We start from the raw sequence: 57,671 nt of genomic DNA on the forward strand, positions 1-57,671 counted from the left end.
CACCTTCAAGCGTGTAAATCGAAAAAGCGAACCGATTCCATTTATCATCCAAACGAGACGTCTTTACGCTTTCCTCATACAAAGCCCGCAGCGTATCAAGCGAGACATTGCTGTACACCGCCATAGACGTTCCGGCGGCCAATGTTGCTGCCTCTTCGTCATTGCGCCACAGATACATTCTCTCCATATCCTCCGCCGCTACCGGGCGCAGTTCCACTACATTTCCTTTGATCAAATCGTTCCCTGCCTTTCAATCGGTGATTGTTTTCGTTACCAAGTCGTTCATGCTTGACGCTTATTGTCTTCATAAGACATCACACCTTTCGAAAGTCAGATATTGGAATCATAACAAAAAACCACCCTACCGTACAAACTCAGGTGAGCGCCTGGAACGCTTAACGCCTGCCCCGCAACTCAGCAAGCACATCATCCAAAGGCAGCTTCTGTTCCCGCAACAAGACAAGCAAGTGAAAAAGCAGGTCGGAAGCTTCGTAGCGCAATTCCTCGTGGCTGCGATTTTTGGCCGCAATAATGACCTCCGCTGCCTCTTCCCCTACCTTTTTCAAGATTTTGTCGACGCCTTTTTCAAACAAGTAAGTCGTATACGAACCTTCCGGCCGCTCCGCTTCACGCTTCGCGATCAATTCCTCCAATTCGCCCAGAATCGCAAACCGCTCGCCTGCTTCTCCCTTTTCAAGCTCCTTTTCCCCTGCCAAAAGCTCTCCGGAAAAACAGCTGTAGGCCCCGGTATGACAAGCCGGACCATTCGGCACTACTTGCACGACGAGCGCGTCGCTGTCGCAATCCACCTGCATGGAAACAATCCGCTGGGTATTTCCCGACGTCGCTCCCTTATGCCACAGCTCTTGCCTGGATCGGCTCCAAAACCACGTTTCTTTCGTCTCCACCGACCGCAAAAACGACTCCTCATTCATATAGGCAAGCGTCAAAACAGCCTTGCTCTGTGCATCTTGAACAATGACAGGAATCAATCCGTTTTCGTCAAACCGCAACTTCTGCGCTGCAAGTGCAAGTTCTACTGTCATGGCCGCACGACAACTCCTTTTGTCTGGAGATACTCTTTCACCGATTGAATCGATGTCTCATCATAGTGGAAAATCGAAGCTGCCAAAGCAGCATCGGCCTTCCCCGCTGTCAGCACATCGTAAAAATGTTCCTTCGACCCCGCTCCCCCAGAGGCAATCACCGGAATGTTTACCGCTTCCGAGACTTGCTTGGTCAATTCAATTCCAAAGCCTTTCTTCTCGCCATCATCATCCATACTGGTCAAAAGAATTTCGCCAGCTCCCAACGCTTCTGCTTCCTGCGCCCAGCTGATGACATCTTTTCCCGCAGAATTGCGCCCGCCGTGCGTATACACGTCCCAACGCCCTTCTCCCACCGCTCTGGCGTCGATCGCAACCACGATGCACTGGGAGCCGAACACACTCGCCCCTTCGCGAACCAGCTCCGGTCGAAGCACCGCAGCCGTATTCAACGAGATTTTATCCGCACCCGCCCGCAAAATCCGCTTCATGTCCTCCACGCTGTTGATCCCGCCGCCAACGGTAAAAGGAATCGTAATATTCGCTGCCGTCCGCTCGATGACGTCCACCATTGTCTTGCGCCCTTCGTGGGAAGCGGAAATATCGAGAAAAACAAGCTCGTCCGCCCGCTCCCCGCTGTATTTTTTTGCCAGTTCGACCGGATCTCCGGCGTCGCGCAGCCCTACAAACTGAACCCCTTTTACGACACGACCGTCTTTTACGTCGAGACAAGGGATGATTCGTTTAGCCAACATTGCTTTCACGTCCCTCCATCCGACCAAGCGCTTCTTCCAATGTAAAAGCGTCCGTGTAGAGCGCTTTTCCGACAATCGCCCCGGAAACACCGTCGGCTGCGTGCTGGGCCAACACCAGAAGATCGTCAAGCTGGCTTACTCCTCCCGATGCGATCACCGACTTGCCTGTCGCTTGCGCAAGTGCAGCAATTTCCGCGACATTCGGCCCTGTCATCGTACCGTCACGGGCGATATCTGTATAAATGAACGTTTCCGCGCCATACGTGACGAGCCGCTTGGCCAGCTCAGTCGCTGACACGTCAGTCGTCTCCAGCCACCCCCGCGTCGCCACCATGCCGTTGCGGCAGTCCAGCCCGATGGCGATTTGGTCGCCATAAACTTGCAAAATCCGCTTGGTAAAAGGCTCGTCTTCAATCGCCGCCGTACCGACGATCACCCTCGCCACACCTGCTTCAAGGTAGTCCTTGATCTGCTCTTCCGTGCGGATGCCGCCGCCGACTTGCACAGGTACGGAAATCGTACGGGCAATTTCCTTGATGATCGCAGCGTTGACCGGCTTCCCTTCCTTGGCGCCGTCCAGATCAACGAGATGTACCCAGGATGCTCCCTGATCCACCCAACGCTTTGCCATGGCAAGCGGAGAATCGGCGTACACCGTTTCCTTTGCATAATCTCCTTGAAACAACCGCACGCATTTTCCACCGCGAATATCAATAGCTGGATAAATGATAAAACTCACGCCAAAACCCCCTCGCATTGAACGGCAAAATTGCGCAGCAGCCGCATTCCGGTCTCGCCGCTTTTTTCCGGGTGGAACTGCATCCCGTACACTTCGCCCTGCGCCACAATCGCTGTCACATCCTGATAGTAGTCGCTCGTCGAAAGCAGCGCCTCTGGTTTGCACTTCACATGATAAGAGTGGACAAAGTAGACATAATCGCCTTCTGCAACTCCCGCCAAAAGCGGATGCTCGCGGTGCAGACGCAACTGATTCCAGCCCATGTGCGGCACCTTGTAATCCCCTTGGAAGCGGACTGCTTCTCCGCCAATCAAGCCAAGCCCGGTATTTTCCCCATGCTCCTCGCTTTTGTCGAACAAGAGCTGCATCCCCAGACAGATGCCCAAAATCGGCCTGTTTGTAGCCGCGTACGAACGGATGGCTTGATCCAGCCCCAGCTCTCTGATGTTCGCAATAGCGTCGCCAAAAGCCCCTACTCCGGGCAAAATCAACCCGCTATACTCCTGCAAACGCTCAGGGGCGGACACAAATTCGTACGAATAACCGAGCCGCTCCAGAGCCTTGCTCAAGCTGTACAAGTTGCCCATGCCATAGTCGATGATGCCAATCATGCTACAAAACCCCTTTGGTAGACGGGACCCCTTTGACACGCGGATCGATCGTCGTCGCTTCGTCCAGAGCGCGGCCGAGCGCTTTGAAAATGGCTTCGATCATATGGTGCGTATTGTGGCCGTAATGCAAAATCACGTGCAAGTTGATCCGCGCTTCAAGCGCCAGCTTCCATAAAAACTCGTGCACAAGCTCAGTCGGAAACTGCCCAACCATGTTCGTCGGATAGGCAGCCCGATACTCCAGATGCGGCCGATTGCTAATGTCGATCACCACTTGGGCCAGCGCGTCATCCATCGGAACAAAAGCGTTGCCGTACCGTTTGATTCCTTTTTTGTCCCCCAACGCCTCGCGGATGCAATGTCCGAGACAAATGCCGATATCCTCCACCGTGTGGTGATAGTCGATCTCGATATCCCCTTTTGCTTTTACCGCCAGATCGAAATGCCCGTGACGCGTGAACAAGTCAAGCATGTGATCCAAAAAGGGTACGCCTGAAGCCTGACTGCTTTCCCCGGAACCATCCACCCCAAAGGAAAGGGCGATTTGCGTCTCATTTGTGTTGCGCTCTATTTCTGCTGTACGCAGCGTACGTTCACTCATCATTTGTCACACTCCTGCTCTTCGCGTTCAAAGTCGCGCAGCCTTTCCGCTATGGCGCGCCCATGTCCTGCCAACCCTTCCTGTTCAGCCAGGGTAACGATCTTTTGTCCGTTTTTTCGCAAATCATGCTTGCTGTAGGAAATGACACTGGACTTTTTAATAAAGTCATCCACTGACAGAGGAGAGGAAAAACGCGCAGTGCCATTGGTCGGAATGACGTGATTCGTTCCGGCAAAATAATCCCCGACAGGCTCCGAGCTGTACGGGCCGAGAAAAATAGCCCCGGCATTTTGTACCTTCCCAAGCTGTGCGAATGGCTCGGCAATCATGATCTCCAAATGTTCGGGAGCGATCTGGTTGATGACCGCAAACCCTTCGTCCAAATCCTTGACAAGCAAAATGGCTCCGTAGTCGCGAATGGCTGCCGCGGCGATCGCATGGCGGGGCAAATCCGCCAACTGCCGTTCTACCTCAACAGCTACCTGCTCGGCCAACTCCTGCGACGCAGTGACCAGGATGGCAGCAGACATCGGATCGTGCTCAGCCTGCGACAGCAAATCCGCAGCTACATAACGCGGATTGGCCGTTTCGTCAGCCAATACGGCAATCTCGCTCGGTCCTGCCACCATGTCGATACTGACCAGACCAAACACTTCCCGCTTTGCCAGAGCGACAAAAATATTTCCCGGTCCGACGATCTTGTCTACCGCCCTGATTTGCTCCGTTCCATAGGTGAGTGCCGCAATGGCTTGCGCTCCGCCCACTTTGTATATCTCCGTTACCCCCGCAATTTGCGCTGCGACGAGAATCGCCGGGTTTACTTTGCCGTCCGCTCCGGGAGGCGTTGTAATCACTACTTCCGGAACGCCCGCAATTTTTGCCGGAATCGCATTCATCAGCACACTGGAAGGATAGGCTGCCGTGCCCCCTGGCACATACAGTCCCGCCCGCTGCAATGGACGAACCAGCTGCCCCAGCATCGTGCCGCTTTCTTTTGTCACAAACCACGACTGGCGCACCTGACGACTATGATAATCGCGGATGTTCTCTGCCGCTTCCTCCAGTGCAGCTTTGACCTGTGCAGATACTTGCCCGCTCGCCTCGGCAAATTCCGCCTCCGTCACCCGAAACTGCTCCAGTCGCACGCGGTCAAACCTCTCTGTATACTCCCGCAATGCTTCATCTTTGCGCTCCCGAACATCCGTCAAAATGGCCCTGACAGCTTCTTGCTGTTCTCTCGTACCCGACTCCACTGACCGCTTCCCGTCAAACTCGCTGGCTGCCATAATTCGCATGGTCGCTCTCCTCTCCTCGTCTCTATTTTCTGCCTGGAATGACCTCCAGAAATTTTCCGGCGATGTCATCGACCGCTTCGCTTTTCATCCGATAGCTCGCTCGATTGGCAATCAGCCGAGTCGTAATCTCGCAAATATGCTCCAGCTCCACCAAGCCATTTTCCTTGAGCGTCCGCCCCGTAGAGACAATATCCACGATGCGGTCAGCCAGTCCGATCATCGGAGCCAGCTCAACCGAGCCATTCAGCTTGATAACTTCGACCTGCTGCCCTTGCTCGCGAAAATAACGGGAAGCAATCTTCGGGTATTTCGTCGCTACTCGCGGCGAGTCGGTCGGCTTCCAATCGGGCAATCCTGCCACCATCATGCGACAGTAGCCAATCTGCAAATCCAGCAGCTCGTACACATCCCGTTCTTCTTCGAGCAAAACATCCTTGCCGACTACACCCACATCAGCAACTCCGTACTCCACGTATGTCGGGACATCGGCAGGTTTTGCCAGAATGAACTCAAGACTGGCATTTTCCACCGGAATGACCAGCTTGCGCGAGTCCTGCAACTCAGCCGTTACTTCCAGGCCAGCTTGCTGCAAAAAGTGCACAGCCTCTTCAAAAATCCGCCCCTTGGGCATGGCAATCGTCAGCTTTTGCTCATTTGCGAAAAACGCCATCTGCTAATCCTCCTGTTCCGTCATGCAAATCACCCTGCTGTATCCTTGACCATTTTCTGCCGCGATCTCTGCCCTGCCGCCAACGAGTCTCGTGATAACCACGACTCCCTCCGCCCTCAGTTGCTGTGCATGTGCCAGCGCTTTCTGGCGCCGTTTTTCCGTATACAGCAGCAAAATTCGTTCGGTAGTTTCCCCTTTTACAGAGGGAGTAACGGTCAAAAGCCGATCCATTTTAATCGCAAACCCGGTGGCAGGAGCGGAACGTCCGAATTGCGCCAAAAGCTGATCATAACGGCCGCCACCCAACAGCGGAGAGCCGAGATCGGCTGCGTATCCTTCAAACACGACACCCGTGTAGTAATTCAGATTGATAATCAAATTGAAGTCCAACAGCAAATCTTCGGTGACGCCGTAAGCTTCCAGTGAGTCCCACAGCGAAGCAATCGTTTCTACCGCCAGCCCCGCTTTTCCATCCCCTGCTAAGGCTCTCGCCTCGGCAATCTTGCCTTTTCCGCCGCGCAAACGAAGCAAGGCATCCAGCCGTTTCTTCGCTTCGAAATCGATCCCGATCGTCTCCAGCAATTGGCGAAAACCAACAAAATCGCGTTCGTACAAAAACTGGCGGAATTGCTGGCGCGTGTCCTCATCAGCAATCACATCCTCCAAAAGCCCGTCAACAAAATCAACGTGACCGATGGCAATGCGGAACGTCTCTACCCCTGCCGCACGCAGACAAAATACAGCAAGCGCGATAGCCTCGGCATCCGCATCAACTGAGCCATCCCCGATCAGCTCAATTCCCGTTTGAAAAAACTCCGCATTCCGGCCAGCTTCCTTTTCCTGCGCCCGAAATACATTGGCCTGGTAAAACAGCCGGATCGGCAGCGGCACATCCTTATATAAAGAAGAAACAACGCGAGCGATTGGCGTAGTCATATCCGGCCGAAGCACAACGGTATGCCCCTGTTTATCCAAAAGCCGGAACATTCGGTCCGTCAATGTTGCGCTCGCCGTTCCGACCGTATCGTAATACTCCAGAGAAGGCGTGGAGATTTCCTCATATCCCCAACGCTCGATACAATGTCGCAACGACCGCTCCAAATGCCGTTGTTTCGCCAGTGATTCCGGTAATATGTCCCGCATCCCCAGCGGTTTTTCAAATCCCAACGGCTTCGCCATCGTCATTCCCTCCACTCATTCGCTTTACTCTGCTAATATGGTAACAAACTAAAGTGTTATGAAGAAGATTACCACGAAGCTCCGTTTAAGGTCAACAGAGATAAGAATAGTCGAAAAATTCTTTACTATGATCTTGCGCTACATAAAAATAGAAAGGAAGCCCGCCAATCAACGGACTCCCTTTTCTACCTAATTCTTCTACTCGCTGACGAACAGCCCTACTCCCTAATGGTCCGCAAGCCCTCCGGCGCGGATCACTTGCATCGGATTGCCGCCGACAAAAGCCCCCGGCGCTACGTCTTTATGTACCACGGTTCCTGCTGCTACGATCGCTCCGTCCCCAATCGTCACTCCTGGCAAGATAGTCGTATTGGCTCCAATCAACACTCTGTCGCCGATGATTACTTCGCCCAAGCGGTATTCCTCGACCAGATACTCATGAGCGAGGATGGTCGTATTGTAGCCAATCACACTGTTCTTTCCAATTTTGATCAACTCCGGAAACATCGTATCCATCATGACCATCAACGCCACGGCAGTCTCATGCCCGACCTCCATGCGCAAAAAAGTACGGTACATCCAGTTTTTCCAGGCCGGAAAAGGCGTATAGCGGGCAAGCTGGATTACAATGAAGTTTTTCATGACTTTCCAAAAGCTGACCGTGCGATACATTTGCCAGAGAGGGTTGGCTCCCTGGACTGGATAACGTGTTGTCTTTCTCATGCGCTGCTCCTCGTCCTACAAGTCCGAATCGGCATCTTCCAAAATCGCGTTGGACTGCTTGCGCGAGAAGTGCATCGCCGCATTGTAGCCCATCCGCTTCAAGCGGAAGTTCATCGCCGCCACTTCGATAATGACAGCCAGATTTCGTCCTGGGCGCACTGGAACGGTAATGATCGGAATTTCCGTGTCCATGATCTTCAACGTTTCTTCGTCCAGCCCCAGACGTTCGTACATTTTGTGTGGCTCCCACAGCTCCAGTTGAACCACCATTTCAATATTTTTCACATTGCGGACCGCACCTGCTCCGAACATGGTCATCACGTTGATGATCCCCACCCCGCGAATTTCAAGCAAATGCTGAATCAGTTCGGGGGCGCTGCCGCTAAGCTGACCACCTTGCGTCTGGCGAATCTCGACAGCGTCGTCTGCAACCAGGCGATGCCCGCGCTTGACCAGCTCCAGGGCCGCTTCGCTTTTCCCGATTCCGCTCGACCCCATAATCAGAACCCCGACGCCGTAAATGTCTGTGAGCACCCCGTGAATCGTGGTAGTAGGCGCGAGGCGATTCTCCAGAAAGTTGGTCATTTTGCCGACAAGCGTAGTCGTAGCCAGAGGGGATTGAAGTACAGGCACGCCCCAGTTGTTCGACGCCTCGATCATTTCCTCAGGTACAGGCTGGTTGCGGGTGACGCAAAAACATGGCGTCTGCCCTTGCATCAAAAAGTTCATCCGCTCCAGTCGTTCATCTCGGTTCAACGTTTGGAAAAAGTTGATTTCCGTCAAGCCAAACAGCTGAATCCGCTCTTCCGCGTAATAGGAGTAGTAGCCAGCCAACTGCAATCCGGGACGGCTCAAATCCGTCACTGTAATCTCGCGTCCCAGCCCTTCCTCGCCACTCAAAATCGTCATATTGAAATGATCCACAATGTGGCTTACATTTGTCCTTCGCATCAAAGCTTCCCCCTTGTCTGGGATAACCGTCCCCGGTAGTTCTTCTATTGTATCGAAACCGTCTTGCCTCCGACAACCTTTGCCAGGCAAGTCCTCGTGTCTATCGGATCAATTTGTCGTATCATTTACATTTTTCTTGTTATTTCATAAGATAGAAAATGAGGTTGATATCAGGCAAAATCCGAGTTACAGTTCATATATAGACTGTTTTTCCGAATGTCGGACAAAAAGAGGAGGCAACAACTTGGACTTTTTACTCCGTTTCTTACTCGTAGACCTACCCGAAGCCTTCTTGCTACTGACGATTAGTTTAGCTTTTTTCAACCTGTCGGTGTTTGAGAAGAAAAAACAAGCTATTCTCTTTAGCCTGTTGTTTGCCGTGACTGGTGAACTGCTCACTGTGTTGGAGGTATTGTATCAGCCGAAAGTGATGCTGATGTTTGTATGTACAGTTGTTCTCCTTGTTCTTTTCTACCACTTCAATCTTCTCAAAGCGGTTTTTATGGGAACAGTTGCAATCGGTATTATGCTTCTAACCGAGTCAATTATCATTGCCATTTTTAACAGTCAGCAATTATTTTTAGAGGAGATCATGTCCTCTACCACTCTGGCTGTCGTAGCACGTATTTTGTACCTCGGCGTCTTTCTGGCCGTTTGCATACTGTTACGAGCAAATAAGTTCGATATTCGCCAGATGTTCCAGTACAACAATTTGAATCGGTTAAATCGATATCTGTTCCTGCTGATCTTATTGGGCAGTATTGAATTTTTCCTTATCTTGTTCATGAACACATCGTTTTTTCTACGAGGAAACAATTCATCCATATTCGCTCTTTATACTCCACAGTTTCAATTGTTTTTTCAACTGGCCATTTTGGGGCTATTTATTGCCATTGTAATTTTGTTCCGTATTTATTTAAACCTGACTATCAATCGGGTAGAAGAAGAAACAGGCACACCTTATTTGAGCAGCATTCAAGATTTATATACGGCTGTTCGCTCTATCAAGCATGACTCCTTGAACCATTACACTGCCATCAACGGCCTTTTGAAAAAAGAATTGCATAGTCATGCGAAAGAATACGTGGAACAACTGCTGAAGGAAACCGTTTTGATCGAAAAATCTGCGGATTCAAGCTCGCAAATATTGGAGCAAATCAAAAATCCTGCAATCGCCTCTTTGTTGCAATCCAAAATGGTAGTCTGCCTGGCTGAGCGGATCTCGCTCACGATGGAAATAAAAGAAATCAGCCAGTTCTCACAATATAAGACATATGATCTGATCAAAATGTTAGGCAACTTACTCGACAACGCCATTCGCGCAACCTCCTTTGAACTGGAGGAAAATCGTTACATACGCTTGGAATGGGGCCAAACAGACAGCGAGCATTACCTCTATATCGAAAACAGTGGCCCAACAATTCCCGAGAACAAGCTGAATGGAATCTTCCAAATGGGCTATACCACCAAAAAGAATGGAGAAGGCGGACTTGGACTCGCGATTGTCAAAAACGTAATAGAACGACACAATGGCAAAATTCAGGTTAAATCTGCTGATGGCATCACCAGTTTTCGCATTTCGTTTGTAAATCGATAGCAGGGAGGCCCCCAATATGACCTGGACAGGGAAAATGTCAGGGAAAATTGCCCAACGCATCAAGACAGACGATACGCCGTATACTGTGGGACAACTCGCACACGGAATCGAACTTTTCTTGCTTAATGCTCTTAATCTTTTCATCATTCTGCTCGTATCTGCTGCATTAGGATTACTTGTGGAAGTTGTTCCTCTTCTATGCAGTCTCTTTATACTCCGAACGTTGACGGGCGGCGTTCATTTGAAAAACCCGTGGTCATGCCTGGGAGCAACACTCCTACTCCTGTTAGTCGGTGGCGCCATTATCAAATATGTTCCCATGCCTTCTCCCCCTGCCTTGTCACTCCTGACACTTATTACTGCAGGGGCAGGCGCTCTGATCAATTACTTATACGGTCCAGCAAAACATACGTACATGCCTGACAATCCTGCAATTCAAAAAAGACACCGGAAGATCGCAATATTACTAATCACAGTCGGTTGCATTCTTTCACTATTGTTGGTAGAATATTCCTATAAGCACTCTATGACTTACATCCTAGCAGTTTTCTATCAATCTTTATTTCTTACGCCTGCTTCGTTTCGGCTCGTATCTGTTCTGGAAAAAACTTTTTCGAGAGGATGATACTCATGAAGAAAGTGCTTTCGACTGTTTGCAAGTTCTTTGGCGGTCTGTCTAATTTGAATTCCTCAGGCGCTTTAAAAGCTGCCATATTCCATGAACCTCTTCCGCCGCACATGAGAGAAGAAGAAAAATCAAAAGTTCAAGCATGATCCCCTATCACTAACAAACCCGCGCACTCCTCAACGAGCACGCGGGTTTTTTGATGCTTGCTACCTTTTCTCTTTTTTCATGCCGACGACCATTTCAATCAGCCAGCCGAAAATACTCATCAGCGCAGCGGCTACCATCACGATGCCGATGTTGTCGGGCCACGGTCCTACCTCGAAACCGTCGATGAAGTAGGCTGTCAAAGCAAACGTCAGGGCGTTGATGACGAACCAGAACAGCCCCATCGTCAAGATCGTCAGCGGCAAGGTGAAAAACGTCAAAACGGGGCGGATCAACGTGTTCACGACACCCAAAATCAGAATGGCCCACAAGGCCACGGTGAAATTGGCAACATAGATAGACGTAAACCATTTGCTGATCAGAAGCAAGGCCGCGCCGTTCAGCAGCATTTTGATTATCCAACGGATCATTCTCATTCCTCCTTTGGCTGGCGTCACCAGTGTCTACAAGAGCCCTTTTCCTTCCAAGTCCCAGCGCTCAAAAAATCGAACCATGAACTCGTGACGCTCCTCGGCAATTTGCCGGGCTGTTTGCGTGTACAGCCTGTCTTTGATGCGTCTCAGCTTCCATTCGTATTCTTTTGCCGGAGTATGCTGCTCCTCGTCGTCAGATTGGATAGGACCTCCAATAACACCAGTATAAGCAAAAACTCTGGCGACTCCAATAGCGCCTATTGAATCGAGTTTATCTGCATCAAACAAAATTTTCTCCTCCAACGATGCTGGAGGACGGTCTTTGCGAAAGCGATGAGCCAATATAGCCGACTGCACCCTTTTGATCTCAGCTTGCTCCATTCCCCGCTCTTGCAGCCATGTTCCTGCTGCCCTCGCGCTGATCTCGGCATGGCATTCCCCGGTTGCGCGCTCTTGTGCCCTTCCGACATCGTGCAGCAACGCTGCCAGCCGCAATACCTGCATGTCCGCCCCTTCCTCGCAGCCAATCCGCTCGCACATCGCCATGACGCGCAGATTATGCTGCCAGTCATGAGCCGGGTCCTGCCCGTCAAAACAGCGCTCGGCCTCCTGAACCAAATCGGCCGGAAGCGCAGCTATCGCTTGCTTTGCGTAATCCATAGCTTCTCCTCCTCCGTCTCGCCCTTGCATCACCGCACGACCATGTGCCAGTTGCCAGTCACTCGTTTTCTTTTTTAAACAGCAAAAGACGCCCCCCTGAACAATCAGAGAGGCAGTCTTTGGTTTACTTCGACACCAGCTGTTCCAGCTTGGCAATCGTTCTCGCTTTGTCTCTTTCCAAAATCGGCTTGAGGTATGTTCCGGTATACGAGCCTTCCAGCTTCGCCACTTCTTCCGGAGTACCCGATCCGACGATCTGACCGCCGCGCGTACCGCCCTCTGGCCCCAGATCGACGATGTAGTCAACTGTCTTGATGACGTCCAGGTTGTGCTCGATGACCAGTACCGTATCGCCATTTTCCACCAGACGCTGCAACACCTTCAACAGACGATCAATATCGTCTGTGTGCAACCCTGTCGTCGGTTCGTCCAAGATGTACAACGTACGCCCTGTGCTGCGGCGATACAGCTCGGATGCGAGCTTGACACGCTGCGCTTCGCCACCGGAGAGAGTCGTCGCAGGCTGTCCAAGCTTCATGTAGCCAAGACCTACATCCACGATCGTTTGCAGCTTGCGCTCGATCTTCGGCAGGTTGCGGAAAAACTCAACCGCATCCTCAATCGTCATCTCCAAGACGTCTGCGATGCTCTTGCCTTTGTATTTCACATCGAGAGTCTCCCGATTGTAGCGCTTGCCGTGGCACACTTCGCAAGGCACGTACACGTCCGGCAAAAAGTGCATCTCGATTTTGATAATCCCGTCACCGCTGCACGCCTCGCAACGGCCGCCTTTGACGTTGAAGCTGAAACGGCCCTTTTTGTAACCGCGCACCTTGGCTTCGTTCGTCGAGGCAAACAAATCGCGAATGTCATCAAAAACACCCGTATACGTCGCCGGATTGGAGCGCGGCGTCCGGCCAATCGGCGATTGATCGATGTCGATCACTTTGTCCAAATGCTCCAGCCCGACGATTCGGCGGTGTTCGCCCGGTTTTACTTTGGCGCCGTTCAGATCGCGCGACAGCACCTTTTGCAAAATCTCATTGATGAGCGTACTTTTCCCGGAGCCTGATACCCCTGTCACAGCAACGAACAGCCCCAGCGGAAATTTGGCCGTAACGTTTTTCAGGTTGTTTTCCTTCGCGCCTTCGATCTTCACCCATTTGTCAGATGGCTTTCTGCGCTCCAGCGGAACAGGAATGAACTTTCTGCCGCTCAAATAAGCGCCTGTCAGCGAGTTCTCATCTTTCATCACTTCTTCCGGTGTGCCGGCAGACACTACTTGACCGCCGTGGATGCCTGCTCCCGGACCGATATCGATAATATAATCGCAAGCCATCATCGTATCTTCGTCGTGCTCGACGACGATCAGCGTGTTCCCCAGCTTGGTCATATGCTCCAACGTTTTGATCAGACGGGCGTTGTCCCGCTGATGCAGACCAATGCTCGGCTCATCGAGAATGTAGAGGACGCCCATCAAGCTGGAGCCGATCTGGGTAGCCAGCCTGATCCGCTGCGCCTCTCCCCCCGACAACGTCCCTGCCGCCCGGCTCAAGGTGAGATAATCCAGTCCGACATCAATCAAAAAGTTAAGCCGTGCCTTGATTTCTTTGACGATCAGATTGGCGATCTTCGCTTCCCGCTCCGTCAACTCCAGTCCGTCAACGAACTGATGGGCATCGAGAATAGACAAAGTCGTCAGCTCCGAAATGCTGCGCTCGCCGATCTTCACAGCGAGGCTCTCCTGGCGCAAGCGATGCCCTTTGCAGACAGGACAAGGCTTTTGGCTCATGAAGCCTTCGATTTGCTCGCGAATATAGTCGGAGCTGGTCTCCAGGTGACGTCTTTGCAGATTCGGCACGACGCCTTCGAATGGCACGACTGCTTCCCGCACTTGCCCGAACTCATTTTCATAGCGGAACTGGATTTTCTCCCCTTCGCTGCCGTACATCAAAATCTGCACCTGCTCAGGAGTCAGCTCCTCGTACGGGATATCCATGCGAATATGGAAGTGGCGGCAAGCCGATTCCAACAACTGCTGGTAATACGTCGACGACTTCGGCTCCCATGCGCCGATCGCCCCTTCGTGCAACGTCTTGGTGGCATCTGGAACAACCATATCCGGGTCTACTTCCAGCTTTACTCCCAACCCGTCGCACTCCGAGCACGCTCCGAACGGGCTGTTAAAGGAGAAAATCCGCGGCTCCAGCTCGCCAATGGAAAATCCGCAAATCGGGCAAGCGTGCTTCTCGCTGAACAACAGCTCCTCTTGTTCCATCACGTCGACGATGACCTTGCCATCTGCCAGACGCAAGGCCGTTTCCAGGGAGTCCGCCAGGCGGGACTGCACATCCGGCTTCACGACAACGCGGTCCACCACAACCTCAATGTTGTGCTTCTTGTTTTTCTCCAGCTTGATGTCCTCGGACAAATCGGTAATCTCGCCATTTACGCGCACGCGAACAAAGCCTTGCTTGCGGATATCTTCCAACAGCTTGACGTGCTCGCCTTTGCGCCCCTGAACCATCGGAGCGAGAATTTGCATTTTGGTGCGCTCCGGATACTCCATCAGGCGATCGACCATCTGTTCAATCGTCTGGGATTGAATCTCGATGCCGTGTTCGGGACAAATCGCCCGGCCGACACGCGCATACAACAGGCGCAAGTAGTCGTAAATCTCCGTGACCGTACCAACCGTAGAGCGCGGGTTGCGGCTCGTTGTCTTCTGATCGATGGAGATCGCAGGAGACAGCCCTTCGATCGAATCGACATCCGGCTTGTCCATCTGCCCGAGAAACTGGCGGGCATAAGCAGACAGGGACTCGACATAACGGCGTTGTCCCTCTGCATAAATCGTGTCAAAAGCAAGCGAGGACTTCCCCGAACCGGACAAACCCGTCAAAACGACGAATTTGTCCCGCGGGATCACTACATCAATATTTTTCAGATTGTGGGCACGAGCGCCCTTGACGACAATATGTTCCAATGGCATGAAAGTACCTCTCCTTAGAGTTCCGCCTTCAGTTCCAAAATCAAATCACGCAGTTCGGCCGCACGTTCGAACATCAAGTTGCGCGCTGCTTCCTTCATTTCTTCTTCCATACGCTCGATAACAGCCAGTCGATCCTTCTTCGGCATCTTCTTGAAGTCCGCATGTGGCAAATAGTCTGCTTTTTCCTCTGCCACCTTGGTCGCCTCGATCACTTCGCGCACGGCCTTTTTCACCGTTTGCGGCGTAATTCCGTGTTTCTCGTTGTAAGCAATCTGAATGGCGCGCCTGCGCTCTGTCTCGCGAATCGCGGAGTTCATCGAATCTGTCATTTTGTCGGCGTACATGATGACGCGCCCCTCAGCGTTACGGGCTGCCCGGCCGATCGTCTGAATCAGCGAACGCTCGTTGCGCAGGAAGCCTTCTTTATCGGCATCCAAAATCGCCACAAGCGATACTTCCGGCAAGTCCAAGCCTTCCCGCAGCAGGTTGATCCCGATCAGCACGTCAAATTCGCCCAAACGCAAGGAACGCAAAATTTGCATCCGTTCGATCGTCTTGATGTCGGAGTGCAGATAGCGTACCTTGATTCCGATTTCCTTGAGGTAGTCCGTCAAGTCCTCGGACATTTTTTTCGTCAGAGTCGTGACCAGTACGCGCTCGTTTTTGGCAATCGTCGCCTGGATTTCCCCGATGAGATCGTCAATCTGTCCTTTGATCGGGCGAACCGAGATCGTCGGATCGATCAGCCCTGTTGGACGGATGACTTGCTGCACCACTTCCGGGCAATGCTCCAGCTCGTACGGGCCGGGTGTTGCAGAAATGTAGATAGCCTGGTTGACCTTTTCCTCAAACTCCTGGAATTGCAGCGGCCGGTTGTCCTTCGCAGACGGCAGGCGGAATCCGTGCTCAACCAGGACGTTTTTGCGCGCCTGGTCGCCGTTGTACATCCCCCGCACTTGCGGCAAAGTCATGTGCGACTCGTCGATCAGCAAAAGGTAGTCCTCCGGAAAGTAGTCCATCAAAGTGTACGGAGCGTGCCCTGCTGGCAGCCCTGTCAAATGTCGCGAGTAGTTTTCAATCCCGGAGCAAAAGCCCATCTCCAGCATCATTTCGACATCGTAGCGCGTGCGCTGTTCCAATCGCTGCGCTTCCAGCAGCTTTCCCGCCGCTTTAAGCTCGGCCAATCGCTCTTCCAGCTCCACTTCGATGCTTTGAACGGCCAGCTTCATTTTTTCTTCGCGGGTGACATAGTGAGAAGCAGGGAAAATGGCTACGTGGTCGCGCTGTCCCAAAATCTCTCCGGTCAGCACATCGATAGAGGTAATCCGCTCAATTTCGTCCCCGAAAAACTCCACACGAATAGCCTGTTCGCTCTGCGACGCGGGAAAAATCTCCACGACGTCTCCACGAACCCGGAAGGTCCCGCGTGTGAAGTTGATATCATTGCGCGTGTACTGAATGTCGACCAGGCGATGCAAAATCTCGTCTCGGCCTTTTTCCATCCCCACTCGCAGCGACAGCAACAGTTCCTTGTACTCTTCAGGCGAACCCAAACCGTAAATACAAGAGACCGAAGCGACAATGATGACGTCCCTCCGCTCAAACAACGCACTGGTCGCCGAGTGACGCAGCTTGTCGATCTCGTCGTTGATGCTGGAGTCTTTTTCAATAAATGTATCCGATTGGGGAATGTATGCTTCTGGCTGATAGTAGTCGTAGTAGCTGACGAAGTATTCCACCGCGTTATTCGGGAAAAACTCCTTGAACTCTGCGCAAAGCTGGGCAGCCAGTGTCTTGTTGTGCGCCATCACCAGCGTCGGCTTGTTCACCTGGGCAATTACTTGGGCAGCCGTAAACGTCTTTCCCGTACCTGTTGCACCGAGCAGTGTCTGGTGCCGCTTGCCTGCCTGGATGCCTGCCACCAGTTCGGCGATAGCGGTCGGCTGGTCACCGGACGGTTGATACTCCGATACCAATTCAAAACGCTCCATTCCCTCGTTCATCTCCTCGTTGCAAGACTGTTCTATTTCCATTATAACACAATTTAAGCTCTGATAAGCCAGAAATTCGAACAAATGTTTGTCTTCATCCTTCGACAGATTATACCGATAATAAGTAGTAGTGTACAAGTATGTACGGTTAGACTCGCCACCTTCAGGGAGGATCGACATGTCAGATATCGGAACCACCGTTAAAAATAATCCTTATATACAGCCACACATGAGCTACCAGGGCAAAAAAGAGTTCTCGGCAGAGCTGGATAACAATGCGTTCATGAAGCTTTTGCTGGAACAGTTGAAGCATCAGGACCCTACATCCCCGATGGATAACTCGCAGTTCATTCAGCAAACGAGCATGATGACCATGGTGGAGCAAATGAAAAAGATGTCCACTTTGATGGAGCAATCCAACAACAGCATGCTGACGCTGGAAAAATACGAAGCGCTGACGGGTCGCACCGCAACCTACTCCCTCACGACCAAAGACGAAGTAACGGGAGAAACTGCGACTCAAACAAAAGAAGGCGTGCTGGAAGCCGTCTACATGGACAAAGGCAAAATATACTTCCGCATTACTGGAGAGACTAACCCGATTCCGCTTGCAGACATCAAAGGACTGGAGTCGCAAGGCATGACGGGGAATGCGCTGGACAGCAGTCTCAAGTTCATGAATATGATCGGCAAAGACGTTTCGTACAAAACGACCAAAGAAATAGACAAAGACGGAAACCCGGCTACTACGGACGACATCACAAAAGTCGACGAAATCGCCAACGCCGTCATCACCGGGTTCACAACAAAAGACGGAATCACTCAGTTCTCGCTGAACAACGGTCAGACGGTCAAGCTCGATCAGGTCGTCGGCATGAGCGTGAAGCCGGAAAACAATGCCATGAGCAACTCGTTGCAATATGCACAAATGATCGGTTTCAACGTCACTTACACAGAAAGCCAAACCAACACGGACGGTTCAAGCTCAAACAACAGCCTGAATGGCGTCATCAAGGCTGTCAGCATGAAAAACGGCATCGTAGAGTTCGTCTTGGCTGATGACAAAAAAATTGCGCTGAATCAAATCACCGGATTTGAAGCGAGCGCCTAGTCTAGTTACACACAAAAGCCGCCTCTTCTGTAACGCAGAAAGAAGGCGGCTTCTTATTTTTGCTTATTCTTTGATAATGGTCTGCCCCGTCAAAGCATCAACGTACACCGTCGTGTCAATCTTGGCATTTGCTCCGCAGAAGCAGTGCGCGCGAGTTTGCCGGAAAGACAGGTCGTAGCCCAGTTTAAAGGTAATCGCATTCGTCTGCGCATCCCGCTGGTGAATGTAGTTCAGTTCAAGCGGCAATACGCCGAGTAACCGATCCATGGCAGCCTGCTCCTTGATCGCCTTGGAGCTTGCAGGGTACACCACGTTTTCCGGACGGTTTATGCTGACTTCTTCGATTTTGCCCGTCCATGAATTTACTTTGACCGTATACATGCCAGCTTCTTCACTCTGTCCGATTCGGTAGACCGGGACATTTCCCAGCAGTGGATCAAGAGCCAGCGAGGTGTACTTCTCGTCGCCGATATCCGTCACTCGCAGCTGGTTGCTGCCGGAAAGAACAAGCCGCTTCAACAGCATTTCCACTGTTTTGCGATCGCGGTTTTTGTCGGTTTTGGCAGCAGCCCCTGGTTCATTCGCCTGTCTGTAAATAAACTGCTGCATCTGTCCCGTCTTGGCATCTGTTACGAGCATGATGTGCTGCCCCTCAGCCTTACTGACGCCCTCTGGGAACTGGCCGATTTGGTATTTCTTGTCCTGGTCAGTTGCGTCCTTTTGGAAGTGGCCCCAGATAAAATAGCGCACAGCCTCACCGTTGTCGTGTTTCTCCTCCAAAATGGTCATCGGCAATCTTGCCGTTTCCAGTTTGAACAGGATGCGCAGCAAGTTGCGTGCCTCTTTCTCCGTTTGGGCCGTCCATTTTTCTCCTGTACCGGTTACATTTAAAATTTGCGGCAATTTGTCAGGTGCGGCCAACTTTTTACCGCTCGCGGCATCCACTGCGCTTCCTGTATGTTCATTCGCAATGATGCCGCCTTTAACGATATAGGCAAGCTTCGCTTCCGTCCGGTTTGGCTGGTCCTGCTCCGGCAACAAATAGACCAGCTCCAGCGGTCGGCTCGCCTTCCATTGCGTCAGAGCTTGTGCAGGAGACAAGACGCGTTGCGCGGAAGGAAGCGTCGCAGGATTTATTTTTTCGTACAAGCGTCCGTCAAATGTTTCAAACGCGATGATCCGTCCCGCTGCGTCAAAGCTGACAAAGTTGTCGTAGGCGTCGTCCAACGCTACATTGTTTACTTTGCGGACGAGTCTGACCGTGAGTTTGCCGCCTGCTTTCGTCACTTCTCTGGCCTGATACGTGCTGCCTGATGCAGCCAAGCCCGCGACAAACGCCTGCGCCCGAGCCTTCGCCTGCTGCTCGGTAGGAAAAGCCGGCTTCGTAGCCGCTTTGGGAGCAAGTTCGAGTTTGAGCAAATTACCTGTGGCCGAATCAAAGATGGCTCCGTCTACTGCCTTGTTTGCCTCAGCAGCGGAAAGCGCAAAAGAAACCTTTGCTCCACTGACTCCGGGACCATCCACATCCCCAACGTACACAACGTGCCGTGCAGACAGTTCAGGCAAAAGGCGAACCAGTGTTTGAATCCCTTTTGTTACAGGAACAGGGACAGCAACAACTTCCTGGGCACGCGCTACTGCTCCTGACGCAGCCGCCTTGTCAGGGCTAGTGCTGGCTCCCGCAAGTGGCACCACGATCAGACTTGTCGCGGCTAATGCTCCAGTCAAGACACACAGGACCGTTTTTTTGATTTCGGACAAATGCCTCACTCCCCTTTTTTCCTCGTACATTAAGACGTTCCAGTTCCGCATAAGTTTCTGAATAGACAAACACATCAAGAAAAAATTTTTTATCGAATCCGTTCCTTTTATGAAAAAAAGGCGTGCAACATCTGTCGCACACCTTCTCTTCCCCTTTGCTCAAGCGCCTACATTCAGTTTTTCAAGCTTTTGCTTGATCAGCTCAACTACGCTGGAGCGTTTCAAATCGACAAATACGCGAGTGGTTGCATCCGGCACTACGATAATGCCCAACTGATGATGGTTGCCAGCGTAGACTGCACACTGCACGAACTTCAGCTCTCCATCGCGCGTGAGCACTTCCATTTTGCAAAAAGCCGAGTTGGCTTGCAAGGCCGGATACAAATCCGTCTTATCCCGCACTGGAATGCCGTTCACTTTGACGATGATCTCCCCTGGAGCAATCCCGATTTCTTCCGCCCGCGTGCCCGGAATGACTCCCATCACCTTGATGCCGCGCGAGGATTGGATGAAATACGGTGACCGCTGCCGCTCTTTTAGCTGACTCCAGAAAAATAACGCTTCGTGTCCGAATAACGCGAACAAAGCGGCGAGCAGAACAAGCGGCATAAACAACACCGACAAGGCGCAAAGCGCCAAAAGCCCGATAGCGTACCAGATAAGGCTTTTGGAAATTTGCTTTGCCTTGCTGCGTGGTGTCATCGTTTGGGTCATATCGGAAAAACCGGTGACCGTAGGCAACAGCAACAAGCCAAAGGAAGCAAGCTCACCCGAAAAAAACGGCCAGCCCGGATACAAAGTGCCGCTGATCGTTCCCGGCTCGACCTGAACAAACAGGGCAAGCGGAGTCAGCCAGAAAGAATGCAACAAATACGCACCGACAATGCGCCCGCGCTGCCCTTCGACAAACAGCGGCGAAGCATCTCTGCCTCCGTTCCAGCGGACGAGCATCGCTTCAATCAAATGCATGATCGCCACCAAGGCAAGCAGCGGCACTGGCTTGGCTTGCAGCAGCATTGTCCAGACAGGACCAATGACCTCGACGTCTTTCAGCCCCGGAGCTACTTGGGCAATTGTGTGCAAAATCGCGAGCAAGCCTGCGGCATACGCGAAGCAAAGAAAACGTAAACGAATCAGCGCCAACAGCAGAGCCAATCCCCATAAAATCCATAAATCTTGCGCCTGTACAACTACTCCCAGTCCTGCAGCGAGAAGAGAGATGCAAAGTCCCCCTACTACGCCCATGCCTGCCGCCCGGATTGTCGAAAGGAGCGGTGTTTGCATGCGTGCGGCAAACAGCTGCCTTTCCAGGTTCATTTGCCTGCGATAGTGCAAGTAAATGAAGCCGAGAAACAGGTAAAAGACGGGGTTGAGAAAAAACGCGGCAAAGCCATATGCAATGGAAAGCATATCTGCCTGAATCGCCAAATGCCTCACCTCAAATAGAAAAAAGAAAACCACGACATGTGATTTGCCGTGGTTATCATTTCTACGGAAACAAGGGGATTCCCTGCTTCCATATTCTTGTTATTTTCATTACTTGCCGCTGACAACGTCCAGAGCCTTCTGCAATTGCAGGTCATTCTCCGGTTTGCGCATGGTCTCGCGCAAGCTGTCTTCCAGTTGACTGCGCGTGGCAGCGTCCACTTTCCCGGTTACAGGAAGCTTCTTCGCGGTTTGGAACTGCTTGATTGCCTGCTCCGTCTTCTCATCGAAGTAGCCGTCATCACGACCTGGCGACAAATTCAGTCCGGTCAGGATCAGTTGCAGATTCTTCACGTCGTTGCCCGCCATGTCCTTGGCAAGCTCCTTGTCCGCTGGCAGTTGCGTCGCATTGAAATACTCAGGCTGCGCGACTTTGAAGTCCGGTTCGATCCCTTTTTTGTGAATCCATTCGCCGCTTGGCGTAACCCATTTGGCGATAGTCAGCTTCAACTGGCTCTTATCTGTCATTTCCATCGTGCTTTGGACAGTTCCTTTGCCGAAGCTCTTTTCACCGACCAGCTTGTAGTGTCCGCTGTCGCGCATCGCGCCCGCCAAAATCTCCGAGGCGCTTGCGCTGCCCCCGTTGATCAGGACGGTGATTGGATACGGTTTGGCCGCATCTGTCATAGAACGATACTCTTCTTTTTGCTGTCCGCCAGTACCGTACTCAATGGCGACGATGACTCCTTTTTTCGGCACGAGCACTTCGCCGATTTCCTTGACTGCGAGCAAGTAACCGCCCGGATTGCCGCGCACGTCGATGACGAGTCCGCCAATCCCCTTTTTCTCCAGGGAAGCCAATTGATCTTTGAAGTGTTTCGCTGTCTCCGTCGAGAATTGGGTAATGGCGATCACGCCAACCTTCACGCCGTTTTTCTCAAGGATTTGGCTGTTCACTGTCTCGATCGGAATATCGTCACGGATGCACACGATGTTCAGCGGTTCCGCTACGCCTGCCCGAACGACTTTCAGTACAGCCTTCGTACCTTTTGGCCCGCGAATTTTCGTCACGGCCTGGTGCAAATCCAGACCCTCCAGCGATTCGCCGTTGACGCTCAAAATCTGGTCGTTTGGTCTGAGACCTGCCCGTTCAGCCGGGGAGCCTTTGAATGGCGAGACGACGGTAACCCGTCCATTTTGCATCGTTACCTCTGTCCCGATTCCCTGGAAGGTCGAATGCAGTGTAGAGGTAAACTCTTCTGCCGATTTCGGGTCCATGTAATCGCTGTACGGATCTTCCAAAGCCCCAACCATGCCGCCGATTGCGCCTTCTACCAACTGATCGTTGGTGACAGTTTGAATGTAATCTTTTTTAATCGCTGTAAAAGCTTCGTACAGCTTTTTGAACTCCTGCGGATATTCCGAGCTTCCCGAAAACACTGTGCTGGTAGAAGCCGTCAAGGCGCCACTCTGTGTTGCGTTCGCGCTGGCTGAAGTCTTCATCAGCGCTATGGTCAAAAAGCTGCTGGCTACCATCGAAATGAGCACAAGCGCTAATACAGTACGTCCTTTCCATCTCACTACTCACGTCACCATCCTTTGTGCTACCGGCAAAAAGATATGCTGCTAGTGTATGCATTCCCCGTTAGCAATATTTGTCTGGCTGCCCGCTGCATGACTATTTCAGGTACGGCATTGGGTTGACAGCAACGTCATTTTTGTAGACGGTAAAATGAACGTGATTTCCGGTAGATCGGCCTGTGGAGCCGACTTCTGCGATCTTCTGGCCTCTCGATACAGACTGTCCCGTAGACACTTTGATTCCGCCCTCGCGAATGTGTCCGTAGAGAGTGACCAGATCAGCGCTGTGCCTGATCATGACCGTATTGCCAAAACCATTGTAATACCCGGCATAAATTACGACACCGTCAGCCGCAGCCATGATCGTCGTTCCTTTATGAGCTGCCATGTCTACACCATTATGCCCAGCTGAACGTCCTGTAAACGGGTCGGTTCGCACCCCGAAGCCCGAGCTGAAGCGAAATTGTCCGTCTGCAACCGGCAAGGCCAGCTTGCCGCCCTTGTAGCCTGTGCTCGACGCGCTCATCGCCCGCACCCGCTCCGCGTACTTGGCGGATTCTTGCTTCGTGAACTCGATCAACTGCTGTCCATACTGCTCCAGGTCTTCTTCCAGAGCAGCTTCTTTCTTCTTCAGTTCAGCCTTGACCACGAGACTGTGCTTGTACTGCTTGTCCAGTTCGGCTTTGAGTGCTTCCGCCTCGTCAAGCATCCCTGCATAAACAGTCAGCTGGTGCTCGATCTCTTTCTTTTTTGTCTCGACTGTTTCTTTGTCGCGAATATTGTCTTCTAGAATACGCGTATCCTGCTCAAGAATCAACTGCAAACCCTCCATGCGGGTCAGGAAGTCGCCGAAATCGGACGATCCGAGAAGAACGTCCAGATAGGAGACATTTCCGCGCTCGTACATGGATTTTACCCGGGTTTTCAACAAGGTTTCCCGTTTTGCCACCCGATCTTTTGCTTCATCCAGTTCATCTTGCGCATTGGCAGCCTTTTCCTTCGTTTCATTCATTTGCTGCTCCAGCTTGTCCAACTTGCTTTGTGTTTCATTGCGGCGCAAGTCGATCGTCATGAGCTGTGTTTGCAAATCTTGCTGCTCCTTTTGCACGGCACCGATTTGCTGCTCAGCTTGCTTCATTTGCTGTTGCTGCTGCTTTTTCTTCTTTTGTATTTCCTTCAACTCTCGATTGATCTTGTCCAAAGATGCTTTGCTGGCTGCCCAGCTCACGTTAGTCGGGATCGCTGAACCGGCCAAAAGGCCAGTGATCAAGAGTGTTGCTAGGATCATCCTCTTTCTCATGATACTCCTCCCACGTTTTCCAATGTTAAACTCGCAGGAAGCGGCGAACTGACACCAGGCTTCCCCAGATTCCGATAAACGCGCCAATCGCCAGCAAAGCGAGGGCTACCTGATACACCAATGGGAACAATGGCAATAGATTGAACAGTTGGGAAGCTTCAAAGCTGGAATGAATGGCATCCAGCAGGTAGTAGTAGCCAACTGCCAACAAAATGATCGGGATTAATGCCCCGGTTACACCCATGAGCAATCCTTCTACAAAGAACGGCCAGCGAATAAACCAGTTCGTGGCGCCAACAAGCTTCATGATCTCGATTTCTCTGCGCCTTGCTACAATGGTCAGCTTGATCGTGTTGGCGATCAGGAACATGGCGGTGAAGCCCAGACCGATAATGAAGGCGATCCCTACGTTTCTTACCGTGTCAGTGGCAGCAAACAGCTTTTCGACTGTTCCTTCCCCGTAGTTCAAGCTTCTGACCGATTTCATTTGCTTGATTTGATTGGCGACAGCAGGCGTGTCCTGCGGCAGCTTCGTCTTGACGACAAACGAGTCGGGAAGCGGGTTCCCTTTTTCCAAGCCGTCAAAAAGGTACGCCTTGTCCCCCATACTCTCCTTGAACTGCTTCAAGCCTTCGTCCTTGGAAATAAACTCGACAGACTCCACTGTCGGCATGTTGCGCACGCTTTGTTCAAATTTTTGCAAGTCTTCCTTGGAGGTAAGATCCGCCATGAAGACCCTGATTTCCACTTGTTTTTCGACTGATTTCGCAAAATAGTTGACGTTCATCGCCAAAATCAGGAAGACGCCAAGAATGAACAGAGTAAACGTAACGGCACTGACTGACGCGAACGACATCCAGCCGTTCCGGTTGAGGTTTTTGACCCCTTCACGGACGTGGCGTCCCAGCGTTCTAATCTTCATAACCGTAATCCCCTCTCTGCTCATCACGGGCAATTTGTCCTGCTTCGATGGCAATGACCCGTTTTCTCATGGTGTTCACAATCTCCCGGTTGTGCGTAGCCATGACGACTGTTGTGCCGCGCTGATTGATTTCCTCAAACAGCTTCATGATCTCCCACGACGTCTCGGGGTCGAGGTTCCCTGTCGGCTCGTCGGCAATGATGATGCCTGGGCTGTTCACCAGCGCCCGTGCCAGTGCCACCCGCTGCTGTTCGCCACCGGACAGCTCGCTTGGCAACATTTTCGCCTTGTGCTTCAATTTGACCAGACCCAGCACATCCATGACACGCGGCTTGATCTGTTTTGGATTGCTTTCAATTACTTCCATCGCAAATGCGACATTTTCGAATACAGTGAGTGTCGGCAACAGTTTGAAATCCTGGAAGACAACCCCGATGCTGCGGCGAACGAGCGGAATTTGCCGCTCCTTGATCCGGCTTACGTTGAAGCCGCCCAGAAAAATTTGGCCTTTGGTCGGTTTCTCTTCGCGGTACATGAGCTTGATAAACGTGGACTTCCCTGCTCCACTCGGCCCAACCACATACACAAATTCGCCTTTTTCAATCCGAATGTTGATACCCTTTAGTGCATTCGTGCCGTTCGGGTACGTTTTCCAAACATCAAACATCTCGATCAAGCAAATCACATCCTACATAGTCAGATCCTTCTATATTCTCTTGATCCTGATTTTTATTTCTCTGCCGAAATGCTGCTGATTCAGGCAAAATCGACAAAACCCCTCTTCCCTCTGGCAACCTCTGTTGTTCGATGTTGAAAAACAGCGAGATTACCCATCTTATTTATTATACCACCCTGTTTCGCGGATGGTATCCACTAAATCTCTTATTTCTTGTCGAAAGCGTCGCGTTTTCTCTTCCATCCGACACGATTTGTTACCGAAAAGTTTACGAAACGCCACCAAGCCAAACTTTTTTGGCGAAGCCTCAGCACATCGCTGGCTGGCATGCATCCGGGCAGTTCGTTAAAATGTAGCTATGCAAGACGATGAAGGAGCTGACATGATGGAAAACTTCGTTTACTATAACCCGACTCAACTCATTTTCGGCCGAGGCCAACTGGCCCAGCTGGAAGATAAAGCGAAGCAGCTTGGCAGCACGGTTCTGCTCGTGTACGGCGGTGGCAGCATCAAGCGCTCCGGCCTGTATGACAAGGTTGTCTCGCTGCTTCAAGCTGCTGGCAATCGCGTGCTGGAGCTTCCAGGCGTAGAGCCAAACCCGCGTCTTGGCACTGTGCAAAAAGGGATCGACCTGTGCCGCGCTGAAGGCGTCGACTGGATTTTGGCAGTGGGCGGCGGCAGCGTGATTGACGCAGCAAAAGCAGTTGCGGTCGGCGTTCCTTACGAAGGCAACGTGTGGGATTTCTATACGCGCAAAGCAGTAGCCGAAAAAGCTTTGCCGCTCGGCACCGTCCTGACGCTCGCTGCGACCGGCTCGGAAATGAATCGCGGCAGCGTCGTAACCAACTGGGACACACAAGAAAAGCACGGGGCTGGAACTACTTTCCCGACCTTCTCCATTCTCGATCCGGAAAATACGTTCAGCGTCCCGCGCGATCAGACCATTTACGGAATCAGCGATATTTTGTCACACGTTTTTGAGCAATACTTCACGCACACGAGCGAAATTCCGCTCCAAACCCGTTTTGCCGAGGCGATCATGAAAACCGTCATCGAAAACGCCGAGCGCGTTCTGGACAATCCGCAAGATTACGACGCGCGCGCCAACATCCTGTACAGTGGGACGATGGCTTTGAACGGAACGTTGCCTGTCGGCGTGACGACTGACTGGGCTACGCACTCCATCGAGCACGCCGTAAGTGCCGTGTACGATATTCCTCACGGCGGCGGCCTGGCGATCATTTTCCCGAAATGGATGCGGTATGTGTATAAGGAGAACGTGGCGCGATTCGTCCGTTTTGCCGTGGAAGTATGGAATGTCGATCCCGCCGGAAAAACGGACGAGGAAGTGGCGCTTGAGGGAATCGCTGCTGTAGAAGCGTTCTTTGCCCGAATCGGAGCCCCTACCCGTCTCGCTGACTATCAAATTACGGACGAGCATCTGGAACTTATGGCCCAGAAAGCAACTCCTTTTGGTCCGATTGGTCAGTTCAAAACATTAACCAGTGCAGACGTCCACGAAATTTTGCGCATGTCTCTGTAAAAAATCATAGCTGCCGACCAAGGAAAAACGCCGCGCTCTCGCAAGAGTCGCGGCGTTATTGTTTCGTGTCGTGGATTTGCGGCCCGGCCAATTTGCTCCTCCACTTGTACACGATCAGCATCAGCACGGGAAGCCCGATCGAATAGGTAAAGTCGTAATACGGCCAGTATTGCGAGATGATGCTGCCATACACAACCATGTTTGGCGTAAAAATATTTGCCATGACCAACAGCATGACCATGTACGGCAACGTAAGCACAGGCATATCTTGAATGCGGAAAACGTGACGAAGTCCCAGTTGAAAAAACACACTGTAAATCGTGATCTTGGCGTTCACAGCGATGAACCAGACCACGGCGAGAATGACTTCCAGCCGCTGAATGAACGTCCCGATCTTTATTTGCTTCGCCAGGACGTACGACGGGTACATATGGCGCGCTGTCTGGTCAGCGCCCAGTACGAGGATGCACATAAAAATAACGATCGCAAGCACCATCCCGCCCAAAAAAGCCCCTTTCAAAAAATGCCGCATCCGCTTTTGAATGGGTGAAACGTACGGCAGAATCGCCAAAAATATAACCAACTCTGAAAAAGGAAACGCAACGGAAGGGATGGCACCTGCCACAATCGGCTTCCAGCCATTTTCCATCACGGGCTGCAGCCGGGAAAGATCAGCTTGCGGAATCAGGGAAAGAATGAGCAGCACGAACAGGAAAAAGAAGGTGTAAAAATAAATTTGCGCAGAGTAGGCCACCGTTTGCAGCCCGAGCCGCACTCCGAACATGATGAGAATAACGAGCAACAGCTGAATCGCGATGCTCGGCGTGTCATTCAAAAGATACGTCCCGACAAAATCTCCTGTTTCCAAGACGTGAGCTGAGGCTGAAAAAAACGTGTACCAGACGAAGGAGAGCGTAATCATGGTGCCCAGGACACGCCCGAATAATCGATCGATAAACGAAAAAAAGCTTACATTCGGATAGCGCTTGCCCACTGCGATCAGCAGCAGCACATTGCCCAGTCCGATGACAAGCCCGATCATGACTGCAATCCAGGCGTCCTGTTTCGCGAGATCGGCTGAGATAGCCGGCAGGACAAGTACAGAATCTCCAATCGTTACGAGGGTAACCAGCATCATAAATTGTCGGGGACTGATTTTGTAATTGTCCAGCATGATGATTTTGCCCGCTTTCGACCTTATGACCTTTTCACAATTATTTCCCCATACGCCCCCAGCTAAACGCCAAGCCCCGCCTCCGCTCCCCTCAAATTCATTTTTGCATGAAAAAAACGGACAGGCTCGCTGCCTATCCGTCCTCATGCTTTAGTCAAACTGCTCGATTATGCGGGTGATCCGACATCGATCAACGATTCAATCATCACTTTTTGACTGTTTTTATCTACCCAGACGTGCGTCTCTTTTAGCTTGTTCTGGAACCAGGCAATCTGTGCTTCTACCTGATTGCGCGCTGTACCGCCCAGCACGTTGCGGGCATTTACGACCGTCTCTACTGCCAGCGCATCGTACACGTCTGCCCCGATCACGCCCGAGAAGCTTTGGAACTCCTCCAGAGTCAAGTCGAGCAAATATTTTTGCTGCTCGATGCAGTACAGAACGGTTCTGCCCACGACTTCATGCGCCTGGCGGAACGGCATGTTTTTGCGCACCAAGTAATCCGCCAAATCAGTCGCATTGGAGAAATCGTTGGTGACAGCCTGACGCATGCGTTCTGTTCTCACCTGCATGGTCTGGATCATCGGCGTGAGCAGAGCAAGAGCGCCATGAATCGTCGCCACGGTATCGAACATGCCTTCCTTGTCTTCCTGCATGTCTTTGTTGTACGCCAGCGGCAAGCCTTTGAGCACAGTCAACAAACCAAACAGATTGCCGTACACACGGCCCGTTTTTCCGCGCACAAGCTCGGCGACATCCGGATTTTTCTTCTGCGGCATGATGCTGGAACCTGTGCAAAAGGCATCATCCAGCTCGACAAACGAGAACTCCTGGCTGCTCCAGATGACGAGCTCTTCACACAGACGGGACAAATGCGTCATCAAAAGCGAAGCGTCAGCCAAAAACTCGACGATGAAATCGCGATCGCTAACCGCGTCCATGCTATTTTGATAAATGCCGTCAAATTGCAGCATCTCAGCCACAAACGTACGGTCGATCGGGAACGTCGTGCCTGCCAGGGCACCGGCGCCAAGTGGCAGCACATTCACGCGATTCCACGTCTCGGTCATCCGCTCGATGTCACGCTGAAGCATCGAAACATACGCCATCAGGTGGTAGCCGAACAGGACAGGTTGCGCACGTTGCAAATGCGTATAACCCGGCATGACGGTATCAAGGTGCTGACTGGCTTGCGCAAGCATCGCTTCCTGCAGGTACATCGCCAACTGGATGATCTCCATCAGCTTCTCTCTGAGGTACAGGTGCATATCCAGGGCAACCTGATCGTTGCGGCTGCGTCCGGTGTGAAGCTTGCCCCCCACCGGACCGATTTCCTCAATCAGCATTTTCTCGATATTCATATGAACATCTTCGTGCGCGACCAAAAACTCGGCCTGCCCACGCTCGATTTTGTCTTTTACTTTTTTCAAGCCCGCGATGATTTGACGTACTTCCTCCATCGGCAGGATGCCGCACTTGCCCAGCATGGCAACATGAGCCAGGCTGCCGACGATGTCCTGACGCCACATCTTCTGGTCAAAAGAGATAGAAGCTGTATACTCTTCTACGAGCTGATTCGTCGGCTTCGTGAAGCGTCCTCCCCACAGTTTCATTGCGTGATCGCATCCTTTTCATCCAAAATCTTGATCGCCGTATTTTTGTTCTCATGCAATACGCCTTCGTTCACTTGCGCGTATACTTTTGTCGGCAATCCCCACAGCTTGATGAAACCAAGCGCTGCTTTGTGATCGAACTGATCGCCTGCATTGTAAGTAGCCAGCTCGTGGCTGTAGAGTGTCGAAGCAGATTTGCGGCCCACTACAATCGCATGTCCTTTGTGCAGCTTCACGCGAACGACACCTGTTACGTGCTTTTGCGTTTCTTCGATGAACGCCTGAACGGCATTGCGGATTGGCGAATACCACAGACCTTCATAGATCACTTGCGCCATTTTTTGCTCCACAATCGGCTTGAATTGCGCTACTTCACGAGGCTGCGTCAAAAATTCCAGCTCGCGGTGCGCGAGAATCAGGGTAGTCGCAGCAGGTGTTTCGTACACCTCGCGGGATTTGATGCCCACCAGGCGGTTTTCTACGTGGTCGATGCGGCCTACGCCGTGGTTTCCGGCAATTTTGTTCAGCTTCAGGATCAGTTCGGACAATGGCAGCTCCTCGCCGTTCAGCGCAGTTGGCTTGCCCTGGACAAACGTGATCTCGATTTCTTCCGCTTCTTCTGGAGCGTCTGCGATTGATTTCGTCAGATCGTACGCACCTTCTGGCGGCGCTGCCCACGGATCTTCCAGGACGCCGCACTCGCAGCTTCTGCCCCACAGGTTTTGGTCAATGCTGTATGGATTGTCCAGATCAATCGGGATCGGGATATTGTTCTTTTTCGCATATTCAATCTCTTCGTCGCGAGTCCAGCCCCATTCGCGAACAGGCGCCACGATTTTGATATCCGGATTCAAGGCAGTGAAGGATACGTCGAAACGCACCTGGTCGTTTCCTTTTCCTGTGCAACCGTGCGCTACCGCTACAGCGCCTTCTTTTTCTGCGATCTCAACCAGCACGCGAGAAATCAGGTAACGAGACAAAGCCGACACGAGCGGGTATTTGCCTTCGTACATCGCATTTGCTTTCAGGGCAGGCAGGACAAATTCTTCTGCGAATGCTTCCTTCGCATCAACAACGATGGATTTGAGCGCTCCTACTTGAAGTGCTTTTTTCTGGACGAAATCGAGGTCTTTGCCCTCCCCTACATCCAAAGCAACCGCGATGACGTCAAAATTGTACGTGTCTTGCAACCATTTAATTGCTACCGATGTATCTAAACCGCCAGAGTAGGCCAAAACAATTTTATCTTTTGCCATTATTCTCTCTCCCCGTTTCAAGTGATCTCTTATGTGAGTAATTATACAAACGAGTTAATAAAAATACAACCACTTTTCGCATTTATTTGCGAGATTTTCACAGACAAAATTAGTCAGCCGTTTTTTACCCGAAAAAGCGGCAAGCTACCCGCTTTTTCCACATGTGCCATTCGCCAGTTCCCATCGCATAGGCGTTTTTCGCCATTTTATCGCGCTCTGAGCCGATCCAGACTTGCCGCTTGTGCCTTTTGTATAGGCGAAAAATTCTGTTTATTCAAAACCGACTCTGTGCTGCCTCCCGCTCGCTTCTCGCCCGCTTTTTGGCGTGCATAAAACTGTATTTATGCATAGAAAAGTGTATTCATGCGAAATGAAGCTGCGGCGACGATAGGAATGACTCCCATTCAGGGAGAATCCATATAGTTATACGCTTTGGGACTTTCAAAGCCGGATGGGAGGAACAGATGAAGCAAATTTTTCTGGTGCGCCACTGCCAGGCTACAGGCCAAGAACCAGAAGCGGCGCTCACTGAACGTGGAGCGGCCCAAGCCGAGCAGTTGGCATCGTTTTTTGCCGCTTACCCGATCGACCGCATTATCTCCAGTCCGTATCGGCGGGCGCTGGCTACGATCGAGCCATTTGCTCGCAAGCAAGGCATCCCGATAGAAACGGACGAGCGCCTGGAAGAACGCGTGCTTTCCAGCGTGCCTCGCCCTGACTGGTATGAGCGGTTGCGCGATACGTTCGCTGACCTTTCTCTCAAGCTGGAGGGTGGCGAGTCCAGCCAGGAGGCAATGGATCGGGCCTGCGCAGTCATCCACGAACTGTTGCAAAGCGAAAGCGACCAGACTTTTGTGCTTGTCACACACGGCTGTCTGCTCGCCCTCGTCCTGAAAGCTTTCGACGAGCGGATTGGCTTTTCCGACTGGGAGCAGCTTCGCAATCCAGACGTATTTCACCTCACACAAAGCCGGGAAAAATGGCAGCTAACCAGGATTGAGCTGTAGCTGAGCGTGCGTCCAAACAAAAAACAGTTACAAGGGCCAGGTTCAAAACACTGTGCCTCTTGTAACTGTTTTTTTAGTTTGCCGTTTCTTCGGCAATCGCAAATCACAAATTCACGGCCTGTTCGGCTTCATTACGCGTATCTCTACACGAGCGCTGCCAAAACTGCTTTTTGCGCGTGCAAGCGGTTTTCAGCCTGATCGAAAATAACCGAGCTTGCGCCGTCAATGACTCCCGCGCTCACTTCTTCGCCACGGTGCGCTGGCAAGCAGTGCAGGAACAAGTAATGGCGATCCGCATGTGCTACCAGTTGCTCGTTCACCTGGTACTCGGCGAATGCCTTCAGGCGCACTTCGTTTTCTTCTTCAAAGCCCATGCTGGTCCATACGTCTGTGTAAACAGCGTCTGCCCCTGCGACTGCCTCTACCGGATCATGCGTCACGATCATTTTTCCGCCGCTCTTTTTCGCGTACTCGACCGCTTTTGCTACGATGGCAGCATCCATCTCATAGCCAACCGGCGTTGCCACGCGCACTTCGAGTCCGAGCAAAACGGCTGCCAGAACGAGCGAGTTGGCTACGTTGTTCCCGTCGCCCACATAGGCGAGCTTGACGCCTTTGAGCTTGCCTTTGTGCTCCCAGATCGTCAGCATGTCAGCCAGTGCCTGGCATGGATGGTACAAATCCGTCAAACCGTTGATGATCGGAATAGAGGCGTGTTCAGCCAACTCTTCCACGTAAGAGTGCGAGAACGTGCGAATCATGATCGCATCGACGTAGCGCGACAATACTTTTGCCGTATCGCTGATTGGCTCTCCGCGTCCCAGTTGCAATTCCTTGCCGCTCATGAACATTCCGAGCCCGCCAAGCTGGTGCATCCCTACTTCAAAGGAAACGCGCGTACGAGTCGAAGCCTTGTCAAAAATCATGCCCAACGTCTTGCCTTGCAAAGGCGTAAACGGCTGTCCCAGCTTTTGCAGCTGCTTGATGTGCGCCGCAAGATGGAGCAACTCCATCAATTCTTCACCGCTGAACTCATCGACACGCAAAAAGTCTTTTCCTTTATGCTTTTGCAGGGGCAAGTTTTGAAAGTGTTCCAATATCTTCACTGGCTGCATGAGAGCCACCTCTTTTCATCATAATGGACTTCACATATAACGAGAATGTATCTGTTGCACAGAACAGCGGAACTCCTTGCTGCACCATGCGGCTGCGCAAGGCAAACCCTCTTCTGCCCTGTTGGTTTCCTTTTGTAGCGGTAATCAGCGCAAAGGCTGCCTGCTCTTTTTGCAGCAATTGATTCCAGGCCGCTTCGTCTTCCACGACATGTTTGACCGAAACGCCCGACGCTGCCAGCCATTCGGCCGTACCAGCCGTTGCCGCTAGAGCCGCTCCTTCTGCTTGCAGCTGTCCGATCAGCTTGCCGACTTCTTCCTTTTTGTCTGCGTCAGTCAGCGAGACCATGACCAGCTTGCCTGTTTGCCAGTCGCCGTACAGATTGTCCTTGAAGGCAAACGCTTTTCCGGCCGCTTCCTCAAACGTCCGTCCCAGTCCCAACACCTCTCCGGTAGACTTCATCTCAGGACCGAGAACCGGGTCCACGCCATTCAGTTTGATCGTGGAAAAGACAGGTGCTTTGACGACGGCAAATGGGATGTCCGGCAGCAAGCCTGTTCCGTATCCCATATCCGCCAGCTTTTCACCCAATTGAGCCTTTACAGCCAACTGGACCATCGGGATGCCTGTCACCTTGCTCGTGATTGGCACGGTACGCGATGCACGCGGGTTTACCTCCAGCACATACACGGTATCCGTGTCGATGACGAACTGGATGTTGATCAGACCGACCGCTCCCATTTCGCGGGCGATCGCTTCTGTATAGCTGGCGATTTTGCTCTTGATTTCAGCAGATAGGGCCGGAGCCGGGAAAAGCGCCACACTGTCACCAGAGTGAATCCCCGCTTTCTCCACGTGTTGAAAAATTCCCGGGATCACGACAGACTGCCCATCGCAAACCGCATCAACTTCGGCTTCCCGACCTGGTACGTATTTATCGACCAAAAGCGGGAAAAACGCGCTGCTTTGCGGATGATTCAGCCATTCACTGATCGTCGCTTCCAGCTCTGCGATGTCGTGTACAACCACCATTCCTTGTCCGCCGATGACGTACGAAGGCCGCATCAAAACAGGGAAGCCAATCTCTTCTGCGATCGCGGTCGCATCTTCCAGAGACGACACCCCTTTGCCCGGGATGTGCGGAATGTCGAGCTTGCGCAGCATAGCGTAGAACAGCTCGCGATCCTCTGCCCGTTCAATGGCAGCAAGTGACGTGCCCATTACCTTCAACCCGGCCTGCTCCAGCTTTGCCGCCAGATTGATCGCCGTTTGCCCGCCAAACTGAACCATGACTCCTTCTACCTGTTCACGTTCGGCAACGTGCAGCACATCTTCCACATGCAGCGGCTCAAAGTAAAGGTGGTCAGCCGTCTCATAATCCGTACTCACAGTTTCCGGATTGTTGTTTACGACGACAGCGGAAATTCCGCTTGTTTGCAAAGCTTTTGCGGCGTGGACAGAGCAGTAGTCGAACTCGATGCCTTGCCCGATGCGGATCGGGCCGGAGCCGAGCACCAGAACTTTTCGTCCGGTCAATGTCTCGACTTCATCTACTCCTTGCCAATCCGAATAGTAGTACGGTGTCTGTGCGTCGAACTCTGCCGCGCACGTATCCACAATTTTATAAGTAGGCGTAATGTTCGCTGTCTCGCGCTGTTGTTTGATTTGCAAAGGCGTTGCTCCGGTCAGCGAAGCGATTGTTTCATCCGCAAAACCGAGACGTTTGGCAGCCAACAGCAGCTCTGTGGAGAGCGTGCTGCTGTCGTGAGCCGACAGCTCGACTTCCATGTCGACGATTTTGCGCAAGCTCCGCAGGAAAAACGGATCTACCCCTGTCAGGCCGTGCAACTGTTCTTCTGTGAACCCTTTGCGGATCGCTTCGGCGAAAACGAACAAACGGATATCAGTCGCATCCTGCAAAGCTTGAGCCAGCTCTTCATTCGTCCAGGAAGCAAGCTCCGGGCGAGACAGGTGTGTGCAGCCTTGCTCCAGCGAGCGAACGGCCTTCAACAAGCCAGCCTCCAGATTGCGGGCGATGGACATGACTTCACCCGTTGCCTTCATCTGCGTACCCAGCTTGCGGTCAGCGTGCGGGAACTTGTCAAACGGAAAGCGCGGAATTTTTACCACGATGTAGTCCAAAGCAGGCTCAAAGCTGGCATACGTGTAACCCGTAATCGGGTTGATCACTTCGTCCAGCCCATAGCCCAATGCCAGCTTGGCAGCGATCCGCGCAATCGGATAGCCTGTCGCCTTGGAAGCCAACGCACTCGAGCGGCTCACCCGCGGGTTGACTTCGATCAGCACGTAGCGGTCAGAATCGGGATCGAGGGCAAACTGGATATTGCAGCCGCCTACTACGCCCAGCGAGCGGATCACTTTTGTCGAAGCGCTGCGCAACATTTGATACTGGCGGTCTGTCAAAGTTTGCGATGGCGCCACGACGATGCTGTCTCCCGTGTGGATGCCCACCGGGTCCAAATTTTCCATATTGCAGACGATGATGCAGGTGTCGTTGGCATCCCGCATGACCTCGTATTCAATCTCTTTCCAGCCTTTTACGCTCCGCTCGATCAGCACTTGCCCGATCGGGCTGGCTGCGATGCCGCCCGCCGCAACTTTGCGCAGAGCAACTTCATCCTCAGCGATGCCGCCCCCTGCTCCACCCAATGTATAGGCAGGACGGACGATGACGGGATAGCCGATGGAGTTGGCAAATTGAATGGCCGCTTCTACGGATTCCACTGTGTCGCTCTCGGGAACCGGCTCTCCGATTTGTTGCATCAACTGCTTGAACAGTTCACGGTCTTCCCCGTTTTGAATGGCGGCAAGCGGCGTTCCCAGCAGCTGTACCTGATACTTTTCCAGGACTCCCGCTTCCGCCAGGGAAACGGCGAGATTCAGTCCGGTCTGTCCGCCCAGTGTAGGCAAAAGGCCGTCCGGGCGCTCCTTGGCGATAATCTCGGTCACCGATTCCACGGTGAGCGGCTCCAGATACACTTTGTCTGCTACTTGCTCATCTGTCATGATCGTCGCCGGGTTGTTGTTCACCAGCACGACCTGCACGCCCGCTTCTTTCAACGAAAGGCAGGCTTGTGCTCCGGCGTAATCAAATTCGGCCGCCTGACCGATAACGATCGGGCCAGAACCGATAACCAAAACTTTGTGAATGTGTGGCAATTTAGGCATATCTCTTCGCTCCTACTACACGCATCGATTGCAAGAATTGGTGGAATATATGGGAAGTATCGCTCGGTCCGGGATGCGCCTCCGGATGGTACTGCACGCTGAACACGGGCAGACTCACATGGCGCAGCCCTTCTACCGAGCCGTCATTTACATTTCGGTACGACACGGCCAACTGGCGTTTGTCCAGAGCTTCTTCTTTAACGACATATCCGTGGTTTTGCGAGGTCATGTATACCTTGCCCGTCATCATGTCCTTCACCGGATGGTTGCTTCCGCGGTGGCCGTAAGCAAGCTTCTCTGTTTTGCCGCCGTACATCAGCGCCAGCACTTGATGGCCCAGACAGATGCCAAGTGTCGGGTACTGCTCAACCGCTTTTCGCCATTCGCTGCAATACGCGAGCAGATGCTCCGGATCTCCAGGGCCGTTGGAAAACAGCAGTCCGTCTGGCGCAAGCGCGTTGATTTGGGCAAATGTCGTATCAAACGGCACCACCGTGACACGGCATCCCAGTTCCAACAGCGAATCGAGAATCGATTTTTTCATTCCGAGATCGACCAGCACGACATGCTCGCCTGTACCCGGGTAACGCTCGATTTGATTCGTGGAAACGTTCGCTACCAATGATTTTTTCGCATGCTTGTAGCGCAGTGACGCCACTTCAGCCGCTTGCATAGGCTGACCGGAAATCACACCGAAGACCGGACCATTTTGCCGCACGCGCTTCGTAATGGTTCGGGTATCGATTCCGGCCAGGATCGGAAAGCCGAAGTCTTCCGCCGCCTGGGCCAGTGTCTTGGTCGACTCGTAATGGCTAGGCTCTGTGCACAGCTCGCTGACGATCATTCCCGTCAATGCCGGCTTGGCTGCTTCATAATCTTTTTCATTGATCCCGTAGTTCCCGATCAATGGATATGTGAAGGTGACGATCTGTCCCGCAAAGGAAGGGTCAGTCATGACTTCCTGATAGCCCGTCATCCCTGTATGAAAAACCACTTCTCCGAATCCGTTAATGGGAGCACCGTAAAGCTGTCCTGCGAATACCTCGCCGCTCTCCAACGTGAGGTATCCCGTTCCCAGTGATTGATTCTCTCTGTTCATCCGTGAAGCCACTCCTCTCCAATAGGCACGTCTAGACGCCAACTGGCGCATATGATCAGGTGAATAATTCATTCACTTGTATACCGTTCATACCGAGAATTTATGCAACTCTTTGTATTAATATACATTCAGCATTATAAAAATGCAACGAGTTTTTTGACTTCCGCAACTCGTTGCATTTTGGCAGAACATGCAATCTTTGCTGTTAGGCTTGCTCCAAAGCCTCTCCGAATACAGCCATTGCCTGCTTTACTTCCTCGTCCGTCGTAACGAAGGAAGGGAGCAGACGCAAAACTTGCGGCCCTGCCGTCAGGAAGATGACTCCTTTTTCCCGTGCATACGTCACGATATCGCCCGCCGGGATGGTCAGCTCTACGCCCAAAAGCAGCCCTTTTCCACGCACGGTGACGATCTTGTCTGGATGCTCGGCCTTCAATTTTTCCAGCTCTTGCGTCAACACTTGATGGATATGCGCTACCTGATCGAGGATTTGTTCTTCTTCCATCGTCGCAAGCGTAGCGATTCCTGCTGTCGCTGCCAACGGGTTTCCGCCGAATGTCGTTCCGTGCGTCCCTGGCGAAAATGCTTCTGCCACTTCTTTTGTAGCAACGACTGCGCCGATCGGGAAGCCGCTGCCCAAGCCTTTTGCCAAAGAAACCGCATCCGGCTTGACTCCATATTGTTGAAAAGCGAACCATGTGCCGGTTCGGCCAATGCCCGTCTGAATTTCGTCGACCAAGAGCAACAATCCGTGCTCATCGCACAAGTCACGCAGTGATTTCACCCAGGTTTCCTCTGCCGGGTGCACGCCGCCTTCGCCCTGAACCAGTTCCAGCATGATCGCGCACGTCTTGTCGTTAATCGCGGATTGAACCGCCGCGAGATCGTTGTACGGTACTGTGACGAAGCCCGCAGGCAAAGGCAGGAAACCATCCTTGACCTTGTCCTGGCCTGTCGCTGTCAAAGTCGCCAAGGTACGTCCGTGAAAAGACTGCGCAAACGTAATGACCTCGTAGCGATCCTCGCCTTTCACTTTTTGCGCATAGCGGCGAGCAAGCTTGATCAAGCCCTCATTCGCCTCGGCCCCGCTGTTGCAAAAAAACGCCTGATCCAGCCCTGACAGGCGGCTCAGCTTTTCCGCCAAAATTTGTTGCTGCGGAATGTGCACCAGATTGGAGCAATGCCACAGCGTATCCAGCTGTTCGTGCAGCTTGGCTGTCACTTTTGGCGGGACGTGCCCCAAAGAGGTGACCGCGATGCCTGAGGTAAAATCGAGATAGGCTTTCCCCTGATCATCCCACACTTGATTTCCTTTGCCTTTTACCAGGCTGATTGGCCATCTTGCATAGTTATTCATAACATGCAATGGCGCTGTCACTGTACTCATGTCTTTGCCCTCCTTAATTGGCGTGATTTACATTCATTCTGACCGTTGTACCGACTGTCTCCCCTGTGCAGACGCCGAGCAAGTCTTCCGCTGTTCCCCTGCAAATGACGACCTGATTGACGCCTTGACCGAGTGCATCCAGTGCTGCCTGAACCTTCGGAATCATTCCGCCAGTAATGATTTGGGCCTGGATCATCGCTTGAATCTCTTCTGTGCTTGTTTGAGCGACAATTTCTTTGGTGCCATCTGCTTGCGGCCGCATAATCCCTGGAACATCTGTTACCATGATCAGCTTTTCCGCAGAAAGTGCTGCCGCGATTGCGCCCGCTGCTACATCCGCGTTGACGTTGTACGTATCCACCCCGCTATCGCTCACGGACAGCGGAGCAATGACCGGAACGTAGCCTTTTTCCAGAATCGCAGCCGGAATGGCCGTATCGGCTTTCGTAATCTCTCCTACCCACCCCAGCGGTTTGGACGTTTTTTGCGCCACGAGTGTCTGTCCGTCGATTCCGCTCACGCCCCATGCCTTGGCGCCCGCTTGGGTCAAGCGCCGCACGAGTAGCTTGTTGATGCTTCCGCACAAAATCATTTCCACGACGCGCAATGTATCTTCGCAAGTCACGCGCAACCCGTCGACAAACTGCGGCGTGATTTGCACGCGGTCCAGCATGCTGTTAATCGCAGGCCCCCCGCCATGCACGATAACGATCTGCTTGCCTTCCTGTTGCAGCTTCGCAATCGCCTGAAAAAAAGAGTCCGGCAACTGATCCATCGTGCTGCCGCCGCATTTGATAACGACTATCCCCTGCATCGCTTTTCCTCCTCTACGGGAATACCGGAACGAGCGGCAAACCCGTTTTTTCTGGCATTCCGAACATGACGTTCATATTTTGCACCGCTTGGCCTGCTGCCCCCTTCATCATGTTGTCGATCACGGACAGCAAAACGACCCGACCCGTACGCTGATCTACATGAATGGCGATGTCGCAGTAATTGGAGCCGTACACTTCCTTCGTATGCGGATAGCTTCCCGCTGGACGTACACGGACAAACGGTTTGTCAGCATAAGTCGCTTCGTACAGCTCCTGTATTTGCGCCTGGCTTACCTCCTGGCTCAGTTGCCCGTAAGCCGTGACCAAAATCCCGCGCGTCATCGGCACGAGGTGAGGAGTAAACTGCACGATCGTCTCCACGCCGCTCTGCTTGTGCAACTCCTGCTCAATCTCTGGCGTATGCTGGTGGCTGCCTACTTTGTAAGCATGGATGCTTTCGTTGATTTCGCTGTAGTGAACGCCGAGCGAAACACCTCGGCCCGCCCCGGAAACACCTGACTTGGCGTCAACGATCCAACTGTTCGGCTTGACCCATCCGCTTTTCATCAAAGGAATCAAAGCGAGGAGTGCCGCTGTCGGATAGCATCCCGGATTGGCAATGAGACTGGCACCTGCGACCTGCTCCTGATTCCATTCCGTCAGTCCGTATGCCGCCTGCTCAACAAAGCTGGCTGGCGCTGGCTCTTTTTTATACCAGGCTTTGTATACATCGCCCTTCTCCAACCGAAAATCGCCGGACAGATCGATCACCTTCACGCCGCTCTCGACGAGTTGTGGAGACAATCCAGCGCTGACCCCCGCAGGCGTGGCCAGAAAAATCAAATCATTCGCTTTGCTCATGCTGTCCGCATCAATAGGCAAAAGCTTTGGCAACCCCAGCCCGCTTACATGCGGAAACGTTTTTTCCAGTCCCTCTCCATCCGCCGAGCTTGAATATACATTTGCTATTTCAACTTGAGGGTGGCCAGCCAGCAGACGAATCAATTCCGCTCCGCCGTAACCAGTTGCCCCAACGATTCCGACCCGAACCATGAACCTCTCCCTTTCTTTATATCCGTTTTTGTATTTTTATACATGAATGATAATAAAAATTCAGATGAAATACAACTGGCAAATCTGTATGCGCTAATTTTTCTGCTGGTGCTCAGCCTTAATTGGTTCTTCGCCAGCATGAATTTTTATAAGTCCCTAGCAATAAAAAAACGCCCGGATATTCTCCGAGCGCTTCGTTCTTGCCGTTATTTACTTTTTGTCAGCAAGCCAAGCTGCGATGTTTTCCGCGTCTGTCCCTTTTACCAGTCCAGGCGGCATCGCGCCCTTGCCTTTGTTCAACACTTCCAATATCTGATCTTTTGTCAGTTCCGAGCCAATCTTTTGCAAGTTGGGACCAACTGCGCCCTCCAGCGATTGGCCGTGGCACCCGGCACAGGTGTTTTTAAACAGCGTTTCTGCCGTTGCAGCATCGTAGCTGCCGGATGGAGCCGTGGTGGAAGGCGATTCAGTAGCCGGCTTCTCAGCAGGGGGTTGCGTCTGCTGATTGCCGCCGCCACAGGCGCCTAGCGAGAATGTGAGTACAGCCGCAAGCAGGGTGAACGGGATGCGTTTCAAGGCTGTTCCCTCCTTATTTAAGTAGAAATTCTTCGCTAAGTATGCCTCGACGACGACTTCTTCATTCCTCTCCCTGCCGAATTTAGGTCAAAGGCAGTTCAAGCGGGCTCCACTCGCGCAGCTCCAAAGTCCGCGCCCCTTCTACTACGACCGGATCGGCTTCGGCCAGTTTGCGCGCTTCTTCCAAGGACTCTGCCTTGTAGATGACCAGACCGCCCTGCTTGTCCGTGAATGGTCCTGCCATAAACACCTTGTCCTGACGGTACAGATCGTTAATATACTCCAAATGCGCTGGCCTGATTTTGGCATTCAATTCCTGATCAACAATCGGCAAAAAAGCGACATACAACATGCGTGAACCCTCTCCTTATCAGTTCGTGCGTTTGTTTGCAGTATACCATATTTGACAATCAGGACTTTAGCCCGGGTAGGATTTTTTCACTCTACAGCGAACGTTTTGAAATGGAGCAAGAAGCGACAGAAAGGCGGTCAGGTATGGGTACGCAGTTGCAGTTGTACAATTCGCTCTTCCATAACAATCCCGATGCTGTTTACATTATCGACATGCATGGCAACCTTACTGGCGTCAACGCCGCAGGAGAAGAACTGTTGGGCTACTCCGCTCCTGAACTGCTGCGGATGAAAATGTGGGAGCTGATTGCCCCTGTTCCTCAGCCGGACAAGGAAAGACTGGTTAGCCTGCTTAAAGAAGGCGTTCGCAAAAATATACCGTACCGTCTCCGACATCGGGACGGACGTTATTTGGAGATCAGCATCTCCAGCTTCCCAATCTTTCATAACGGAGAAATCGTTTGCCGCTATTCGATTGCCAAGGATGTTACACGCCAAAAGCAGACAGAAGAAGCGTTACTTTTCATGCAAGAAAATTTTCGGCTGATTTCGGAAAACATCATGGATCTGATTTTGATTGTCGACTTGAACGGGCACATTACATATGCATCGCCATCGATTCAATCCGTTCTTGGTCTGTCTGCCTCACACATTTTGCTCCGGCACTTTTCCGTTTTGATACAGCCTGAGCAGCGTCAAGCCGCCAGCCTTGATTTTCAAAAGATGATCGTGGACAAGATACCACTGGAAGCCGAGTATTCGTATCGTCATCCCGATGGCCGGATGCTTATTTTTGAGTTCAAAGGAACGCCGGACATCGGAGCAGACGGCCACGTGAAAAATACCGTGATCGTTGCCCGCGATATTACAGAGCGGCGGCATTCGGAGGAGCTGCTGCGTTACTCGGACAAGCTCTCCGCCCTCGGCGAGCTTGCCGCAGGCATCGCGCACGAAATCCGCAATCCGCTCACTTCATTGAAAGGATTCCTGCAATTGATGGAAAGCGAACCGGCAACAAACCATCAATATGTGCAAATCATGCTTTCCGAAATCGAGCGCATCTCTTCCATCACGAGCGAGCTTTTGCTGATGGCCAAGCCACAGACTCAGCGGTACGCGCCAAACGGTCTGCTGCCGCTGCTTCACTCTGTCATCAAGCTGCTTGCGCCACAAGCGCTGTTAAAAAACGTGAATATCGTGACACATTTTCCGTCAGCTACTTCGCTGATTCCTTGTGAGGAGTATCAAATCAAACAAGTGTTTATCAACATCATAAAAAACGGCATGGAAGCCATGCCGTCAGGAGGAATCCTCTCCATTGCAGTCGTCGAGGACGATCAGAACGTCCTGGTTCGGGTAACCGATCAAGGCCACGGCATACCCGAGGAGCTGCTTCCGCGATTGGGAGAGCTATTTTACACTACAAAAGAAACCGGAACGGGTCTGGGGCTTCTCGTAAGCTCCAAAATCATTCGCGATCATGGTGGTACGCTTGAAATCACGAGCAAACTCGGCAAAGGAACCACCGTCATGATTACTTTGCCGAAAGTCGTGCAGTCATAAGCGACTCTCTATCGATTGATCTGCGCGCGCAGATACGCGTCGATAAAAGCGTCGATCTCGCCGTCCATGACAGCCTGAACGTTTCCTACCTCCATGTTCGTCCGGTGGTCTTTTACCAAGCTGTACGGATGGAAAACGTAGGAACGAATCTGGCTTCCCCAGGCGATATCCTTCTGCTCGCCCTGAATCGCAGCCAGCGTCTTTTCCTGCTCCTCCCTCTTTTTTTCAAACAGGCGAGCCGTCAGCATTTTCATCGCCCGCTCCCTGTTTTTGATTTGTGAGCGCTCGGTTTGGCACGTAACCACAATGCCTGACGGCAAGTGGGTAATCCGGACAGCGGAGTCAGTCGTGTTGATGTGCTGACCACCCGCACCACTGGAACGATAGGTGTCGATCTTGAGGTCTTCCGTGCGGATGTCGACTGCATTGTCGTCCTCGATTTCCGGGAGAACGTTGCAGGAAACAAATGATGTATGGCGACGCCCGGAGGCATCAAATGGGGAAATGCGCACGAGACGGTGCACGCCTTTTTCCGATTTCAAATATCCATAAGCGTTGTACCCTTTGATCAGGAGGGTAACGCTTTTGACACCTGCTTCATCCCCTGGCAGATAGTCGAGTGTCTCGACCTTAAAGCCTTTGGCATCCCCCCAACGTGTATACATTCGCAAGAGCATGGATGCCCAATCTTGCGACTCCGTTCCCCCGGCACCAGGATGCAGCTCCAGGATCGCGTTGTTTTTGTCGTATTGATCGCTTAAAAGCAGCTCCAGCTCAAAGCTTTCAAACGACTTTCTCAGCTCCTGGGTACTGTCGTACAAATCCTGGATGAGGGAAGTTTCGCCTTCTTCGATGACGAGTTCCAGCATCAACTGGAGGTCTTCGTATTGGGAATCCAGCTTGCCCATCGTCTCGACAAGACTTTTGATAGCGTTCAGCTCGCTGATTGTTTTTTGCGCAGCCTCGTTGTCGTCCCAGAAGTCTGGAGCAAGCATGCGCTCTTCCAATTCGCCGATCCGCTCTTCCTTTACAGGGAGGTCAAAGAGACCCCCTGATATCCGCTAAACGCTTAGCCATACTGGACATCTCTTGTTTGATGTCCGCAATATCGATCAATGCCATTTTTGCGAGTCACCTTCTCTTTACGTAAGCTAAGTTTATTGTAACGTAATTCGCTAGATCCGCAAACCTGGCAACCTGCCGTGCGTAAAAAGTGTGATTCGCCTTTTGTCTGGCGTGTGCTCTGCTATGTGGCCATCGGCGGTGATGGCGAGGATCTCAAGTCTCGGATTTCATGTGGTTGTTTATTATCCGCCTGCGGCGCCACCACCAATGAGAGATGATCCTTGCGCACCTGTACCGCTCGTTTGCGTATCATTTGTTTGCTTCGTTCTACTCTGCGCTTTCTCTGCCCCGCAGCCACCGGACTTCGCTGGCGTTGATCCAGCATGCCTTTTGGCGGAATGAGCACTCCTTGCGTCCAGTTCGGCTCCGGGATCTCTGCTGTCAGCCGTTCTTCATAGAAGACAGGGTCTTCTGCGGTAAAGACGGCCGGCTCCTCCCCGCGCTCTTCCTTCGCGATCCATTTGACTTTTTTATGTTCTCCCGCTGTTTTCAATACCGCTTTGAGTGTAACCCCGATTCTCTCCATCATGTTTTTCGTCTGTATGCCCATCACGTTGACTGTCGCTTTCATGTCCCATTCCCCCGTCCCCGTGTATTTGGTAAAAGTGTTGTACTTATGATTCTATTGATTTTTCCGAACATTTCCACCTGAATCGTTCGATGACTTTTACCAGTGTTAGACAAATAGACCGACCATAACAGGCGGCGAGGAAAAGATCAGGACGAATAGTGTCTATGCGTCAGGAAACAATTTGCAAATTCGGCTTGTTCGAGCTTTTTGGCGACTACATGCTCTCATTGTGTCGAGATGCCACTTCTTTTGAGCAAAGAAATGAAAAAAGCACCCCTCTCGCAGCAAAATGCGGCTGCAAAGAGGAGTGCTCGATTGACCTACTGTTTTTTGTTTTGACGGCGGCGTTCCTGTTCCTGAGCACGGCGCTGTGCGCGGTTTTTCGGGTCCGCATCGTTGGACTCTTCCGCTTCCGGATTTTCCGAAGGGCCGGAAGTTTGCAGCTGGCTTGGATCAATGCCTTGGCCGCGGATGACGTCCTGGCGCTCCAGGTTTTGGCTCACTTCAGCCTTCATGATGTACATTGCCACCTCTTCCTGTACGGAAGCAAGCATGGCTTGATACATCTCGTAGCCTTCAAACTGGTATTCGCGCAACGGATCGTTTTGCGCATAGGCGCGCAGGTGAATCCCTTGGCGCAGCTGATCCATCGCATCGATATGATCCATCCACTTGCTGTCGACAGCGCGCAGAATGACCACTTTTTCGAACTCGCGCATCATCTCGCCGATTTGAGCTTCGCGCTCTTTGTACTGTTTGTTGACTTCGGCTTTCAAAAGCTCAAGAATTTCTTCTGCTTCTTTGCCTTTCAGCATGGAAACGGTAATGTTCTCTTCGTGCAGGAAGCCGTTGTTCGCCGCATCTGCCAATGCTTGCAGATCCCAATCCTCTGGAACCTCTTCTTTTGGACAATGCTGTTCGACGGCACGCTCCAGCACGCTGTAGATCATATTCAGCGCGACATCGCTCAAGTTAGCTTGCTCCAGGATGTCTTTGCGCTGCTTGTAAACAACGAGACGCTGCTGGTTCATCACGTCGTCGTACTGGAGTACGCCTTTACGTGCATCGAAGTTGGAGCCTTCGACACGTTTCTGGGCGGATTCAACCGCGCGAGTCACCAGACGGCTCTCGATCGGCATGTCTTCTTCCATGCCCAAGCGATCCATCATGTTCATGATGTTGTCCGCGCCAAAGCGACGCATCAGCTCATCCTGCATCGACAAGAAGAACTGGGAGGAACCCGGGTCCCCTTGACGTCCGGCACGTCCGCGCAGCTGGTTGTCGATCCGGCGACTCTCGTGGCGCTCTGTACCGATGATGTGCAGACCGCCCAAGTCCGCTACGCCTTCACCCAACTGGATGTCGGTACCGCGACCGGCCATGTTGGTAGCAATCGTCACTGCCCCGTACTGACCGGCACGAGCGACGATTTCCGCCTCGCGCTCATGGTGCTTCGCATTCAATACGCTGTGCGGAACGCCTTTTTGCTTCAACATATGCGACAGGCGCTCAGAGTTCTCAATGGAAATCGTACCAACGAGAATCGGCTGACCTTTTTTATGACGCTCGACGATATCGTTTACAACCGCACGATACTTGGCTGCTTCTGTCTTGAACACCAGGTCAGGCATGTCTTGACGAATGACTGGCTTGTTCGTCGGAATGACCACGACATCGAGGCCGTAAATCTTTTTGAACTCTTCTTCCTCGGTTTTGGCCGTACCCGTCATACCTGCCAGCTTCTCGTACATACGGAAGTAGTTTTGCAGCGTAATCGTCGCGAGTGTCATGCTCTCGCTTTGCACGCGCAGCCCTTCCTTGGCTTCGATCGCCTGGTGCAAGCCATCGCTGTAGCGGCGGCCGACCATCAGACGTCCTGTGAACTCGTCGACGATCACAACCTCGCCTTCCTGCACCACATAGTCCACGTCAAGCTTGAACAGCACTTGTGCTTTCAGCGCTGCGGTAATATGGTGGTTCAACGTGATGTGCGCCGTGTCGTACAGGTTGTCGATATTGAAAGCTTGCTCAACCTTGCCTACCCCTTCGTCCGTGAGGTTGACGATTTTCAGCTTTTCATCAATGGTAAAGTCTTTTTCCGGCTCCAGTCGCTTCACAAAATGCGAGCAGATGTAGTACAGCTCAGTCGATTTGTTGGCCGATCCGGAAATAATCAACGGAGTACGCGCCTCGTCGATCAGGATGCTGTCCACCTCGTCAATGATGGCAAAAAAGAGCGGACGTTGCACCATCTGTTCTTTGTACAGAACCATGTTGTCCCGCAAATAGTCAAAACCGAACTCGTTGTTCGTACCGTACGTAATATCACAAGCGTAAGCTTCCCGCTTTTCTTCCGGGCTCAGTCCGTTTTTGTTCAGACCGACTGTCAGCCCCAGGAAGTTGTAGAGCTGACCCATGATCCGCGAGTCGCGCTCTGCCAAGTATTCGTTCACAGTTACGACGTGAACGCCTTTGCCGAGCAAAGCATTGAGGTACGTTGCCAGGGTGGCAACCAATGTTTTCCCCTCACCGGTTTTCATCTCGGAGATACGGCCTTCTTGCAGCACCATACCACCAATCAGCTGAACATCGAAGTGACGCATGCCCAAAACCCGCTTGGACGCTTCGCGGACAACAGCAAATGCTTCATTCAAAATTTTGTCGAGCGGCTCTCCCTGAGCAAGTCTCGCTTTAAATTCCGCTGTTTTTTCCCGCAGCTGGTCATCGGAAAGCGCAGATACAGTTGATTCCAGCGCATTGATTGCTTCCACGCGCTTGAACATTTTTTTTACTTCACGTTCGTTGCTGTCGCCAAATATCTTTTTAACGAGTCCTAACATGAGGACACCCCTTCCATATGCTTCCGAACAAACATATCGTATGATTTGGCCTAAGCCTGAAATAAAATAAGATCGATTCTACGAAAATAAGACTTTCTAAAAAGCTATTTTAACAAATAGAAGCTCATATACACAAGTAAAGGGAGTTGCCAAAAGCAACTCCCTAGTCTTATACGAGTAACAAGGTGTAAAGTTTCGTTATTTCGGTTCAATTAATCCATAGCGCCCGTCGTTGCGGCGGTACACCACGCTGACATCGTTGGTGTCGCTATTTTGGAAAACGAAGAAGCTGTGTCCCAGCATATCCATCTGCATGACGGCTTCCTGCGCATCCATCGGTTTTAAGTCGAAACGTTTTGTTCTGACAATATCGATATCAACATCTTCCTCATCGACATCTGGTATTATCACAGCTACGGATTGACTGTCGCGCTGGCCTACTTTCGCAGCGGAATCAACTCGCAGCTTGCGCATCAATTTCGTTTTGTGCTTGCGAACTTGACGCTCGAGCTTTTCTGCCACCAGATCAATAGCGGCATACATATCCTCGTGTGTTTCTTCTGCTCGGATAATGACCCCGGCAAGCGGGATAGTTACCTCGATCGTGCCTTCTCCGCGATGTACATGCATGGTAACTTGTACATCGGCAGGCGTTGTTTCGAAATATTTTTCGAGACGGCCGACTTTCTTTTCCACATACTCTCTCAGTGCTGCGGTGACTTGAATGTTTTCTCCACGAATGTTAAATTTCATGGTTCCAACCTCCTTCCGTCTATATATAGGTATTCGGCACCCCTGTAAATAATCCTGCTCCAATCTCAAAAAAATCTTAGTGAAAATTTTACAATCCGGCAACAGTCGACAGAATTTTACCAATACTTACTAGATGCCCTATGCTATAATAGAAGGGTAATCACTCTATCCTATATATCGCGGTCGTCATCGCACTGGAGGAATCCTCATGGCAGAGGTGAAACCTTCTCATTCCATTATTGGCACAACGCTCGCGCAAGACGTCTACAATGAGTACGGCCTGCTTCTTTTGCCCGCCGGAGCTGTCCTTCACATGAGTGACATTCGCCTTTTGGAAGCGCATCAAATCCAGTCGGTGCATGTCGCTTCTGAACAGGAAACTCCTGAGGTGCCGTTGCCCATGCTGCATTGGAACGAGGCACAGGCTGCCCGTGAGTACATTGCAGCAGTCAAGCAAACCGAGCATTTATTCAAACAGATCGCTACAGGTTCTGTTCCTCCCTTGCAGCAGTTCAACAGCACGTTTTATCCGCTGCTGGATCAGGTTCTCCAGCAAATGGGCTTTCTTCGGTTCATCTACATCAAAGAAGGGACGGAAGACTACACGTACCGCCATTCTCTTCATGTAGGAATCGTGGCTGCCCTGATAGGAAAAATTTTAGGACGACCCCAGGAGGAAATCTATCGCCTGGGACAAGCAGGTCTTTTGCACGACGTCGGGAAAATGATGATCCCGGATGAGATTTTAGCCAAGCCAGACCGCTTGACCGATGAAGAGTATGAGATCATGAAACGCCACACCATCTACGGCAATGAGCTGCTCCTATCGATGGAAGACGCTGACGAATGGATTGCCAGATGCGCCTTGATGCACCACGAGCGTCTCGATGGCAGCGGCTATCCACTCGGCCGCAAAAAGAAAGACATCCCCTTTGAGTGCCAGATCATCAGCGTGGCAGACGTTTTTGATGCCATATGTACGGATCGCGTCTATCGTCGCGGCACCTCTCCTTTCCAGGCTGCCAACGTCCTGTGGGAACTGGCATGCCAGGGCAAGTTGAATCCGCTGATCGTCTCCCGCTTTATCCAGTACATCATTTTGCTCTATGTCGGCTCCCAGGCTTTGCTCAACAATGGCGACCACGTCGAAATCATCATGATTCATACGGATGAACCCATGCGTCCACTCGTCCGCAGAGGAGACGAATTTGTGGATTTGCGCGATTATCGGGAGCTATTCATTACGAGAATGATCAGCTGAACTACAGCTGCCTTACTAAAAATCCCCCTGAGCCGGTAGCGCGGCCAGGGGGATTTGCTGTCATCGATATGTTTTACAGTTTGACGACGTTCGCTGCCTGTGGCCCGCGGTCGCCCTCCACGATATCAAATTCCACAGCTTGTCCTTCTTCCAGTGTGCGAAATCCATCCGTTTGAATGGCCGAGAAGTGGACGAATACATCATCGCCATTTTCCCGCTCGATAAAACCGAATCCTTTTTCTGCGTTAAACCATTTAACTTTGCCTTGCATGAAACAGCACAACCCTTTCTTTTGTAAAAATTTGGATAAAAATCCTTTGTGTACAACCATAGTCTCCCCAATTCGAGGAAACGCATTCTTCTATCTCGTAGAATATTTTTTCTCCAGGCCGCGCACGACGACCCGTGACAAAAACAGTGTCAGCACCAGGTAGACGGCTGCCTCCGTCAAGTAAGGAGGGTAGCGCTCAAATGTGCTCTTCGCCACGTTCATGGCGGCGTAGTTCAACTCTGGTGTCGCGATTACCGCACAGAGGGACGAATCCTTCAAAAGGGCAATAAATTCGTTCCCGATCGCCGGCAGCATGCGCGTAAACGCCTGTGGCAATACAATCAGGCGCATCGCCAGCCCCTTTGTCATCCCCAGCGAGCGCGCCGCTTCCATCTGCCCTGGATCGATCGATTGAATCCCCGCCCGAAAAATCTCGGCGATGTACGCAGCAGCATTGAGCGACAACGCTACAAAACCGGAATAAATCGCTTCAGGACTGTTCTCTCCCGGAAAAAACACCGCCCATATCGACGGAATGACGGCGAAGTGGATTAGCAAAATTTGCACCAGCATCGGCGTTCCCCGAAACAACTCTACATAAATAGAGCATGTCCACCGCCAAAAGCGGTTGGCCGACATTTTACCCAAGCTGATAAACAGCCCGAGGAAAGTCCCGCAAACGGTAGCTACTGCCGTCAGTAAAATCGTATTGATAATGCCGCGGATAAACAGTTCCCTGTACTCATAGATGACGCTCCAGTCCAATGGCAAGTCCTCCCTTCCTGTGTGTCAGCACTGGAGTTCACAAACACCGGGCGCGTCCTCGCGGCGCACCCGGCTTGTTATCGCTGACTACTTGCTGCCGAAATACTGGGTATAAATTTCTTGGAGCTTGCCATTTTCCTTGATTTTCTTCAGACCGTCGTTGATTTTGTTCAGAGCGTCTGTGTTTCCTTTTTTGACCATGATGCCGTAAAATTCTTTTTCAAAAGAGTCGTCCTTGATCAGTTTGAATTTCTTGTCTTTGATTTTATTTACGTAATATTGCAGTACGCCATTATCACCTACAACTGCATCGACACGGCCATTGAAGAAGTCGTCCACAGACGAAGGCATGTCGTCATAGCCTTTCAAGCCTTCATACGTATCGCCAAACGCCTTTTTGACCACCTCTTCCCCTGTAGTGGCAGCTTGTACCCCGATCTTTTTGCCTTTCAGATCAGCCAGCTTGCTGACAGGGGAGTCTTCTGCGACCAAAATCAATTGATTCGCCTCGAAGTACGAATCCGAGAAGTCGTATTTCTCCTTGCGCTTGTCCGTGATCGTGATGGACGATATCCCGATGTCCACCGTGCCTTTGTCCAGGCCGTCAAACAGCGGGTCCCAGCCTGTGTTTTTCCACTCGATCTTGAATCCTCCCGCTTCCGCAATCGCATTCATCACATCGATGTCATGCCCGCTGATCTTGTCAGCCTCAAGCATTTGGAATGGCGGGTAAGCCGCATCCGTTCCGACCACGTATACTTTGTCCTGGGAACCGCCACCGCTCGTACCGCTTCCCGAAGACTGCTGGCCTCCCGAACCACAGGCAGAGACCAAAAGCCCCACACCTGCTACCAGCACAAGAGACTTGAACCACTTTTTCCCGAAACCCATTCGAAATCCCCCTTGTTTCTCTCTGTATAGCATACTTTTCCCCAGCACTGTCCACATGGAAATCGTGTGTTTTTTGCGTTCTCCACAAAGTTATCCACATTATCCACATAGCGTTGTGCACAAGCTGGGTATAACTATTTTCCTGCTTGTTCTGCGGCCCTGGTACTATGGTTACGGAAGCGATAGGAGAGATAGAACCGGAGCTGGCAACAAATGGTCAAGACCGTTTTGTTGGCCGCAAAGCGACATATCCGCTTTCATGAAAACCGCCGAGACGTTTTTCACAAGAAAAAACAGGATTCGTATACACCGGATATACTTCTATCCTGTATATAAAAATCCTGCCTAAAAACATTAATTTATCAGAAAAATACGAATTATTCTTTTTCCGCCAAAATAATAATTTCCACTCGTCGGTTGCGTGCGCGGTTCTCATCGTTGGAATTATCCACGAGCGGCTTGTATTCTCCCAATCCCGCGACCGTAAAGCGCGATGCCGGCAAGGAATATGCATCAACCATTTCCCGCATTACTGCAATGGCGCGGGCAGAGGACAGCTCCCAGTTGGATTTGAATGAACTGCGCGAGATCGGCACATCGTCCGTGTAGCCCTCAATCCGCACTTTGTGCTCATAGCGCTGCAACACCTGGGCTACGGTGCCTACGACCTCTTTCCCCTGCTCCTGAAGATCAGCAGAGCCGCTGCCGAACAAAATTTTCTCCGGAAGCCGGATACGCAATCCCTCTTCGGTCTCCTCATAGTCCAGATTCAGTTCCGCCAGAGCAGAGGAGAGCTGGTTGTGCACCGTCTCCATATCGCGTTCACCCGAGTCTGGCATGCCAGCAGGCAACTTAGGCAAATTCGCCATTTCTTGCTCCTGCGAGCCTTTCTCGTCAATCGTGCCTGTGAGCACCTTCTTTTGCCCCTCCAGCTGATGAATCTCGCGCTCCAGCTCGAGCTTTTGCAAATTCAACAGATCAAGGCTTTGATGCACCTGCTTAAGATTGGCCTCGTGCTCCACCTGCTCCTTTTTGGCAGCCTCGCGCTCGGTCTGAATCCTGGTCAACTGCGTCGCTGCGATGATGATCACGATGACAAACAACAGCGTAATCAAGTCACTGTAGCTGATCAGCCAGCTTTTCTCCAGCTCCTTCTCGTCGTACAACCGATCGTCATGCATAGCGATCCTGCCTTTCAATCGTGCCCTTCATGCTGCCAGGCTCCTTGACGAGCACCAGCTTCTGGTCGCCAGGCAAAAACGAATTGAGCTTCTCAAACAACAGGCGCGGCGTCTCCATCCGCTGCAATCCAACACAGCCTTCGATGTAGAGCCGTTTTTCAAACATTTCCCGGTCATACAAGTCCATCATCCGGTAGTAACACGGCAGAGCGAACAAATTCGCAAGGAGCGCGCCATAGAGCGTGGCGACCACCGCTGCGCTCAGACTGTGCCCAGTGAGCGCCATGTCTTCGAGCGACTTCAACACCCCTGTCATCCCGAGCAGAGTCCCTACCAGCCCCATCCCTGGCGCCAGCAAACTGATCAGCCGGAAAAAGCCCGCTGCCTGCTGATAGCGATACTGCTCGCCCTTCAGCTCGTTTTCCAGAATCATTCGCAGCTCTTCTTCCGGCACACCCTCTACCGCCAGCAGGCTGCCGCGCTGCACGAACGAATCTTTCTCCTGGTGCAGCTCGCGTTCGAGCGCGATATATCCCTGTTCTTTTTGAACGAGCGCGTAATAGTAGAAGCGCTTGATCGTTTCCTCTACGTTGCTGTCCCTTCCGTGAATCAGAAGGCGGACGATTTTTTTTACATCAAGATGCTTGCGCTTGATCGCGTACGACACAACCACAGAGAGCGCGACCAGCTCAATAGCGGTCACGTTCAGCAAATCACCGAGGTTGCCGTTTAAATAAACCGCGTGTATGAAAATGAGGAGGACGGCTCCGATCAAGACGAGTGAGCGGCGTTTTGTGGACAATGGTGTCACCTTCCTAGTTTTAAAACAGATCACTTTAAATTATAGCAGATAGAGAATGCTCAAAAGACAGACAAATGATTGTAATGAAAGTAACGTTAAAAAATGTCGATAATTAAAAGGTAAGGAAATTTTTGAAAAGAGGTGACCATCTGTGAATGCTATCCAACTGCAACAAGCAGTTAGCATTAGTGTAACCAATCAAGTACAAGAGACGATGCAAGCACAAGCTTCTATCATGCTGGAGGGATTGGCCCAGACCCAGAACAACGTTCAAGTGGCTCAGGCAAGTCATCCTACTCTTGGGAAAGCCATCGATATTCGCGTATAAGATTCGGAAAAGAAAAAGGCCGGTTACCCGGCCTTTTTTTATTTTTTTCGATCGAAAAAAGCCCCGTAACCGTTTGGACCTGCCTCGTTGTAAGAATTCATGGCGAGCTTGCTGCGGTGAAGGTTGTTTAACTGTTGTTGTACGCCTTGTTTACAACCTTCTATCAAAGGAATCAGCCGTTGATTTACTTCATAGATTTGAGTCAATTGAACGCGTTGAGCTTCTGTCAGCACTGATCCAGCACTGAATCTCTCCTGCATTTGATGGATTAACTCTTCACGCTCATCCAAAATTGCCAGCCAATCATCCGGATTCGACTCCTTTACTGCCACAGCTTGCTCCAGACGTTGTGTCGCTTCATGCAAGCTTTCCAAGAGAGTAGCCATCATCTCGTCCATCATGTGCACCTTATCCTTGTTTCTTGGCCAATTGCATGGCTTCTTTCCACGTATCACGGAATTGAACAAACAATTCTTCTACTTCACTTAGAATCGCTATATCTTTGCGCATGTTTGCTTGAATAGTACGTTGGAGCATATACTCGTAAAGTTTGACAAATTCTTTGGAAATAGAATAATCGTTGTTCAAGGTGGACATAAGCTCATACAAGATGTTTTGCACTTTCAGAGAGGCCTCATGAGCCTTGGTTACATTTTTTTCTTCGATGGCATTTTTGGCTTGTTTAATGAACTTAAGCGCACCGTTGTATAACATCAATGTCAAATCTGCAGGAGTAGCGGTCGTTACCTGATTGGATTGGTATGTCTGAGCAGCGTTCTGCAACATCTGCATCACTCCTTTTTAGCTCTTGCCTAGCATTTGGGCGAACCAAGAGCCTTGAGATTGGGCTTGGGACATCGCTTTTTCCATTGCTGAAAATTGTTTCCAGTAACGATCTTCGATAACTTTCAGCCGATCTTCCCAGCGAGAAATATCATCATCTGTTTGCTGGATTTTCTTGCTCAAAACGCTATTATCCGCGATTGTGCCTGCTGCACCAGCTTCTTTCGTAATTTTGTCCATGACTTGATTCAATTGACTATACAGACGTTCTGCTACGCCACTTTCATTGTATTTCTTTCCGAGATCGGTTTTCTCATCGCTATAATTGGTGAAAAGCTTCAGAACATCATCGCCATTATTTCGAATCGCTTCACGAAGTTTAGTCTCGTCGAGGTATAGCTTACCATTTTCCAAATAGGCATTTTTACCGCTAGGAGCACCTGTAATTCCAATTTCGGAAAGAGTATCGAATGCTTTATTGATACCTGTTGCTTGCAAAGGCGTGCTTATGGCGCGGCGCAGTTCGTTCAATCCGCTCGACAGAATAGGATCCCTTAACAAAATTCCGCTCTTGGCCATAGCCTCCAGTTTCTCTGCGGTTTTTTCCGGGAGTTCTTCTTTTTCTTCGTCAAGCAACGGTTGGTAGCCTTTATTTTTCGGTTCAGAGATTTTCTTGTTGATCGTTTCAATGACCGCATTATATTTATCGACAAAATCTTTTACCATGTTGTAAACGGCATCTTCGTCAGTCTTGGTGCTAACGACTACTGGACCACCTGCGCTTGCCTGTTTTAACGTGATCTCCATACCGTCAAAAGAAATCGTGTTTGTAGGTGAGGTATATTCTACCCCGTTAATTTTAAATTTTGCCTCTTCTCCTGCTGTTCCGGCAGTGGAAGTCTTAACAGCGGTATCGATATCTAAGTTGTTGCTGGCAGAAGCCTGTACCTGGAATGTTTTTCCGTCCTCTGAGGTCATTACTAACTTATTGTTAAATACACTAGCTTTTACACCAGCATTTGCACTGTTAATTTTGTTCACAATCGCCTCTAAAGAATCATTGGCTCCTGCAACTGAAATTGTCACTCCTGTAGCGTCCGATCCATTAATGCTACCATCACCGTTCGTATCCTTGCTAATGGTAAAAGTAAAATCGGATCCCCCAACAGCAGCCTTTGAATCAGTCACCGAGGTATTGAACTCAGCAGTAGGTGGAGTCCCTGCTTTCGCCAACTTGGTAACCTCAACAGTGTAAGATGACAAGGAAGGCTTGCCTACCACTTTGGCAGAGGCAATGCTTTCGTTCTCTGAAGCAGCTATCTTTTTGTTAAAACTACTCGCCATGCGAAGACCCTTAATCGTGTTTTGCAAGTCAACCAGAATACTGTTCATATCCCGGTAAGCGTCGCGTTTCCACTCAGTGCTATACTTGTTCCGCTGCAAGCGATTAACAGGTTCACGCTGTGCTTTCATCAGATCCTTGATAATTTTCTCCGTGTCCATTCCAGAAGCCATACCACTAATTCGAATACCCATCTTTATACCTCCTATCTCTTCTCGTCAACAAGCAGTCCGATCATTTCGTGCATTTTGGCAGCCATATCCATCATTTTCTTTGAAGGTATTTCTCGTATGACTTCATTCGTCTGATCGTTAATAATCTGTACATAATACTCGTTTAGTTCTTCATGGAGGGTAAATTTCACATGCGAGCTGGTAGTTTGCAGCCACTTGTTGATGCCCGCTAACTCCTGCTCAATTTCTCGCTTCGTTTCTACTCGCTCTTGAAGTGGTGCCTGCTTTTCCACTGGCGGATTTTGACTCTGGTTTAACTCTGTGAATGGCTTTGCTTTTCCATAATTGTGAATTGAACCGACATCCATTCCTGATCCTCCTCAAGAATCATTTCTTATGTTAGTTATCGGTTTTTTCACGATAAAGCTTTACTTTCTCTTCGTGCTTTCTACCCAGTACTATTGTTCAATTTCTCGACTAAAGACATTGTATGTACTGCATCATGGATAGACATACTTCCCTCGTAAGTAGCATCTGTTCGATTACTGCTCACGTTGGTAACAAAATACTTAAGTTGTGCAGCGAATCCCGGCTTCGCACCGACATCAGCCTCATCCGGAAGTAATCGATAAGGCTCGCGATTTCGAAAGAAAACAACCGCTTCCTCTAAGTTTGTAAATTGAATCTTACCGTCAGGGATGTAAAGCTCGTAATTCCAATTCCCCAATGCATGCCAATACGCCTGAAAAGTAATCGGTACATCTGTTTGTGATACAATCAGGGCTGCATATCGATGATTCAATGGCTCTGCCTTTAGCGGATTTTGAAACGTATTTACCGCTTTTGTCTCGCCACAATAGTATCGAATTAAGTCAATGCAATGGATACTGTTTCCGGTAAAGAGCATTTCTAATTTTTCCTCTGGATAATTCGCTTCTCGGAGAGTCCGGTACCGCTCAAATACGTCCATCCTCATCCCAAGCAGCCCTCCCATTTCATCAATTAGCAGCTTCGCTTGGCGAACCACGCTGTAAAATCGACGGTTAAAGGCTAC

At 51.3% G+C, this 57,671-nt stretch carries 55 protein-coding genes (2 of these 55 only partly in view); 9 read left to right on the top strand and 46 right to left on the bottom strand.

Going from position 1 to position 57,671, the window contains the following annotated elements; genetic code table 11:
• The 11 genes from NST23_RS25335 to hprK form a co-directional block, all read right to left on the bottom strand.
• Positions 1-235 carry the 5' end (the start) of a GNAT family N-acetyltransferase gene (locus tag NST23_RS25335; protein WP_173596446.1) on the bottom strand. The gene continues 326 nt to the left of window position 1, outside the view, so only the first 235 of its 561 coding nucleotides appear in the window; the start codon lies at positions 233-235; its stop codon lies off the left edge, out of view.
• Between the two features lie 160 nt (positions 236-395).
• Complete coding sequence (gene hisIE / locus NST23_RS25340) at positions 396-1,046, bottom strand: bifunctional phosphoribosyl-AMP cyclohydrolase/phosphoribosyl-ATP diphosphatase HisIE (protein ID WP_122966118.1); 651 nt, start codon at positions 1,044-1,046, stop codon at positions 396-398.
• Positions 1,043-1,801, bottom strand: coding sequence for an imidazole glycerol phosphate synthase subunit HisF (hisF, locus tag NST23_RS25345; RefSeq protein ID WP_173596445.1), 759 nt, complete (start codon positions 1,799-1,801; stop codon positions 1,043-1,045). Before hisF ends, hisIE begins: the two co-directional genes overlap by 4 nt.
• The gene (gene hisA, locus NST23_RS25350; RefSeq protein ID WP_173596444.1) at positions 1,791-2,540 is read right to left on the bottom strand and encodes a 1-(5-phosphoribosyl)-5-[(5-phosphoribosylamino)methylideneamino]imidazole-4-carboxamide isomerase; all 750 of its coding nucleotides are present in this window, start codon (positions 2,538-2,540) and stop codon (positions 1,791-1,793) included. The genes hisF and hisA overlap by 11 nt, the downstream gene beginning before the upstream one ends.
• The gene (gene hisH / locus NST23_RS25355; protein ID WP_122966115.1) at positions 2,537-3,151 is read right to left on the bottom strand and encodes an imidazole glycerol phosphate synthase subunit HisH; all 615 of its coding nucleotides are present in this window, start codon (positions 3,149-3,151) and stop codon (positions 2,537-2,539) included. The genes hisA and hisH overlap by 4 nt, the downstream gene beginning before the upstream one ends.
• 1 nt (position 3,152) lies before the next feature.
• Positions 3,153-3,752, bottom strand: a complete 600-nt coding sequence (gene hisB, locus NST23_RS25360) for an imidazoleglycerol-phosphate dehydratase HisB (protein WP_122966114.1) — start codon at positions 3,750-3,752, stop codon at positions 3,153-3,155.
• Positions 3,752-5,047 carry a histidinol dehydrogenase gene (gene hisD / locus NST23_RS25365; protein ID WP_340964878.1) on the bottom strand — a complete coding sequence of 432 codons (1,296 nt, stop codon included), beginning with the start codon at positions 5,045-5,047 and terminating at the stop codon, positions 3,752-3,754. Before hisD ends, hisB begins: the two co-directional genes overlap by 1 nt.
• A gap of 22 nt (positions 5,048-5,069) precedes the next feature.
• Positions 5,070-5,717 carry an ATP phosphoribosyltransferase gene (gene hisG, locus NST23_RS25370; protein ID WP_063229311.1) on the bottom strand — a complete coding sequence of 216 codons (648 nt, stop codon included), beginning with the start codon at positions 5,715-5,717 and terminating at the stop codon, positions 5,070-5,072.
• 3 nt (positions 5,718-5,720) lie between these two features.
• The gene (locus NST23_RS25375) at positions 5,721-6,896 is read right to left on the bottom strand and encodes an ATP phosphoribosyltransferase regulatory subunit (RefSeq protein WP_340964880.1); all 1,176 of its coding nucleotides are present in this window, start codon (positions 6,894-6,896) and stop codon (positions 5,721-5,723) included.
• A gap of 225 nt (positions 6,897-7,121) precedes the next feature.
• Positions 7,122-7,619, bottom strand: coding sequence for an acyltransferase (locus NST23_RS25380; protein ID WP_122966111.1), 498 nt, complete (start codon positions 7,617-7,619; stop codon positions 7,122-7,124).
• A gap of 15 nt (positions 7,620-7,634) precedes the next feature.
• Positions 7,635-8,570, bottom strand: coding sequence for an HPr(Ser) kinase/phosphatase (gene hprK / locus NST23_RS25385; protein WP_063229308.1), 936 nt, complete (start codon positions 8,568-8,570; stop codon positions 7,635-7,637).
• 244 nt (positions 8,571-8,814) lie between these two features.
• Between hprK and NST23_RS25390 the strand changes: the two genes are divergently transcribed.
• The 3 genes from NST23_RS25390 to NST23_RS25400 are packed head-to-tail and all read left to right on the top strand — an operon-like array spanning position 8,815 to position 10,941.
• The gene (locus tag NST23_RS25390; protein WP_173596441.1) at positions 8,815-10,167 is read left to right on the top strand and encodes a sensor histidine kinase; all 1,353 of its coding nucleotides are present in this window, start codon (positions 8,815-8,817) and stop codon (positions 10,165-10,167) included.
• Between the two features lie 16 nt (positions 10,168-10,183).
• Positions 10,184-10,792, top strand: a complete 609-nt coding sequence (locus tag NST23_RS25395; RefSeq protein ID WP_173596440.1) for an accessory gene regulator ArgB-like protein — start codon at positions 10,184-10,186, stop codon at positions 10,790-10,792.
• A gap of 5 nt (positions 10,793-10,797) precedes the next feature.
• On the top strand, positions 10,798-10,941 hold the full coding sequence (locus tag NST23_RS25400; protein ID WP_173596439.1) for a hypothetical protein: 144 nt from the start codon (positions 10,798-10,800) through the stop codon (positions 10,939-10,941).
• Positions 10,942-11,001: 60 nt separating this feature from the next.
• On the opposite strand, the gene NST23_RS25405 is transcribed toward NST23_RS25400, so the two are convergent.
• The 4 genes from NST23_RS25405 to uvrB form a co-directional block, all read right to left on the bottom strand.
• Positions 11,002-11,370 (bottom strand): phage holin family protein, encoded by a 369-nt coding sequence (locus NST23_RS25405; protein WP_063229305.1) that lies wholly within the window; start codon positions 11,368-11,370, stop codon positions 11,002-11,004.
• A 33-nt stretch (positions 11,371-11,403) separates the two neighbouring features.
• Positions 11,404-12,033: an HD domain-containing protein gene (locus tag NST23_RS25410; RefSeq protein WP_122966108.1), complete on the bottom strand. Its 630-nt coding sequence runs from the start codon at positions 12,031-12,033 to the stop codon at positions 11,404-11,406.
• Positions 12,034-12,157: 124 nt separating this feature from the next.
• Positions 12,158-15,025, bottom strand: coding sequence for an excinuclease ABC subunit UvrA (gene uvrA, locus NST23_RS25415; RefSeq protein ID WP_063229303.1), 2,868 nt, complete (start codon positions 15,023-15,025; stop codon positions 12,158-12,160).
• A 14-nt stretch (positions 15,026-15,039) separates the two neighbouring features.
• Complete coding sequence (gene uvrB / locus NST23_RS25420; protein ID WP_122966107.1) at positions 15,040-17,016, bottom strand: excinuclease ABC subunit UvrB; 1,977 nt, start codon at positions 17,014-17,016, stop codon at positions 15,040-15,042.
• Between the two features lie 178 nt (positions 17,017-17,194).
• Between uvrB and NST23_RS25425 the strand changes: the two genes are divergently transcribed.
• Positions 17,195-18,127, top strand: a complete 933-nt coding sequence (locus NST23_RS25425; protein WP_122966106.1) for a flagellar hook assembly protein FlgD — start codon at positions 17,195-17,197, stop codon at positions 18,125-18,127.
• Between the two features lie 63 nt (positions 18,128-18,190).
• Here NST23_RS25425 and NST23_RS25430 read toward each other — a convergent pair whose 3' ends face one another.
• The 6 genes from NST23_RS25430 to ftsE form a co-directional block, all read right to left on the bottom strand.
• Positions 18,191-19,897, bottom strand: coding sequence for a hypothetical protein (locus NST23_RS25430; RefSeq protein ID WP_340964882.1), 1,707 nt, complete (start codon positions 19,895-19,897; stop codon positions 18,191-18,193).
• A gap of 150 nt (positions 19,898-20,047) precedes the next feature.
• Positions 20,048-21,316 carry a PDZ domain-containing protein gene (locus tag NST23_RS25435; protein WP_122966104.1) on the bottom strand — a complete coding sequence of 423 codons (1,269 nt, stop codon included), beginning with the start codon at positions 21,314-21,316 and terminating at the stop codon, positions 20,048-20,050.
• 108 nt (positions 21,317-21,424) lie between these two features.
• Positions 21,425-22,894, bottom strand: a complete 1,470-nt coding sequence (locus tag NST23_RS25440) for a S41 family peptidase (protein ID WP_122966103.1) — start codon at positions 22,892-22,894, stop codon at positions 21,425-21,427.
• 97 nt (positions 22,895-22,991) lie between these two features.
• Positions 22,992-24,194: a murein hydrolase activator EnvC family protein gene (locus NST23_RS25445; RefSeq protein ID WP_122966102.1), complete on the bottom strand. Its 1,203-nt coding sequence runs from the start codon at positions 24,192-24,194 to the stop codon at positions 22,992-22,994.
• Positions 24,195-24,219: 25 nt separating this feature from the next.
• Complete coding sequence (ftsX, locus tag NST23_RS25450) at positions 24,220-25,116, bottom strand: permease-like cell division protein FtsX (RefSeq protein ID WP_122966101.1); 897 nt, start codon at positions 25,114-25,116, stop codon at positions 24,220-24,222.
• Positions 25,106-25,792 carry a cell division ATP-binding protein FtsE gene (gene ftsE / locus NST23_RS25455; protein WP_063229295.1) on the bottom strand — a complete coding sequence of 229 codons (687 nt, stop codon included), beginning with the start codon at positions 25,790-25,792 and terminating at the stop codon, positions 25,106-25,108. The genes ftsX and ftsE overlap by 11 nt, the downstream gene beginning before the upstream one ends.
• Before the next feature lie 385 nt (positions 25,793-26,177).
• Here ftsE and NST23_RS25460 point away from each other — a divergent pair, with 385 nt between their 5' ends.
• Entirely contained in the window at positions 26,178-27,335 is a 1,158-nt protein-coding gene (locus tag NST23_RS25460; protein WP_063229294.1) for an iron-containing alcohol dehydrogenase, read from the top strand.
• A gap of 55 nt (positions 27,336-27,390) precedes the next feature.
• Here NST23_RS25460 and NST23_RS25465 read toward each other — a convergent pair whose 3' ends face one another.
• The 3 genes from NST23_RS25465 to NST23_RS25475 all read right to left on the bottom strand — a co-directional run bounded on the left by NST23_RS25465 (position 27,391) and on the right by NST23_RS25475 (position 31,378).
• A complete protein-coding gene (locus NST23_RS25465) occupies positions 27,391-28,509 on the bottom strand; it encodes a GerAB/ArcD/ProY family transporter (protein ID WP_122966099.1) in 1,119 nt (372 codons plus the stop codon).
• A 167-nt stretch (positions 28,510-28,676) separates the two neighbouring features.
• Positions 28,677-30,122: an argininosuccinate lyase gene (gene argH / locus NST23_RS25470; protein WP_122966098.1), complete on the bottom strand. Its 1,446-nt coding sequence runs from the start codon at positions 30,120-30,122 to the stop codon at positions 28,677-28,679.
• Positions 30,119-31,378, bottom strand: coding sequence for an argininosuccinate synthase (locus NST23_RS25475; protein WP_063229292.1), 1,260 nt, complete (start codon positions 31,376-31,378; stop codon positions 30,119-30,121). Before NST23_RS25475 ends, argH begins: the two co-directional genes overlap by 4 nt.
• Before the next feature lie 464 nt (positions 31,379-31,842).
• Between NST23_RS25475 and NST23_RS25480 the strand changes: the two genes are divergently transcribed.
• On the top strand, positions 31,843-32,385 hold the full coding sequence (locus NST23_RS25480) for a histidine phosphatase family protein (protein WP_340964883.1): 543 nt from the start codon (positions 31,843-31,845) through the stop codon (positions 32,383-32,385).
• A 143-nt stretch (positions 32,386-32,528) separates the two neighbouring features.
• Here the strand turns inward: NST23_RS25480 and argF are convergent, their stop codons facing one another.
• The 8 genes from argF to NST23_RS25520 all read right to left on the bottom strand — a co-directional run bounded on the left by argF (position 32,529) and on the right by NST23_RS25520 (position 41,969).
• The gene (gene argF, locus NST23_RS25485) at positions 32,529-33,500 is read right to left on the bottom strand and encodes an ornithine carbamoyltransferase (protein ID WP_122966120.1); all 972 of its coding nucleotides are present in this window, start codon (positions 33,498-33,500) and stop codon (positions 32,529-32,531) included.
• Positions 33,445-36,687, bottom strand: coding sequence for a carbamoyl-phosphate synthase (glutamine-hydrolyzing) large subunit (gene carB / locus NST23_RS25490; RefSeq protein ID WP_340964885.1), 3,243 nt, complete (start codon positions 36,685-36,687; stop codon positions 33,445-33,447). The genes argF and carB overlap by 56 nt, the downstream gene beginning before the upstream one ends.
• Positions 36,680-37,786: a carbamoyl phosphate synthase small subunit gene (locus NST23_RS25495; protein WP_340964887.1), complete on the bottom strand. Its 1,107-nt coding sequence runs from the start codon at positions 37,784-37,786 to the stop codon at positions 36,680-36,682. Before NST23_RS25495 ends, carB begins: the two co-directional genes overlap by 8 nt.
• 205 nt (positions 37,787-37,991) lie before the next feature.
• Complete coding sequence (locus NST23_RS25500; RefSeq protein ID WP_340964889.1) at positions 37,992-39,173, bottom strand: aspartate aminotransferase family protein; 1,182 nt, start codon at positions 39,171-39,173, stop codon at positions 37,992-37,994.
• 13 nt (positions 39,174-39,186) lie between these two features.
• On the bottom strand, positions 39,187-39,987 hold the full coding sequence (argB, locus tag NST23_RS25505) for an acetylglutamate kinase (RefSeq protein ID WP_340964891.1): 801 nt from the start codon (positions 39,985-39,987) through the stop codon (positions 39,187-39,189).
• A gap of 13 nt (positions 39,988-40,000) precedes the next feature.
• Positions 40,001-41,041, bottom strand: coding sequence for an N-acetyl-gamma-glutamyl-phosphate reductase (argC, locus tag NST23_RS25510; RefSeq protein ID WP_122966092.1), 1,041 nt, complete (start codon positions 41,039-41,041; stop codon positions 40,001-40,003).
• A gap of 210 nt (positions 41,042-41,251) precedes the next feature.
• Complete coding sequence (gene cccB / locus NST23_RS25515; RefSeq protein ID WP_063229284.1) at positions 41,252-41,617, bottom strand: cytochrome c551; 366 nt, start codon at positions 41,615-41,617, stop codon at positions 41,252-41,254.
• A gap of 82 nt (positions 41,618-41,699) precedes the next feature.
• Positions 41,700-41,969, bottom strand: a complete 270-nt coding sequence (locus NST23_RS25520) for a YciI family protein (protein WP_122966091.1) — start codon at positions 41,967-41,969, stop codon at positions 41,700-41,702.
• Between the two features lie 143 nt (positions 41,970-42,112).
• Between NST23_RS25520 and NST23_RS25525 the strand changes: the two genes are divergently transcribed.
• Positions 42,113-43,531: a PAS domain-containing sensor histidine kinase gene (locus tag NST23_RS25525; RefSeq protein ID WP_173596427.1), complete on the top strand. Its 1,419-nt coding sequence runs from the start codon at positions 42,113-42,115 to the stop codon at positions 43,529-43,531.
• Positions 43,532-43,539: 8 nt separating this feature from the next.
• Here the strand turns inward: NST23_RS25525 and prfB are convergent.
• The 4 genes from prfB to hpf all read right to left on the bottom strand — a co-directional run bounded on the left by prfB (position 43,540) and on the right by hpf (position 48,820).
• Positions 43,540-44,653 (bottom strand): peptide chain release factor 2 gene (gene prfB, locus NST23_RS25530; protein WP_122966089.1). Its coding sequence is split into 2 segments (ribosomal slippage): positions 43,540-44,571 and positions 44,573-44,653, totalling 1,113 coding nucleotides; the frame shifts between segments, so codons are not numbered across the junction.
• Positions 44,654-44,777: 124 nt separating this feature from the next.
• Positions 44,778-45,227 carry a hypothetical protein gene (locus NST23_RS25535; protein ID WP_063229281.1) on the bottom strand — a complete coding sequence of 150 codons (450 nt, stop codon included), beginning with the start codon at positions 45,225-45,227 and terminating at the stop codon, positions 44,778-44,780.
• A 320-nt stretch (positions 45,228-45,547) separates the two neighbouring features.
• Entirely contained in the window at positions 45,548-48,067 is a 2,520-nt protein-coding gene (secA, locus tag NST23_RS25540) for a preprotein translocase subunit SecA (RefSeq protein ID WP_122966088.1), read from the bottom strand.
• Positions 48,068-48,265: 198 nt separating this feature from the next.
• Positions 48,266-48,820 (bottom strand): ribosome hibernation-promoting factor, HPF/YfiA family, encoded by a 555-nt coding sequence (hpf, locus tag NST23_RS25545; RefSeq protein ID WP_122966087.1) that lies wholly within the window; start codon positions 48,818-48,820, stop codon positions 48,266-48,268.
• A 208-nt stretch (positions 48,821-49,028) separates the two neighbouring features.
• On the opposite strand from hpf, the gene NST23_RS25550 reads away from it, so the two are divergent.
• Positions 49,029-50,081, top strand: coding sequence for an HD-GYP domain-containing protein (locus NST23_RS25550; RefSeq protein ID WP_217022142.1), 1,053 nt, complete (start codon positions 49,029-49,031; stop codon positions 50,079-50,081).
• 73 nt (positions 50,082-50,154) lie between these two features.
• On the opposite strand, the gene NST23_RS25555 is transcribed toward NST23_RS25550, so the two are convergent.
• The 5 genes from NST23_RS25555 to NST23_RS25575 form a co-directional block, all read right to left on the bottom strand.
• On the bottom strand, positions 50,155-50,352 hold the full coding sequence (locus tag NST23_RS25555) for a cold shock domain-containing protein (protein WP_063229318.1): 198 nt from the start codon (positions 50,350-50,352) through the stop codon (positions 50,155-50,157).
• Between the two features lie 90 nt (positions 50,353-50,442).
• Positions 50,443-51,117 carry an amino acid ABC transporter permease gene (locus NST23_RS25560; protein WP_173596424.1) on the bottom strand — a complete coding sequence of 225 codons (675 nt, stop codon included), beginning with the start codon at positions 51,115-51,117 and terminating at the stop codon, positions 50,443-50,445.
• Between the two features lie 87 nt (positions 51,118-51,204).
• Entirely contained in the window at positions 51,205-52,008 is an 804-nt protein-coding gene (locus NST23_RS25565; protein WP_063229276.1) for a basic amino acid ABC transporter substrate-binding protein, read from the bottom strand.
• Between the two features lie 377 nt (positions 52,009-52,385).
• Complete coding sequence (locus tag NST23_RS25570) at positions 52,386-53,189, bottom strand: OmpA family protein (protein ID WP_217022141.1); 804 nt, start codon at positions 53,187-53,189, stop codon at positions 52,386-52,388.
• Positions 53,182-53,991, bottom strand: coding sequence for a motility protein A (locus tag NST23_RS25575; protein ID WP_122966083.1), 810 nt, complete (start codon positions 53,989-53,991; stop codon positions 53,182-53,184). Before NST23_RS25575 ends, NST23_RS25570 begins: the two co-directional genes overlap by 8 nt.
• Before the next feature lie 151 nt (positions 53,992-54,142).
• Between NST23_RS25575 and NST23_RS25580 the strand changes: the two genes are divergently transcribed.
• Positions 54,143-54,319 carry a putative motility protein gene (locus NST23_RS25580; protein ID WP_173599936.1) on the top strand — a complete coding sequence of 59 codons (177 nt, stop codon included), beginning with the start codon at positions 54,143-54,145 and terminating at the stop codon, positions 54,317-54,319.
• A gap of 38 nt (positions 54,320-54,357) precedes the next feature.
• On the opposite strand, the gene NST23_RS25585 is transcribed toward NST23_RS25580, so the two are convergent.
• From NST23_RS25585 to NST23_RS25605, 5 genes are all read right to left on the bottom strand, one after another.
• Complete coding sequence (locus tag NST23_RS25585) at positions 54,358-54,720, bottom strand: flagellar protein FliT (protein ID WP_254456801.1); 363 nt, start codon at positions 54,718-54,720, stop codon at positions 54,358-54,360.
• 7 nt (positions 54,721-54,727) lie between these two features.
• On the bottom strand, positions 54,728-55,105 hold the full coding sequence (gene fliS, locus NST23_RS25590) for a flagellar export chaperone FliS (RefSeq protein WP_173596421.1): 378 nt from the start codon (positions 55,103-55,105) through the stop codon (positions 54,728-54,730).
• Between the two features lie 15 nt (positions 55,106-55,120).
• Positions 55,121-56,638, bottom strand: a complete 1,518-nt coding sequence (gene fliD, locus NST23_RS25595; protein ID WP_173596420.1) for a flagellar filament capping protein FliD — start codon at positions 56,636-56,638, stop codon at positions 55,121-55,123.
• Positions 56,639-56,649: 11 nt separating this feature from the next.
• Positions 56,650-56,985, bottom strand: a complete 336-nt coding sequence (gene flaG / locus NST23_RS25600) for a flagellar protein FlaG (RefSeq protein ID WP_173596419.1) — start codon at positions 56,983-56,985, stop codon at positions 56,650-56,652.
• Positions 56,986-57,065: 80 nt separating this feature from the next.
• Positions 57,066-57,671, bottom strand: partial view of a Gfo/Idh/MocA family protein gene (locus NST23_RS25605; RefSeq protein ID WP_173596418.1) — the 3' portion only. It continues 369 nt past the right edge of the window; 606 of the gene's 975 nt are visible here — the last part of the coding sequence; the start codon falls outside the window, past its right edge; the stop codon is at positions 57,066-57,068.

The organism is Brevibacillus sp. FSL K6-0770 (assembly GCF_038000275.1).
Lineage (GTDB): Bacteria > Bacillota > Bacilli > Brevibacillales > Brevibacillaceae > Brevibacillus > Brevibacillus parabrevis.

What these genes read in the sequence shown, in the direction of transcription:
- hisIE (WP_122966118.1), bottom strand. Translation starts at nt 1,046, where the DNA reads ATGACAGTAGAACTTGCACTTGCAGCGCAGAAGTTGCGGTTTGACGAA.
- hisF (WP_173596445.1), bottom strand. Translation starts at nt 1,801, where the DNA reads ATGTTGGCTAAACGAATCATCCCTTGTCTCGACGTAAAAGACGGTCGT.
- hisH (WP_122966115.1), bottom strand. Translation starts at nt 3,151, where the DNA reads ATGATTGGCATCATCGACTATGGCATGGGCAACTTGTACAGCTTGAGC.
- hisB (WP_122966114.1), bottom strand. Translation starts at nt 3,752, where the DNA reads ATGAGTGAACGTACGCTGCGTACAGCAGAAATAGAGCGCAACACAAAT.
- hisD (WP_340964878.1), bottom strand. Translation starts at nt 5,047, where the DNA reads ATGCGAATTATGGCAGCCAGCGAGTTTGACGGGAAGCGGTCAGTGGAG.
- hisG (WP_063229311.1), bottom strand. Translation starts at nt 5,717, where the DNA reads ATGGCGTTTTTCGCAAATGAGCAAAAGCTGACGATTGCCATGCCCAAG.
- NST23_RS25375 (WP_340964880.1), bottom strand. Translation starts at nt 6,896, where the DNA reads ATGGCGAAGCCGTTGGGATTTGAAAAACCGCTGGGGATGCGGGACATA.
- NST23_RS25380 (WP_122966111.1), bottom strand. Translation starts at nt 7,619, where the DNA reads ATGAGAAAGACAACACGTTATCCAGTCCAGGGAGCCAACCCTCTCTGG.
- hprK (WP_063229308.1), bottom strand. Translation starts at nt 8,570, where the DNA reads ATGCGAAGGACAAATGTAAGCCACATTGTGGATCATTTCAATATGACG.
- NST23_RS25395 (WP_173596440.1), top strand. Translation starts at nt 10,184, where the DNA reads ATGACCTGGACAGGGAAAATGTCAGGGAAAATTGCCCAACGCATCAAG.
- NST23_RS25400 (WP_173596439.1), top strand. Translation starts at nt 10,798, where the DNA reads ATGAAGAAAGTGCTTTCGACTGTTTGCAAGTTCTTTGGCGGTCTGTCT.
- NST23_RS25405 (WP_063229305.1), bottom strand. Translation starts at nt 11,370, where the DNA reads ATGATCCGTTGGATAATCAAAATGCTGCTGAACGGCGCGGCCTTGCTT.
- NST23_RS25410 (WP_122966108.1), bottom strand. Translation starts at nt 12,033, where the DNA reads ATGGATTACGCAAAGCAAGCGATAGCTGCGCTTCCGGCCGATTTGGTT.
- uvrA (WP_063229303.1), bottom strand. Translation starts at nt 15,025, where the DNA reads ATGCCATTGGAACATATTGTCGTCAAGGGCGCTCGTGCCCACAATCTG.
- uvrB (WP_122966107.1), bottom strand. Translation starts at nt 17,016, where the DNA reads ATGGAGCGTTTTGAATTGGTATCGGAGTATCAACCGTCCGGTGACCAG.
- NST23_RS25425 (WP_122966106.1), top strand. Translation starts at nt 17,195, where the DNA reads ATGTCAGATATCGGAACCACCGTTAAAAATAATCCTTATATACAGCCA.
- NST23_RS25445 (WP_122966102.1), bottom strand. Translation starts at nt 24,194, where the DNA reads ATGAGAAAGAGGATGATCCTAGCAACACTCTTGATCACTGGCCTTTTG.
- ftsX (WP_122966101.1), bottom strand. Translation starts at nt 25,116, where the DNA reads ATGAAGATTAGAACGCTGGGACGCCACGTCCGTGAAGGGGTCAAAAAC.
- NST23_RS25460 (WP_063229294.1), top strand. Translation starts at nt 26,178, where the DNA reads ATGGAAAACTTCGTTTACTATAACCCGACTCAACTCATTTTCGGCCGA.
- NST23_RS25465 (WP_122966099.1), bottom strand. Translation starts at nt 28,509, where the DNA reads ATGCTGGACAATTACAAAATCAGTCCCCGACAATTTATGATGCTGGTT.
- argH (WP_122966098.1), bottom strand. Translation starts at nt 30,122, where the DNA reads ATGAAACTGTGGGGAGGACGCTTCACGAAGCCGACGAATCAGCTCGTA.
- NST23_RS25475 (WP_063229292.1), bottom strand. Translation starts at nt 31,378, where the DNA reads ATGGCAAAAGATAAAATTGTTTTGGCCTACTCTGGCGGTTTAGATACA.
- NST23_RS25480 (WP_340964883.1), top strand. Translation starts at nt 31,843, where the DNA reads ATGAAGCAAATTTTTCTGGTGCGCCACTGCCAGGCTACAGGCCAAGAA.
- argF (WP_122966120.1), bottom strand. Translation starts at nt 33,500, where the DNA reads ATGCAGCCAGTGAAGATATTGGAACACTTTCAAAACTTGCCCCTGCAA.
- carB (WP_340964885.1), bottom strand. Translation starts at nt 36,687, where the DNA reads ATGCCTAAATTGCCACACATTCACAAAGTTTTGGTTATCGGTTCTGGC.
- NST23_RS25495 (WP_340964887.1), bottom strand. Translation starts at nt 37,786, where the DNA reads ATGAACAGAGAGAATCAATCACTGGGAACGGGATACCTCACGTTGGAG.
- NST23_RS25500 (WP_340964889.1), bottom strand. Translation starts at nt 39,173, where the DNA reads ATGAGTACAGTGACAGCGCCATTGCATGTTATGAATAACTATGCAAGA.
- argB (WP_340964891.1), bottom strand. Translation starts at nt 39,987, where the DNA reads ATGCAGGGGATAGTCGTTATCAAATGCGGCGGCAGCACGATGGATCAG.
- argC (WP_122966092.1), bottom strand. Translation starts at nt 41,041, where the DNA reads ATGGTTCGGGTCGGAATCGTTGGGGCAACTGGTTACGGCGGAGCGGAA.
- NST23_RS25520 (WP_122966091.1), bottom strand. Translation starts at nt 41,969, where the DNA reads ATGTTGTATGTCGCTTTTTTGCCGATTGTTGATCAGGAATTGAATGCC.
- NST23_RS25525 (WP_173596427.1), top strand. Translation starts at nt 42,113, where the DNA reads ATGGGTACGCAGTTGCAGTTGTACAATTCGCTCTTCCATAACAATCCC.
- NST23_RS25535 (WP_063229281.1), bottom strand. Translation starts at nt 45,227, where the DNA reads ATGAAAGCGACAGTCAACGTGATGGGCATACAGACGAAAAACATGATG.
- secA (WP_122966088.1), bottom strand. Translation starts at nt 48,067, where the DNA reads ATGTTAGGACTCGTTAAAAAGATATTTGGCGACAGCAACGAACGTGAA.
- hpf (WP_122966087.1), bottom strand. Translation starts at nt 48,820, where the DNA reads ATGAAATTTAACATTCGTGGAGAAAACATTCAAGTCACCGCAGCACTG.
- NST23_RS25550 (WP_217022142.1), top strand. Translation starts at nt 49,029, where the DNA reads ATGGCAGAGGTGAAACCTTCTCATTCCATTATTGGCACAACGCTCGCG.
- NST23_RS25555 (WP_063229318.1), bottom strand. Translation starts at nt 50,352, where the DNA reads ATGCAAGGCAAAGTTAAATGGTTTAACGCAGAAAAAGGATTCGGTTTT.
- NST23_RS25565 (WP_063229276.1), bottom strand. Translation starts at nt 52,008, where the DNA reads ATGGGTTTCGGGAAAAAGTGGTTCAAGTCTCTTGTGCTGGTAGCAGGT.
- NST23_RS25570 (WP_217022141.1), bottom strand. Translation starts at nt 53,189, where the DNA reads ATGCATGACGATCGGTTGTACGACGAGAAGGAGCTGGAGAAAAGCTGG.
- NST23_RS25585 (WP_254456801.1), bottom strand. Translation starts at nt 54,720, where the DNA reads ATGATGGACGAGATGATGGCTACTCTCTTGGAAAGCTTGCATGAAGCG.
- fliS (WP_173596421.1), bottom strand. Translation starts at nt 55,105, where the DNA reads ATGTTGCAGAACGCTGCTCAGACATACCAATCCAATCAGGTAACGACC.
- fliD (WP_173596420.1), bottom strand. Translation starts at nt 56,638, where the DNA reads ATGGGTATTCGAATTAGTGGTATGGCTTCTGGAATGGACACGGAGAAA.
- flaG (WP_173596419.1), bottom strand. Translation starts at nt 56,985, where the DNA reads ATGGATGTCGGTTCAATTCACAATTATGGAAAAGCAAAGCCATTCACA.